Source organism: Paracoccus sp. KR1-242 (assembly GCF_049446195.1).
GTDB classification, from domain to species: domain Bacteria; phylum Pseudomonadota; class Alphaproteobacteria; order Rhodobacterales; family Rhodobacteraceae; genus Paracoccus; species Paracoccus broussonetiae.
The window spans coordinates 1-55,482 of the sequence record NZ_JBMSED010000013.1 but is presented as its reverse complement, the minus strand read 5'-3'; the positions used below and the strand labels follow the sequence as shown (position 1 = coordinate 55,482).

Genomic DNA, 55,482 nt, shown 5'->3' with positions numbered 1-55,482 from the left:
GTCTTCGGCCCCCGGACCTTGCGCGACGCCATCGACCACCTTGGCGACCGCGCGCCCCTGACACCAGCCCAGCCGGGTGAAGCGCAGGGCCGCGACATCCTGGAAGACCTTGACGAGGTGAAGGGGCAGGAACGTGCGCGGCGGGCCATCGAGATCGCCGCTGCCGGTCGTCATCACCTGTTGATGGTGGGCCCGCCCGGCGCGACCAAGACGATGCTGGCGAGACGCATCCCCGGCATCCTGCCGCCCCTGACTCCGGCAGAAGCACTTGAGACCTCCACCATTCACTCGGTTGCCGGCCTGCTGAAGAATGGTGGTATTTCGCGCGACGCACCATTCTGCCAGCCCCATCACACCGCCTCGATGGCGGCAATCGTGGGGGGTGGGCGAAATGCTGGTCCGGGCCAGGTCAGCCTTGCTCACAACGGCGTGCTGTTCATGGACGAATTGCCGGAATTCGAACGGCGCGTCATCGACGCCCTGCGCGAACCGATCGAAACCGGAGAGATCCATGTCGCCCGCGCCAACGCACATATCCGCTATCCCGCCCGCTTCCTGCTGATCGCGGCCGCGAACCCCTGTCGCTGCGGCAACCTTGCGGATGCCGGACAGTCCTGTTCGCGCGCGCCCGGCTGCGGAGCCGACTACATGAGCCGGGTCTCGGGTCCGATGATGGACCGCTTCGACATGCGGATGGAGGTTCCGCAGATCTCCCTTGAAGACATGCAACTGCCGGGGGGCGGCGAATCCTCGGCCACGGTTCGGAACCGGGTGGCAGCAGCGCGCGAGGTTCAGGCGCAACGTTTTGCGAAACACCCGCAGGCACGGGTCAATGCCGATGCCTCGGGACGCCTGCTGGACGAAATCGCACCACTTGATGCTGAGGGGCGCGAGCTTCTGAACCGCGCGGCACAGCATTTCGGCATGACCCCACGCGGATACCACCGCATCCTGCGCGCGGCCCGCACCATCGCCGATCTTGATGCCTCATCCCAGATCCGCGCACCGCATCTTGCCGAGGCCTTGTCCTTCCGACTGACCTTTACGCGGTCCGATTGACCGACAGTGGCGGGCAGCTTTCTGGCTGGCAAAATCTGCAACTGGGTTGCTCCGGATCGCCCCCGGTTTCAAGCCAGCTTCACCGGCGAGCACACGAATTCTGGCCAGCAAGTTCGGAACGCTGTCGCGTTCACATCCTCGCCCTACCCGCGAACCCCGGCGTGCAACGTGTTGACCCGGCTCGGCGGAGCAAGGTCAGTGCACCGAAACGGCGCCACCGCGCCTTGACAATTGTGGTGCGAACCTCGCCAAGGTGCCGATGCTGCCGCTCAGACCGTCTTTCCGTCGCGTTCCGCCAGTCGACGTTCCACCGCGTCCCAGATCAGAGCGGCGGCATTGGTGCCGTCGAAACGCTCCAGCTCCTGAATGCCGGTCGGCGAGGTGACATTGATCTCGGTCAGCCAGCCGTCGATCACATCGATCCCGGTGAACAGCAGGCCCTTTTCACGCAGGACAGGCGCAATGATCGCACAGATCTCGCGTTCCCGGTCTGTCAGGCCGATCTTTTCCGGCCTTCCCCCCACATGCATGTTCGAGCGCGCCTCACCCGCCGCCGGAACGCGGTTGATCGCCCCCACCGGCTCACCGTCGACCAATATGATCCGCTTGTCGCCCTTGACCACCGCAGGCAAATATTTCTGCGCGATGATCGGCTCCCTGTTGATTCCTGAAAATGTCTCGACCAGCGAGGACAGATTCGGATCCTTCGGGTGAAGATGGAAGATCCCTGCCCCGCCATTGCCGTAAAGCGGTTTCACGATGATATCGCCATGCCGCTCGCGGAAAGCACGGATCTGGGCAATGTCGCGGGTGATCAGCGTGGGCGGGGTAAGGTCCGGAAAATCCAGAACGAGAAGCTTTTCGGGGCAATTGCGCACCCAGAAAGGGTCGTTCACGACAAGGCTTTTCGGATGGACGCGGTCAAGCAGGTGGGTGTTGGTGATATAGCCCATGTCGAAGGGCGGGTCCTGGCGCAGCCAGATCACATCGAATTCGGCCAGGTCCACTTCGGCCCAATCCCCGAAGGTCACGTGGTTTCCCTGTTCGCGCCGCAGCGTGACGGGGCGCCCTTTGGCAAGCACCTTGCCCTCGACATAGCTCAGCTTGTCGGGGGTATATTGAAACAGGCGGTGTCCGCGCACCTCGGCTTCAAGCCCCAGTCGGAACGTGCTGTCCCCGGAAATCGAGACGTGCTCGATCGGATCCATCTGAAGGGCGACGTAAAGACTCATGCGTGCAACTCCGGCCTTGTTCGGGCGGAGTTTTGGCGCGCCCAGTGGTGCATTGCAAGCCTTACGGATCAAGCGCCCCCGAAGGCGTTCTCGATGATCTCGACCCGACCGATTTCATCGACCAAGGCCGCGTCAAAGCGCATCAACGTCAGCAACCCGGTCGCAAGTCCACCGCAAAACTCCAGCGCGGCATGGCAGATCCGGTCGATCTGGCGCCCGTTGATCCGTTCTGCGGCGCGGTCATGCTGCGACGAGGTTTTCACCTCGACAAAAACGAATTCCTCGCCCTTGCGCAGGATCAGGTCGATTTCGGCGGCCTTGCCGCGCCAGCGCGACGCGACCAGCGCGTAACCGCGTTCAAGATAGTTGCGGCAGACCGAATCCTCGCCCATCCGACCCGAAGCAAAGGCTGTGCTGCCGCGTGCACTTCGGGGATTGCGGTCATGCCCCGCGATCTTGCTCATCACGCCTCTTTCTGCATCGCCACGGCAAGGGCATAGGCCTCTCGTCGCGGCATTCCAAATCGTGCCGCCGCCTCGGTTGCGGCATCCTTGACCGACATCCTGCCCAGCAACTCGGACAGCACTTCGCGCAGATCAGCCTCATCGACGGGCTTTTCTTCGGGATGTCCGAAAAGCACGACGATCTCTCCGCGCAGGCCTTCATCCGGGATTGCTCCCGCCAGTTCGCCCGCCGAACCGCGCATCACCTCTTCGAATTTCTTCGTCAGCTCCCGGCAAATCACCGTAGGTCGGTTCGCGTCAATTTCGCAGAGGTTTTCCAACAATTGCTTAACGCGCCTCGGGCTTTCGAAGGCGATGACCGTCGCCTGTGTCTCGGCCCAGCTTTCGATCCACCTGCGCCGGGCACCGGCCGCCGACGGAGGAAAGCCGACGAACAGGAATCGATCGCTTGGCAGGCCCGAGACGCTGAGCGCGGCCAGCGCTGCCGAAGGCCCCGGCAGCGCACGCACCTTGAACCCGGCCTCGGCCACGTCGCGCGCCAGGCGATAGCCGGGATCTGCGACAAGCGGTGTGCCGGCATCCGAACTGTAAGCCACCGACAACCCCTCTTCGAGCGCCTGCAGAATCGCCGGACGGGCGCGGTCGGCATTGTGATCGTGATAGGCGATCATGCGACGTCCCCGGACCGCGATGCCGTGAATGTCCAGAAGATGGCGCAGATTGCGGGTATCCTCGGCCGCGAGGATGTCAGCGGTATTCAGGACGTCCAGCGCGCGCAGCGTGATGTCGCGCGCGCTGCCGATGGGCGTCGCCACCAGGTACAGCGCAGATTCCGGCGGCTGGTTCGAGATGGTCAGCGAAAGGGTGCGCGGTGCCGCCCGTGCTGCCTGTTCGTTCTCGCTCATCGCCATTCCCTTTCCTTGGTGCCGCGGCGGGGCCGCTGAAGTTGCCAACCCTCGGATATGACAATAACCTGCCTTCGTTAAGACCTCAGCCCGCAGCAACAGGGAATCATGCCATGACCGTCACGTCCACGCGCCGCGGCAGCTTCGGCTTGCGTCGCCCCTTGGCCCGGATCGCCGCATTCGCATCGGCACTGGTGCTCGCCGCATGTCAGCCGATCCAGACCGGCATGTCGGGCCCCTCGACCGGACAGACCATCGACCCGTCTCAACCAGTACCCGTCGCCCTTCTGGTTCCCGCGGGCACCGGCAGCGCGGACATGGACTGGCTTGCCCGTTCGCTGAAGAATTCGGCGACGATGGCGGCGCGCGATGCGCAGGGCGCGACGATCGATCTGCGCGTCTATGAGGCGGGCTCGGACCCGGCAGTTGCTGTGGCCAAGGCCAACCAGGCGGCCGATGAGGGGGCAAAGATCATCCTGGGCCCGCTATTCGCCGATTCCGCCAATGCCGTGGGCGTCGCGATGGCGCCGCGCGGGATCAACGTGCTGTCCTTTTCAAACAATGCCGACATTGCGGGCGGGAACCTGTTCGTTCTGGGCAACACCTTTGGCAACGTCGCCGACCGGCTGGTGCGCTATTCGGTCCGCAACGGCAAGCGCCGCATCCTGGTGGTGGCCGAGGATGACGTGGCGGGCCAGGTCGGCTCGCAAGCGATCCAGAAGGCGATCCAGCGCAACCGCGCGACCCTTGCCGGGTTGGCCACGCATCCCGTCTCGCAGCAGGGCATCGACGGGGTGATCCCGAATGTCAGTCAGGCCGCGCTGTCGGGCAATGTCGATGCTGTCTTCCTGACCGCCAACCACGGCGCGGTCCTGCCCTATCTGACCGACAAACTGGCCGATGCGGGCGTTACCTCGGCCACCGTGCAGATGATGGGCCTGACACGTTGGGACCAGCCCGCGTCGCGGATGGGACTGCGCGGCGTGCAGGGCGGTTGGTTCGCGCTGCCCGACACTCGGATGAAAGGCCAATTCGACCAGCGTTACCGCGCGGCCTTTGGCGAGGCTCCGCATGAGCTTGGCTCGCTTGGTTATGACGGCGTCGCCGCGATCGCCGCGCTGGTCCGCGCCGGGAAGCGCAATGCCCTGACCACGGCCGGGCTGACGCAAAACTCGGGCTTCCAGGGCATCACCGGCGCCTTCCGCCTGCGTCGTGACGGCACCAACGAACGCGCGCTTTCGGTCGCGACGATCCGCAACGGACAGGTCCAAATTCTGGATCCCGCACCGCAAAGCTTTGGCGGCGCAGGGTTCTGACCTTGACCGGCATTCCCGTGCAACCATTGCCTCAAAGCGCCCCGGCATTGCCCGGGGCACATTCGTTGTTCTCGCCCGAGACCTTTCTGCCGCATCTCGTCGCCGCGCTTGAAGGCGCCGAGGGCGCGCGCGAGATCCGCAGCCGGACTGTCGCCATCCTGACCCGCGCCCGGGCTGAGGCGCTGGCCGACATCGTTACGGGTTTCCAGTCCCATCCGCGTGCTGCTCGGGAAACGGTCCGCGCCATTGCAAGCCTGACGGATGCGACCGTCAGGGCCATCCACCTCGTCGCCGTTACTGTGCTGCATCCCCAGACCAATCCGACCGATGCCGAGCGGTTGGCGGTGCTGGCAATTGGCGGATATGGCCGGGCCGAGATGGCGCCGCAATCCGATGTGGATCTGCTGTTTCTGACCCCCTGGAAAGTCAGCGGCTGGGCCGAAAGCGTGGTCGAATCCATGCTTTACATGCTGTGGGATCTGAAGCTGAAGGTCGGTCAGTCGACGCGAACGATCGATGACTGCCTGCGGCTTGGCGCGGGCGACATCACCATCCGCACCAGCCTGCTTGAACATCGGCTGATCTGCGGCTTTGCCGACACCGCCGAAACACTGCGCGACCGCCTGTGGGGCGAACTTTTCGACAACTCCGTCCCCGAATTCATCGAGGCGAAACTGGTCGAACGGGCCGAGCGTCACCGTCGCCAGGGCGGCCAACGCTATGTCCTTGAGCCGAACGTCAAGGAGGGCAAGGGCGGATTGCGCGATCTGCAGACGCTTTACTGGATCGCGAAATACATCCACCGCGTCGACCGCGCGGTCGAACTGGTCGACCTGGGTTTCTTCACCAAGGAAGAGCACCTGACCTTCTGGCAGGCCGAGGATTTCCTGTGGGCCGTGCGCTGTCATCTGCATCTGATCGCGGGCCGTCCCAGTGACCAGCTGACTTTCGACATGCAGGTCGAAGTTGCCCGTGCCATGGGCTATCGCGATCAGGGCGGACGCCGCGCGGTCGAGATATTCATGCAGGAATATTTCACCCAGGCGACCCGCGTGGGTGAATTGACACGCGTCTTCTTGGTCGCGCTTGAGGCGAGGCACCTTTACAAGGCTCCGATCCTCAACGGGTTCTTCAGCCGCCGCAAGCGCGTGCGCGCCGGCTTCAAGGTTGATCGCGGGCGCCTGAACTATGCCGACGAGGCGCAGTTCCTGTCCGATCCCCTGAACATCCTGTGGCTGTTCGAAGAGGCGCTGAGGACCGGGATCCTGCTGCATCCCGACGCCATGCGTTCGGTCGCGGCGAATCTGGACCTGATCGACGACCGCGTCCGTCAGGACCCGGTGGCGGTCAGGATCTTCCTTGACCTGCTGCTGAAGCACGGCAATCCGGAGCGCTCGCTCCGGCGGATGAACGAACTTGGTGTTCTCGCCGCCTTCATCCCCGAATTCGCGCCGGTCGTCGCGATGATGCAGTTCAACGTCTATCACCACTACACGGTGGACGAGCACCTGATCCAATGCGTCGCCGCCCTGTCCGCCATCGAGCGCGGAGAGGAGATCGCGGACCTTCCCACGGTCAGCCGGATCATGAAGGGCAAGCTGAACCGTCGCGTCATCTATCTGGCGGTACTGCTGCACGATATCGGCAAGGGCCGGGCCGAAGACCACTCGATCCTTGGCGCAAGGCTGGCACGCCGGGTCTGCACCCGCTTCGGTCTTGACCCCGATGAGATCGAGACCATCGAATGGCTGATCCGCAACCATCTGCTGATGTCGGACGTCGCACAAAAGCGGGACATCTCGGATCCGCGGACACTGCGCGATTTCGCCAAGGTGGTGAAGACCGTGAAGCGGCTGGACCTGCTGACCGTCCTGACCGTCTGCGATATCCGCGGCGTCGGGCCGGGCACCTGGAACAACTGGAAGGCCGTCCTGCTGCGGCGGCTGCACAGCGAGACCGAACATGCACTGAAGAACGGCCTGGAAGAGCTGAACCGCGACCGCCGCACGGGAGAGGCCAAGCGTTCACTGCGCCACCTTCTGACCGCCAAGGGCTGGGAGCCGAAGGCGATCAAGGGAGAGCTTGGGCGCCATTATGAAAGCTACTGGCCCAGCCTGCCCACGGAAACGCAATTCGTCTTTGCCGATCTGCTGCGCGAGCTGACCGATGACGAAATCAGGATCGACCTGCATCCTGATGTAGACCGCGACGCGACCCGCGCGGCTTTCGTGCTGGCCGACCATCCGGGCATCTTCTCGCGGCTGGCGGGGGCGATCGCTTTGGTCGGGGCCAATATCGTCGATGCCCGCACCTATACGACCAAGGACGGCTTTGCGACCGCAGTGTTCTGGATGCAGGATGGCGACGGCCACCCCTATGCCGATGAACGCCTGCCACGCCTGCGTAAGATGATCGAGCGCACCCTGCGCGGAGAGATCGTCCCCCGAGAGGCACTTGCAGGCCGCGACAAGCCCAGGAAACGCGACAGCGCCTTCCGCTTTCCGACCCATGTCACCTTCGACAACGAGGCATCGGACGTCTATACCGTGATCGAGGTCGATACGCGTGACCGGCCGGGCCTGCTTTACGACCTGACCCGGACCCTGGCCGAAAACCACATCCAGATTTCCAGCGCGGTGATCGCGACCTTCGGGGCGCAGGTCGTCGACACCTTCTATGTCAAGGACATGTTCGGGCTGAAACTGCACCAGCAGCACCGACGCGAGGCGCTGAGCAAGAAACTGCAACAAGCGATCAAGGACGGCGCCGAGCGGGCCGAAAAGGCCGAGCGAAGGCTTGGCGGCCCGTTCTGAGATCACGGAAAGACTTCAATGCAACCGATCAGACTAATCCGGGGCTTCCTCTCGGTCGGGGCCTGGACCCTGGCGAGCCGCCTTGTCGGCTTCATCCGCGACGTGATGATCGCGGCCTATCTGGGGACCGGACCCGTCGCACAGGCCTATCTGGTGGCCTTCACGCTGCCGAACATGTTCCGCCGCTTCTTTGCCGAGGGCGCGTTCAACACCGCCTTCGTGCCGATGTTCGCCAAGCGGCTCGAAGCCGACGACGATCCCCGTGGCTTTGCCGAAGAGGCGTTTTCGGGCCTGTTCTCGGTCGTGCTGGTGGTTTCGGCGATTGCCCATCTCATCATGCCCTGGCTTGTGCTGGCGATGGCCGCGGGGTTCAGGGGCGACGAGCGTTTCGACCTTGCGGTGATCTATGGCCGGATCTGCTTTCCCTATATCCTGTTCATCTCGCTGACCGCACTGCTGTCCGGACTGCTGAATGCGGGCGGCCGCTTCATCGCCGCTGCCGCAGCGCCGGTGCTGATGAACTTCATCCTGATCGTCGCGATGCTGCTGGCGGACCGGAACGGCTGGGACATGGGCATGGCGATGGCCTGGTCGACCCCTGTTTCCGGGATCGCGCAGCTGTTCTGCGTCTGGTGGGCGGCAAAGCGCATGGGTTTTCCGCTGCGGTTGCGCCGCCCGCGCCTGACCCCGGACATGCGCCGCCTTCTGGCGGTGGCAGCGCCCGCGGTGCTGGCGGGGGGCGTGGTGCAGATCAACCTGCTGGTCGGCCGGCAGGTCGGCTCTTTCTACGACGGCGCAATTGCCTGGCTGACCAACGCGGACCGTTTGTATCAGCTGCCGCTGGGCGTCGTCGGCATCGCCATCGGCATCGTGCTGCTGCCCGACATTTCACGCCGGCTGAAGGCGGGGGATACCGACGGGGGACGCCACGCCTATAACCGTGCCACCGAATTCGCGTTGTTCCTGACCGTGCCCGCCGCCGTGGCGCTGGTGATCGCCAGCTACCCGCTGATCTCGGTCCTGTTCCGGCGCGGCGCTTTCCTTGAGGCGGATGTCGGTCCGACCGCGCTGGCACTGGCGATCTATGGCGCAGGCCTGCCCGCCTTTGTCCTGCAGAAGGTGCTGCAGCCGCTGTATTTCGCTCGTGAGGATACGCGCAGCCCGTTCCGCTTCGCGGTCTGGTCGATGGTGGTCAACGCGGTCGCGGCCCTTGGGCTTGCGCCGGTGATCGGGTTCTCGGCCGCAGCCTTGGGCACGACAATCGCGGGCTGGACGATGGCGCTGCAACTGTGGCGCGGCACCCGCGCCTTTGGCGAAGCGGCCGAACTTGACGACCGCCTGCTCCACCGGTTGCCCCGTATCGTCGCGGCATCGGCAGTCATGGGACTGGTGATCTGGGGCGTGATGGTCATGCTGGGCGATACGCTTTACCAGCCCGGCAGCCGCTATCTTGCGTTGCTGGCGCTGGTTGCCAGCGGGGTCGCGGCCTATGGCGTGGCCGCGACATTGTTGGGGGCATTTCGTCCGTCGGACCTGCGTGCCGGCTTCCGGCGTCAGCGCTGACGGATCTGACGCATGACCCGGGCGACACCGCCCGGGATCAGGACGAAGGACATCAGGAACCCGACGGCAAACCCGGCCACCTCGGCGATCCACGTCGTATTCCCGGACTGGAAAAGGATCCCGAACACCAGTTGGAAGGCCAGCAGCATCCCGATCAGGGTGAAGGCCCGCATCCGGTTCGCGTTTTCCTGCCCAAGCCGCGTCCAAAGCAGGAAGGTGAAGGCCCCGACCAGGCCATAGACCGCAGGATAGCCGCCGATCAGCGGCTGAAAGCGGAACTGCGGAAAGAGGCCCGCGAACAGGGTATAGATCAGCGCCCCGCCAATGGACGACCCGAAGAACAGCGCGACGACCGCCCAGGCCCGGAACTGGCTGGCGACAAGGTTCCCCAGCGCAAGGCAGAAGACGACGACGAAGACGCCATGCATCAGCGACAGGTGCACAAAGGGATAGGTCAGGATCCGCCAGCTCTGGTCCAGCAGGATCACCCGCATCTGCCACAGTTGCAGGATCAGGTCGGGGATATAGGCGGTGCGTTCGACCGCGACCTGGCGCATCGCCATGCCTGCGCCCGGCCCGCCCCCGGTCAGGCCCATCTGCGCAAGACCAAAGACGGCCTCGCTGGCGATCATGGGCAGGACCAACGCCCAAACCACGGCGGGAACGGGATTCAGCGGGGATTCGTCGTAACCGGGTCGCATCGTCTTCCTCTTCCTTGGTCCGGGCTGTTGCGCCCGGGACGGCCAAGGGGTAAGCCAGCCTACGGATTTTTCCAAGCAGGTAGTGCCATGACCACGAGCTTCGCCAAGCGCATCTTCTCCGGCATCCAACCTTCGGGCGGGCTGACGCTGGGGAACTATCTGGGTGCGCTGAAACGCTTCGCCGAATATCAGGGCAAGGGGGCCGAGACGATCTATTGCGTCGTCGACCTGCACGCGATCACCGTCTGGCAAGACCCCGAGAAGCTGCGCCACAACACACGCGAGGTCGCGGCGGCCTTTCTGGCGTCTGGGGTCGATCCCGAAGTCTCGATCCTGTTCAACCAGAGCCAGGTTTCCCAGCACGCCGAGCTTGCGTGGCTTTTCAACACGGTCGCGCGCGTGGGCTGGATGTACCGGATGACCCAGTTCAAGGACAAGGCTGGCAAGAACTCCGAGAACTCTTCGCTGGGTCTGCTGGCATATCCCTCGCTGATGGCAGCCGACATCCTGGCCTATCACGCGACCGCCGTGCCGGTGGGCGAGGATCAGAAGCAGCATCTGGAGCTGACCCGCGACATCGCGGCCAAGTTCAACCACGACTACGGCCTCGACTTCTTCCCGATCACCGAGCCGTTGATCGAAGGCACCGCCACCCGCGTCATGAGCCTGCGCGACGGGTCCAAGAAGATGTCGAAATCCGATCCCTCGGATGCCGCGCGCATCAACCTGACCGACGACGGCGACGCCATCGCGCAGAAAATCCGCAAAGCGCGGACCGATGCCGAACCCCTGCCCGGTTCGATGGACGGGCTGAAGGACCGCCCCGAGGCCCGCAACCTCGTCAACATCTTCGCCGCCCTGACCGGTGAGACGGGCGACCAGGTGCTGGCGCGCTTCGAGGGACAGGGCTTCGGCGCCTTCAAGCCGGCGCTGGCCGAAGTCGCCGTCGAAACCCTGGCCCCGATCACCACACGGATGAGCCAGTTCATGGCAGATCCCGCGGAAATTGATCGCATCCTTGGTCGAGGCGCTGATCAGGCCGCGGCAATCGCCCAGCCCATCGTCGAGCGGACCAAAGAGATCATGGGAATGATCCGGTCCCGCTGAACGGGCAAGGAAAATCAGGTATTTCCACGCGGGATGTGATAACCTCCATCCCGTGCGAGAACGGGTAGGACAATGACGGACCTCTTGTCCCGATTGCTCGGCGCGCGTCCCTGGCTTCTGGCCGACGGCGCGACCGGGACCAATCTTTACAATATGGGGCTGGCCCCCGGCGACGCCCCCGATCTGTGGTGCGAAACCCAACCCGACAGGGTGCGAGACCTGCATCGGCAGATGATCGCGGCGGGCGCGGACCTGATCCTGACGAACAGCTTCGGTGCCAATGCCAGCCGGTTGCGACTGGCCGGTGCCGCGGACCGGGTGGTGTCCCTCAACATCGCCGCGGCGCGCCTTGCCCGCGAAGCGGTCGCAGAAGGCGGCCGCCCGGTCATCGTCGCCGGTTCGATCGGCCCAACCGGAGAGATCATGGCCCCCGTCGGCCGCCTGACCGAGGCCGAGGCCGCGCGCCTTTTCACCGAGCAAGCGCAGGCGTTGAAGGAAGGCGGCGTCGATATCCTGTGGATCGAGACGGTCAGCGCGGTCGAGGAAATGCGCGCCGCGGCCCGTGCGGCGCAGGCGGTGGGCCTGCCCTGGTGCGGGATGATGAGCTTTGAACCCGGCGGTCGCAGCATGATGGGCGTCAGCCCGCCCCAACTGGCCACCCTGGTCGAACGCCTTCCCCATCCCCCCGTCGCATACGGTGCGAATTGCGGGACCGGCCCGGCCGAGCTATTGCTGGCGATCTCGGGCTTTTCGGCGACCGGGTCCGAGCGTCCCCTGATCGCGAAACCCAATGCCGGTGTGCCGCGCTATCAGGATGGCGGCCTGATTTACGACGGCACGCCCGAGGTGATGGCAGAATTTGCCGTTCTTGCCCGCGACCTTGGAGTGCGCATCATCGGGGGCTGCTGCGGCACGACACCGGCACATCTGGCGGCGATGCATGATGCGCTGGTCCAGCGCCCCGCCGGGCAACGCCCCAGCAGCGATGCGATCTCGGCGCGCATCGGCGGACTGATGCCGGACCGCTAGAACAGCGACAACTGGTCCCCGGACCGGGGCGGAGGCGCAAACAGGCTGCAATCCAAGACCGGGCTTTGCCCGTCCAGCCCCAATCGCTTTTTCGCCAGCTTGAAGCGCTTGTGCAGCAGTTCCGCCTCGATCCCCTCGCCCCGCATCCGCGCGCCGAAACGCGGGTCGTTGTCTCGCCCGCCCCGCATCGCCTGGATGCGCGACATGACATGGGCCGCCATGCCCGGCCGGTGACGGTCCAGCCAGTCGCGAAACAGGGGCGCGACCTCCAGCGGCAAGCGGACCGGGATCATCGCGGCGGTACTGGCCCCCGCATCCCGCGCGGCAGTCAGGATCCGCTCCAGTTCGTGCTCATTCAGCACCGGGATCATCGGCGCGGCCATGACGCGAACCGGCACACCGGCCCTTGCCAGGCATTCGATCATCTTCAGCCGCGTGGTCGGACTAGGCGCGCGTGGCTCAAGATCACGGGACAGTTGCGCGTCCAGCGTGGTCAGCGACACCCCAGCCGTGACCAGTCTGCGTCCTGCCATGTCCCCCAGAAGCTCGACATCGCGCATCACCGTCGCGCCCCGCGTCACCAGCGTCATCGGATGGTTCCAGTCGGACAGTACACCGATGCAGGCCCGCATGATGCCAAGCCTTGCCTCGGCCGGTTGATAGGGATCCGTGTTGGTCCCGAAGGCAATCGGCGCCACGGCATAGCCCCGCCGTCCGATCTCGGCCGCAAGCAGGTCCGGCGCATTGGGCTTGGCGGTGATCCGGGTTTCGAAATCCAGCCCCGGCGACAGCCCAAGATAGGCGTGGCTTGGCCGCGCGAAGCAATAAATGCAGCCATGCTCGCACCCGCGATAGGGATTGACCGAGCGGTCGAAGGTGATGTCGGGCGAGGTATTGCGCGCAATGATCGAGCGCGCCTGTTCGATCGTTACCTCGGTCCGCAACAGCACTGGGTCTTCGGGATAATCCCAGCCGTCGCTTTCGCGGATCCGCTGATACGGCTCGAACCTTGCATCCGGCCTCGTATCCGCCCCACGGGCGCGCAGCCTTTCCTCGGGATGTCTGGGTGGCAGGGTCATGCCCGGATACTAACCCGTCATCAGGAACAATACAAGAACATCACTGAAATGCGGAAACCCTACGCCTTGTGATCGGGTTGGGAACGAAGGGGGCTTCCGGTTTCCACCCCCAGCGCACATATTAAAGGCATTGGAGGACGACATGCCGTTGCCGCATTTCCTGATCCTAGTCCTTGCCGTGATCCTTGCCGCTGGCCTGACCATTTGGGCGGCCAGCGCGGTCGGCGTCCCGATGCTTGCCCTTGGCCTTGTGGCCCTGATGGCTGCGGCGGTTGCCCATCTGGCGATGCGCGAGCATCACTAGTTCAAACTCAGGATCTCGTGCGGTCCCTTGCACACCACGGCGGAACGCAACCGCCCGAAACCAGCTGAACCAGATAACCGTCCCAGCACAGCCAAAATCGGTTGCTATGCCCACCCGCGCGAGGATTGTGATGGAGAGATCCAGAAGAAACGGGACGACAGTTTCCCGTCCGGGCGATTATCCGGCGATCAGCTCGGTGTCCCAGTAAAGATAGTCCATCCAGCTTTCGTGCAGATAATTCGGCGGAAAGCGCCGTCCCGATGCGTGCATTTCCTCGGGCGTGGGACGTGCAGGATTGCGGCGCAACCGCATCCCCGAATTTCGTAGCGACTTGTTTGCCTTTTTCAGGTTGCAGGGCGAACAGGCGGCAACCACGTTTTCCCAACTTGTCACGCCGCCCCGCGACCGGGGGACGACATGGTCAAAGGTCAACTCGCCCTTAGCCCCGCAATACTGGCAGCAGAATTCGTCCCTCAGAAAAAGATTGAAGCGCGTGAATGCCACGCGCTTCTGGGGTTTGATGAAATCTTTCAGCACAACGACCGACGGGATGCGTATCGCCTCCCGCTGGCTTCGGACTACCTCGTCATATTCGGCGATGATCTGCACCCGGTCCAGAAACACCGCCTTGATTGCCTCTTGCCACGGCCACAGGGACAAGGGGTAGTAGCTGAGGGGACGGAAATCCGCGTTCAGCACCAATGCGGGGTGGTGGCGCAAGTTCGATGGCTCGCGCACGAATTGGGTTCGAAAGTCGCCATGGTCGTCCAGCATCGGCCCTTTGCCTCGCCTGCCAGAAGCTTGTCGGAACGTCGTGAGGCCGACTATATATCGCGACCGCGCCCTGACAAGCCCCTGAATATATGCCCTGACCACGGATTACCCGCGATGCGTGACACGGGCGTGACAGGCCGGGTCAGTGCGGTGTCGCGAATTTCAGCAGCAGCAGTCCAGCGATGATCAGGGCGGCGGCCAGAACGCGCAGGGGATCGGCCCCCTCGCCCAGCACCAGAATCCCAAGGATAAAGGAACCGACCGCACCAATCCCGGTCCAGATCACATACGCCGTGCCCAGCGGCAGGCTTTTCATCGCCAGCGACAGGAACCAGAAGCTGATGATCGACCCGACGATGGTCACGACCGAGGCGACGGGCTTGGTGAACCCATCCGAAAGCTTCATTGCAAAGGCCCAGACGACCTCGAGAATTCCGGCAATTCCCAGATAGATCCAGGCCATGTCATGTCCTTTTCCAACTGCTGCCTTCGGTTCTGTCCGACGCGCAGCATGTGGTCAAGGCCGGGCTTGGCAAAGTATCGACGGCCGTGACAGGATGGTGTCATGACCGCACCGCCCCGCCTGAACGGACCCCTGGAAACGGCGCTTTACGCCGATGACCTGGACAGGGCCGCACGTTTCTGGTCCGAGGTGATCGGCCTGACCGAGATCGCCCGTCAGCCCGGACGCCATGCCTTCTTCCACTGTGGGGATCAGGTGCTGCTGGTTTTCTGCGCAGCGGCGACGCGGACTCCGCCGCGCCCGGACGCAAGATTGCCCGTGCCGCCGCATGGTGCGGACGGTCCCGGCCATTTCTGCCTGTCGGCCAGCGCAGAGCAGATCCCGCTGTGGCGCGATCATCTTGAGAGCAAGGGGATAAAGATCGAGGCTGATTTCACCTGGCCCCAGGGCGGGCGGTCAATCTATTTCCGCGATCCTGCCGGGAATTCGATCGAAATTGCCGATCCCGTAATCTGGCGCTGAAACAGATCAGCGCCAGCAAAGGCGAATTGTCAGCGCCGCGCCCGGACGGGCACGCGCTGTGGCTTCGCCTGGACCGATTTGAGGACGAGCACACTGGCGGGAACCAGTACAAGCAGGGCCATCCAGATCAGATCCATCGCAAGACTCCTCTTCTTCTGATTTGAAGGTAGACCCTGCTTCAGCGGTTTCAAGTGCAATCTGACGGTTGACGTCAGGTTCTGACGCCAAGTCGCTGCCGCAGAAAATTCAATGCGCGCGACAAGCCGTCGGGCGAAATCCCGTGCGGGGTGTTCTTCATCACATAGGTCTCGACGTCGAAGTTTGCCTTTTCCAGCGCAGCCGCAGCGACGGCCATGCTGTCGAAGGGAACGACGGGATCCTGATCGCCGTGAAGCAGCAGGATCGGCGGATGCGTGCGGATGCCTTTTTCCAGCCCGTCGGGATCGATCAGCCGACCCGAAAAGCCGACCACGCCCGCGAGTTCCTTGTCGCGGCGCGGCGCAACCTCCAGCGACATCATCGTGCCCTGCGAAAATCCGACCAGCGCCAGCCGCGAAGCCTTGATCCCTTCGTCCATCAGCACCTTGTCGAGAAAGGCATTGATGTCATGGAAGGACTGCTCGACAGAAGTGCGCGCCTGTTCGACGCTGGACCCATCCATCCAGGGAATGGGAAACCACTGATAGCCCATGGGATTGTTCCGGCAGGGTTCGGGTGCATCCGGCGCATAGAAGGCGGTTCCGGGCAGATGAGGCGACAGAGGATCGCCCAGTCCCAGCAGGTCGGCACCGTCGGCACCATAACCATGCAGGAAAACAACAACCGATTCAGCCTTTTGCGGGCCTTTCCTTTGCGATTTCAACTGGCGTGTCATCTGATCCCCTCGCGCTCTTTCGCCACCCGGTAATAGGCCCAGAGCGCCCGCGCCGCAACCGCGCGCCAGGGTCGCCAGGGTTCGGCCAGGGCAGTCAGCGCGGCGGGACCGGGTCGTTCGGGCAGATCGTAAAGCAGCCGCGCCGCCTCGGCCAGTGCCAGATCCCCGGCCGCAAAGACATCTGCGCGGCCAAGCGCGAATTTCAGGTAAATCTCGGCCGTCCATCGCCCGATCCCCGGCAGGGCGGTCAGCGCAGCAATCGCGTCCTCATCCGGAAGATCTCGCAGACCCGGCCAGTCCAGCCGGGCCGCAGCGATCCCCCGAAGATAGCGGATCTTGGGTCGCGACAGGCCAGCCGCGCGCAGGACATCATCTTCGGCCCCCGCAATGCCATCTTCATCAGCCAACCCGGCCCGGATCATCCGCTCAAGGATCGCATTCGCCGCCTGCGTCGAGATCTGTTGCGAAACGATGGCGTCGCGGATCGAAACGAAGCCCTCTTCCCACCGGCGCAGCGGTAGCGGGCCAAGCGTGGGCAGGGTGCGCGCCCAGACCGGACATACCCGCATCAGGTGATCCGCCCCTTCCTCGAGATCCGAGGCCGAGCGGATCGTGCGCGTCATTCGATCAGGCCGATGTCGCCGGTCAGCCGCGCCTCTTCCTTCAGGCGGGTCTCGAAGGCCATCGAGATATGGCGGCGCAATGCCGCCTCGGCACGGTCGCCGTCGCGTGCGGCGATCGCGTCGACGATTTCCTGATGCTCGTCCAGCGTGACCGTGTCCCGACCCTTTGCGGCCAGCGTGGTATGGGCCATCAGCGCCATGCTGCGATGGACAAGGTCCAGCTGCTGCACAAGATAGCGATTGTGCGAGGCGAGATGGATCTGGTGGTGAAACCGTCGATTCGCCCGCGACAGCGCCTGTGGATCGCCAAGGATCTTGTGATCGTCCTCGACCATCCCGGCCAGAACCCGAACCTCTTCGGGCGTGGCATGGCGCGCGGCAAGGCGCGCGGCCAGCGCCTCAAGCTCGGCCCGGACGGTATAAAGCTCGGCCAGCTGGTTGTGGTCCAGCGTGGCGACGATCAGGCTGCGCCCGTCGCGCTTCAGCATCGACTGGGTTTCAAGCCGCTGCAAGGCTTCGCGCACCGGCGTCCGGGACACGCCGAAGCGCTCGGCCAGTTCGGATTCCACCAAACGATCGCCGGGACGATAGGTGCCGCTGTCGATGGCGCTGAGGATCAGGGAATAGGCGTCTTTCATGCGCCGCACGATCCGTTGTCCCAGACGGGATTGCAAGCGCCCTGCCACAGGCTTAGGCAGAGAACATGGATTTTCATCATGTGACGACCTGGGTGTTCGATCTCGACAACACCCTTTATGCGCCCGAGATGCGGCTCTTCGATCAGATCGAAAAGCGCATGACCGCTTATGTGATGCGCGAATTGCGCGTGTCAGAGGCGCGGGCCAGCCACCTGCGCGATCATTACTGGCGCCAGCACGGCACCACGCTGGCCGGGCTGATGGCGGAACATTCTATCGATCCGCTGCCCTATCTGCGTGAAGTCCATGACATCGACTTCTCACATCTCGTGCCCGACCCCGATCTGGCAAGGCTGATCTCGGACCTGCCCGGGCGCAAGATCATCCACACCAACGCCGATATCGAATATGCAGCCAGGGTGCTCGACCATCGCGGACTTGCGGTCTTTGACGAGATCCACGGCATCGACACGACGGGCTTCCTGCCGAAACCCGATCCGGGGTCTTACGCGGCGGTGATCGATGCCGCGGGCTTCGATCCCACTGCCGCCGCGATGTTCGAGGATGACCCGAGGAATCTTCTGGTTCCGCATGAACTGGGGATGCGCACGGTGCTGGTCGGAACCGGGCGCCACGGTCCGGACGAGCTTGCCGCGGATCACGATCACGGTGCGCATGTCCAGCATCGCACGATGGATCTTACCGCCTTCCTGCGCGAGCTTGCGGCCGGGCGATCGGTCGATGTTCCCGGAGAAGCCCTCCGCGGCAACGCGCGAAAATCGGGATGATGACAATGCAGGACTGCGACATTCTTGTCTCGGGTGGCGGTATCGCGGGCCTTGTCGCGGCCGCGGCCTTTGGCAGCGCCGGGCATCGCGTGACCTGCGTCGACCCCGCCCCGCCCGTGACCGAGGAATCGGCCGAAGGCTCGGACCTGCGCAGCACCGCCTTCCTGCAACCTTCGATCCCTGTGTTGAAGGCCGCAGGCCTGTGGGAACGGCTTTCGCCCCATGCCACCCCGCTGCAGGTCATGCGCATCATCGATGCGGGCGGAAAGCTTCCGCAGGCGCGGCTGACGCGGGATTTCGACGCCTCAGAGATCTCCGAGCAACCCTTCGGCTGGAACCTTCCGAACTGGCTGCTGAAACGGGAAATCTCGGCCCGTCTGGCCGAACTGGGAAATGTCCGGTTTCTGCCCGGCACCGCGACCACCGCCCTTCTTGCCCGCGATGCCGAGGCGCTGGTCACCCTCAGCGATGGCAGCCAGCACCGTGCGCGGCTGGTCATCGGCGCGGATGGCCGGAACTCGATGGTTCGTCGCGCGCTTGGCATCGGCACGCGCACGCTGCGCTATGGCCAGAAGGCACTGGCCTTCGCGGTGACGCATGATCGCCCGCATGACAATGTCTCGACCGAGATCCACCGCTCGGGCGGTCCCTTTACGCTGGTTCCCCTACCCGATCGCGACGGAAAGCCCTCATCGGCGGTCGTCTGGATGGAGCGTGGTCCCGAGGTCGCACGCCTGCGCGCCCTGCCCGTCCAGGAGTTCTCGCGCGAGTTGAACCTTCGCTCGGCTGGTATCCTGGGAGAATTGACCCAGGTCACGCGACTGACCGAATGGCCGATCATCAGCCAGATCGCCGACCGCTTCACCGGCCCCCGCGCCGCATTGATCGCCGAGGCCGCCCACGTCGTTCCCCCGATCGGGGCGCAAGGGCTGAACATGAGCCTTGCCGACCTCGCCAATCTCGTCGAGCTTTCGGCGGGCGATCCGGGCAGCCGCGCCTCGCTCGACAGCTACGAACGCCGCCGCCGCCCCGAAGCACTGGCCCGGCTGATGGGGATCGATGCCCTGAACCGCGCCAGCATGATTGCGGCCCCTCCGCTTCGCGATCTGCGGGCGGCGGCGCTTGGCTCGCTTTACGCGGCGGGTCCGGTCAGGCGGGTCCTGATGCGCGCCGGGCTTGGGATCCGCTAGGTTTGCCCGGTTTCACCTTTTCCCAAATACCCATGCGACGCCTCGAACTGCGGCAAGCCCTGCCGCAGTGCGGGACAGGGCCGACAGGCAGATAGACGACATGGCCAAACCCGTCACCGCCTTCACCTGCACCGCTTGCGGCGCCAGCCACCGGAAATGGTCGGGCCGCTGCGAATCCTGCGGAGAGTGGAACAGCATCATCGAGGAGACGCCCCTGTCGCAGGGTCCCGGCAGGGGTCTTGGCACGCTCAAGGGCAAGCCGATCCCGCTTTCCGGCCTTGCGACGCAGGAAGCGCCCCCGACACGCGCCTGCTCCGGCATTGCCGAACTTGACCGGGTGCTGGGCGGCGGGCTGGTTCCGGGCTCGGCCATCCTTGTCGGCGGCGATCCGGGCATCGGGAAATCTACCCTTCTTCTGCAGGCGGCGGCAGCGTTCGCCCGGTCAGACCAGCAGGCGATCTATATCTCGGGCGAGGAAGCCAGCGCCCAGGTCCGGCTGCGCGCACAGCGCCTGGGCCTTGGCGATGCGCCCGTGCGCCTTGGCGCGGAAACCGCGCTGCGCGACATCCTGACGACCCTGGACGCCGAACGGCCGGATGTCGCCATCATCGACTCGATCCAGACGCTCTGGTCCGACCGGATCGAGGCGGCCCCCGGCTCGGTCGCGCAGGTCCGCGCCAGTGCGCATGAACTCGTGACCTTCGCCAAGCGCCGCGGCACCTCGGTCATCCTTGTCGGCCATGTCACCAAGGAAGGCCAGATTGCCGGTCCGCGCGTTGTCGAACACATGGTCGATACGGTTCTGTATTTCGAGGGCGAGCGTGGGCACCAATTCCGCATCCTGCGCGCCCACAAGAACCGCTTCGGTCCGGCAGATGAAATCGGCGTTTTTGAAATGACCGGCGGCGGGCTGGCCGAGGTCGCAAACCCCTCGGCGCTGTTTTTGTCCGAGCGCGGCCAGCCCGCGGCAGGCTCGGCCGTTTTCGCCGGGATCGAGGGCACGCGTCCCGTCCTGACCGAGATCCAGGCGCTGATCGCCCCATCGACGCTGGCAAGCCCGCGCCGCACCGTGGTCGGACTGGATTCCGGACGGGTCTCGACCATCCTTGCGGTCCTGGAATCGCGTTGTGCCATACCCTTTGCCGGGCTCGACGTCTTCCTGAACGTCGCCGGCGGGCTGCGCGTCAACGAACCCGCAGCCGACCTTGCCATTGCGGCCGCCCTCCTCAGCGCGCGCGAGGACAAGCCGCTGCCCGCCGAGGCCGTCCTTTTCGGAGAAATCAGCCTGTCCGGCGCGCTGCGACCGGTCGCTCAGGCCGAAAACAGGTTGAAAGAGGCGCAGAAACTTGGTTTTTCACGGGCAATCCTGCCCGCGGCCACCAAGGTCGAGGGTGTGGGAGGAATGCGGGTGAACCGCGTTTCGGATCTGACGGGCTTCGTGGGCGAGACATTCGGTGCCGGATGAACTTGCCTCCAAACGCGGAAATGGCCGCGAAAGGGCGTGACAATGGACGGTTTCACCATCATCGACGGCATCGTTGCGGTCGTGATCATCCTCTCGGCGATCCTGGCCTATGCCCGGGGATTCGTGCGCGAATCGCTGGCGATCCTGGGTTGGATCGGTGCGGCCGTTCTGGCCTTCATCTTTGCCCCCACGGTGCGGCCGATGGTTGCGCAGGTGCCGGGACTGAACAAGTTTCTGGCTGACAGTTGCGAACTTTCGACCATCGCGGCCTTCGCCGCGGTCTTCGCACTGGCGCTGGTGCTGTTCTCGATCATCACCCCGCTTTTCTCGTCGGTCGTGCAGCGGTCGGCGCTTGGCGGAGTAGATCAGGGCATGGGCTTCCTGTTCGGTGTCGCGCGCGGCGTGTTGCTGGTGGCGGTGGCCTTCATCGTCTATGACCGCGTGATGTCGACGCAACCGGTCGCCGTCGTGGACAATTCGCGCTCTGCCCAGGTCTTCCAGCGCATGACCGACCGCATGGACGAACAGATCCCGCAGGACGCGCCTGGCTGGGTCGTGTCGCGCTATGAACAGCTGGTCGGTGGCTGCATGTCGGAATCGACCGTGACCCCCAGCACCGCGACCCCGGCCCCGGCAGCCCCCGCAACCGCGCCCGCACCGGCGAACTGACCCACGGGAACGTGACCCTTCCATGACATAAATTGCGCCCCGCGGACCGGCGGGGCGTGACTTCACCCGGCTGAGTCCCTATGTTGGCGGCACAAGCGCCACAGAACAGCCCTCCCCCTAGCCACATGAGTCGGTGATGATGCAGCCATTTCTTGCCCATCCCTTCGATCACGACCGTCTGCACGAAGAATGCGGCGTATTCGGTGTGATCGGCGTCGCGGATGCGGCGAATTTCGTCGCCCTTGGGCTGCATGCCCTTCAGCATCGCGGACAGGAAGCCGGCGGCATCGTGTCCCATGATGCCGAACAGGGCTTCAACAGCGCGCATCGCTTTGGCTATGTCCGCGACAACTTCACCAAGCAAAGCCTGATGGAGACGCTGCCGGGTTCACTGGCGATCGGCCATGTGCGCTATTCGACGGCCGGCACCAAGGCCGCGACCGCGATCCGCGACGTGCAGCCCTTCTTCGGCGAATTCGCCATGGGCGGTTGTGCCATCGCGCATAACGGCAACATCACCAACGCGATGGCGCTGCGCCGCGAACTGATCGAACGTGGATCGATCTTCCAGTCCAGTTCGGACAGCGAATGCATCATTCACCTGATGGCGCGGTCGATCCAGCGCAACATCCCCGAGCGGATGAAGGACGCCCTGCGTCGCGTCGAAGGCGCCTTCAGCGTCATCGCCATGACCCGCACCAAGCTGATCGGCGTGCGCGACCCGCTGGGCGTGCGCCCGCTGGTCTTGGGCAAGATCGGTGACGACGGCTTCGTCCTCGCTTCGGAAACCTGCGCACTCGACATCATCGGCGCCGAGTTCCTGCGCGAGATCGAGCCGGGCGAAATGGTCGTCATCTCTCAGGGAGAGGTCGAAAGCTCGCGTCCATTCGGACCGTCGACCGGGCGTTTCTGTATCTTCGAACATGTCTATTTCTCGCGCCCGGATTCGATCATCGGCGGGCGTTCGGTCTATGAGACCCGCCGCCAGATCGGCGTCGAACTGGCCCGCGAAGCCCCGGTCGAGGCTGATCTGGTCTGTGGCGTCCCCGACAGCGGCACCCCCGCCGCCATCGGCTTCGCACATGAAAGCGGCATTCCCTTCGGCATGGGGATCATCCGCAACCAGTATATGGGCCGGACCTTCATCGAGCCCACCGAACAGATCCGCAACATGGGCGTAAGGCTGAAGCTGAACGTCAACCGCGCCCTGGTCAAAGGCAAGCGCGTGGTTCTGGTCGACGACTCGGTGGTGCGCGGCACGACCTCGCGCAAGATCAAGGACATGATTCTGGACGCCGGCGCGGCCGAGGTTCACTTCCGCATCGCCTCTCCGCCGACCGCCTGGCCTTGCTTCTATGGCGTCGACACGCCGGACCGCGAAAAGCTTCTGGCCGCACAGATGTCGGTGGAAGAAATGCGCGAATGGATCGGCGTCGACAGCTTGGCATTTGTCACGCTGGACGGACTTTATCGCGCAGTGGGCGAGGCCAAGGGACGGAACAAGTCCTCCCCGCAATATTGCGATGCCTGCTTCTCGGGTGAATATCCGGTGGCACCCTTCGACCAGCTTGAGCGTGGCTTCCGCATGAAGCCCCATTCTCAGGACGCGATCACCGGCCACGCGGCCGAGTGAGCCCAGAATGGCCGGGCGCGCGGAACCCTTCGCGCGCCCCGGTCAGGTCATCCCGACGCCTTCGGGCAGGATGACAAAGAACCTGCTGCCCTGTCCGCGTTCGCTTTCGATCCGCAGCCGCCCACGGTGCCGGTTGACGATATGCTTGACGATCGCCAGCCCCAGACCGGTCCCCCCCTGCTCGCGCGAGCGGTGGCTGTCTACGCGATAGAAGCGTTCGGTCAGGCGTGGCAGGTGGCGGGCGTCGATCCCTTCGCCATGATCGGCCACCGTGATCATCCAGGCGGGACCGCGCAGCACCGGCTCATGGTCAAGATGCTCCAGCGTGACGGTCACAAGACCCCCGCTGCCGCCATACTTGACCGCGTTTTCAATCAGGTTGTGAAAGACCTGGACCAACTGATCCGCGTCGCCGGGCAATAGCGCCGGGCCCTCGACACCCAACAGCGCAATCCTGACGCCAGCGCCATCCGCCGAGGGCGCGAGGGTCACCACAACCGAGCTTAGCAGTGCCGCAAGATCGACCCTGTCGCCGGGGCGGCGGCGTTCATCCTGTTCGACGCGGCTAAGCGATAGCAGATCGCCGATCAGCCGGTTCATCCGGCCCGCCTCGCGCTCCATGATGTCAAGGAAACGATCGCGGGCATTCGGATCGTTTCGGGCCGGACCCCGCAGGGTTTCGATGAACCCCATCAACGCGGTCAGGGGCGTGCGAAGCTCGTGGCTGACATTGGCTACGAAATCCCGCCGCATCTGACCGGTTTCCTCGTCGCGGGAACGATCCTCGATCGCCAGTGAGGCGCCGCGGTCTCCGTCCAGCCGCAGGGGCGTCACGGTGACGGCGCACAGGACGCCGCCCTGGCGGGTTTTGATCGTTGCGTTCAGCAGGGCCTTTTCCCCACCGGCCAGAACCGAATCCAGCGCGGCGTTGACCTCGGGGTGGCGCAGCACGGTGACGAAGGGCCGCGCCGGGGGAACCGGCCCCAGCAGCGCCTCGGCCGCGTCGTTGCCAGCAACCACGCGCGCGCGAGCATCGACGACCAGCATCGGCACAGGGACCGTCGCCAGCAGGTCGGCCGTCTCGGCCGGGGTCATTCCGATGCCACCGCCCGCAGGCCGGCGCGGAACCGCGCAGCATTCCGGCGATAGGACTCGGCCGATTTCAGCAGGCGGGCGCGCCCCTCTTCATCCAGCTCGCGCACGACCTTGCCCGGCGCGCCCATGACCAGCGATCCGGGCGGGATGACCTTGCCCTCGGTGATCAGCGCGCCCGCGCCGATCAGCGAGCCAGCACCGATGCGCGCACCATTCAGGATGATCGCGCCCATGCCGATCAAACAGCCATCCTCGATCGTGCAGCCGTGCAGCATGGCGCGATGCCCGATCGTGCAATTCGCCCCAATGGTCAGAGGATAACCCATGTCGGTATGGCAGGCCGTCAGCTCCTGCACGTTCGAGTTTCGACCGACCCGGATTTCCTCATTGTCGCCGCGCAAGACAGCACCGAACCAGACGCTTGCGCCCGGCTCCATGACGATCCGCCCGATCAGCTGCGCATCCGGCGCGACCCAGGCGTCCGCGGCCAATTCAGGGGCGATCCCCTCCAGTTCCCAGATCATCGGCCTTCCTCCATCAGGCTGCGGACAAATCGGCCAAGTCCGGTCTGGCGTTCGCGGCGCAGGCGCTCGGCGGCCAGAATGGTCTTCAACTCGGCCTCGCTGCGTTCGATTTCCTCGTTCACGATGACATAGTCATATTCGGCCCAATGGCTGATTTCATCGCGACTTTTCTGCATCCTTGCCGCGATGACCTCGGGGGCGTCCTGCTGGCGCGCGATCAGCCTCCGCTCAAGCTCGGCCAGGCTGGGCGGCAGCACGAAAATCGAGATGACATGCGCCCCCAGTGCCGAGGCACGGATCTGCTGGCCACCCTGCCAGTCGACGTCGAAAAGCGTGTCGCGCCCTGCCCGCATCGCCTCTTCCACGGGCGCGCGCGGGGTGCCGTAAAGATTGCCGAAGACCTCGGCATGTTCCAGCATGTCGCCGGCGGCGACCATCGACTGGAACTCCGCGCGTTCGCGGAAATAGTAATGCTCCGCTTCGACCTCGCCGGGACGCGGCTTCCGTGTCGTGGCCGAGACCGAGAACCGCAATGTCGGGTCCCATTCCATCAGCCGCCGTGCGAGGGTCGATTTCCCCGCCCCCGAGGGCGAGGACAGGATGATCAGAAGTCCGCTGCGCTCCATGTCCTGCGTTCTCCTTGGCTTCATCCGCATGTCTGTTCGAGGCGCCTGAATGGCGCAGCCGGGGCCGCATGGTCAAGCCCTTGCCGCCGATCCGGCGGTTTTAACCAACGGACAAGAAACTTCTCGGAGATGCCCGATATCCGGGTTAGATTTCGGCCATATGACGAGTTTCTGTTCTGGTTAGGTTGGTTGATATGTCACAAGATCACGGCCCCGATGATGATCGGGACGATGCACTATCCCTTTCTCCCGAAGACAGGGGCAGGTTGCTGCATATCGCCGATTTCGAAACCAGCCAGCCCGGCCGGATCCTGCGCCAGATGCGTGATTACTGGGAAGGGCTGCGCAAGGACGGCACCATCCCGGCACGGGCGGATGTCGAGCCGCGTGGCATTCGTGGCGCCCTGAACCACGCCTTCATCCTGGAACGGATCGCCCCCGGCACCGCCCGCTTTCGACTGGCCGGCAGCCACCTGATCGAGACGATGGGAATGGAGGTCCGGGGGATGCCCATCTGTTCGCTTCTGCATACGGGCTCGCGCGGGCGCTTTTCGGACGTGCTGGAAAGCGTCTTCTGCGCGCCGCAGATCGCGGAACTCGGCCTGAACTCGCCCGCAAGCTATGGTCGCCCGGCGATGGCAGGGCAGCTTCTGCTGCTGCCGCTGCGTTCGGATCTGGGCGACGTCACCCGCGCGCTCGGCTGCTTCGTGGTCGAGGGAGAGATTGGTCAAGCTCCCCGCCGCTTCGACCTGACCTCGGAAAAACTGGTTCCGGTGCAGGCAGGGGCGAAGGTAATGGCCCCTTCCGCGTCACTGGTCCCTGTCGGGGAAATCTCGGGGCGCTGGCGGGCGACCACGCCCCGCACGGAGAGCCCCGCGCCCACCCCCTTGCCCGGCGCCACGCCAGAGCAGCGCCGCGCCGCATTCCGGATCGTCTCGGACAATCCCCGCTAGGGCCGACTTGAAATGAAAAGGGCGGCAACCTGCGCTGCCGCCCCAATTCAGAATCTTGACCGCCTCAGCTGGCCTTGGCGTGCCTTGTGCCGTCAACGCGACGATTGCGCAGTTCTTCGGCGACAAGGAAGGCCAGTTCCAGCGATTGGCTGGCATTCAGACGCGGATCGCAGGCCGTGTGGTAACGGCTGGACAGATCCTCGTCCGTGACGGCCCGAACACCGCCGGTGCATTCCGTGACATCCTTGCCGGTCATCTCGAAATGCACGCCACCGGGGATCGTGCCCTCGGCACGGTGGACCGCGAAGAACTCGCGCACTTCGCGCAGGACCGAGTCGAAGGGCCGCGTCTTGTAGCCCGAGGCCGACTTGATGGTATTTCCGTGCATCGGATCGCAGGACCAGACCACATTTGCGCCCTCGGACTCCACGACCTTGATCAGCCGCGGCAGGTGATCGCCGACCGAGCCTGCGCCGAAGCGCGCGATCAGGGTCAGGCGGCCGGGTTCGTTTTCCGGGTTCAACTTCCAGATCAGGTTTTTCAGGTCGCTGTCCGGGATCGACGGGCCGCATTTCAGCCCGATCGGGTTCTGGACGCCACGCGCGAATTCGACATGCGCGCCGTCAAGCTGACGGGTGCGGTCCCCGATCCAGATCATGTGGCCCGAGCCCGCGACCGGCAGGCCGGTGGTCGAGTCGATGCGGGCCAGAGCCTCTTCATACTCCAGCAGCAGCGCTTCATGGCTGGTATAGAAATCGACCGAACCCAGACCATGCGCCGTCTCGGCGGTAACGCCCGCTGCTGCCATGAAGGCCATGGCGTCGCTGATCCGGTCGGCGATATCGCGGTAGCGCGCGGCTTCCTCGCCCCCGGTGAAGTCGCTGATCCAGCTTTGCACGCGATGCATGTCGGCATAGCCACCGGTCGAGAAGGCGCGCAGCAGGTTCAGCGACGCCGCGGCCTGGGTATAGGCCGACAACATCCGCTGGGGATCGGGAATACGCGCCTCGGCGGTGAAATCGAAGCCGTTGATGATGTCGCCGCGATAGCTGGGCAGCTCGACCCCGGCGACAGTTTCGGTCCCGGTCGAACGGGGCTTCGCGAACTGGCCCGCCATGCGGCCCACCTTGACGACCGGAAGCTGGGCGCCCCAGGTCAGCACGATGGCCATCTGCAGCATGACCTTGAACGTGTCACGGATGTTGTCCGCCGAGAATTCCGAGAAGCTTTCGGCGCAATCGCCGCCCTGCAACAGGAAGGCACGACCCGCCGCGACCTCGGCCAGCGAGGATTTCAGCCGTCGCGCCTCACCGGCAAAGACCAGCGGGGGAAACTTGGAAAGCTGCTTCTCGACCGCGTCCAGCGCCGCCGCGTCAGGATAATCAGGCATCTGGATGCGCGGATAGGCGCGCCAGCCACGCTTGTCCCATGACTGGGTCGCGGAACTGGTTTTATGATGTGCCATTGGCCTGTCCTCCTGAGAAACGGTCAGACGGATATAGAGGTTTGCTGAACCGAGGAAAAGCCTTGCGCACAAGGCGCAGTGCTGATGTGCTTCGCGGAATTCTACCACGTGCGCGCCCATGCCAGAATCCGTTCCAGCCCCCTCTGCCAGCCCTGCCCCCGGCGCACCCCGCCCCCGGAGGTACTTTTTCCTTCTGCTCGAAAGATTTACGCTGGTTTCCTTCGCCGCCGCGATCGAACCGTTGCGGCTGGCAAACCGGATCTCCGGGAAGCCGCTTTATGAATGGCGTGTCGTGGGCGAAGGTGGCGTCTTTGCCGCATGTTCGAACGGCACCCGCGTCATGCTGGATGGCGGCCTGGGCGAGACCCAGCGCGACGACACGATTCTGGTCTGCGGCGGCATCGACGTGGCCCAATCCTCGACCCGGACGATCCAGGGCTGGCTGCGGCGCGAGGCGCGGCGTGGGGCGCGCATGGGCGCGCTTTGCACCGGTGCGTGGGTGCTGGCGCAGGCCGGGCTTTTGGACGGGCGGCGCGCGACCATCCATTGGGAAAATCAGGACGGCTTTGCCGAGGAATTTCCGGATGTCACTCTGATCCGGACCGTATTTGTCGAAGATGGCTCGCGCCTGACGGCCGCGGGGGGGACGGCGGCCATCGACATGATGCTGCGCCAGATTGCACGTGACCACGGCAACGAATTGGCGAACCGCGTCGCCGACCAGATGATCCACACCTCGATCCGATCTGAGGATGACCACCAGCGCCTGTCGATCCCGACCCGGATCGGCGCGCGAAATCCGCGACTGGCGCAGGTCATCGCCCGGATGGAGGCGAATATCGAGGATCCGATCAGCCCCGCCCGGCTGGCACTGGACGCCGACATGTCGCCCCGCCAGCTTGAACGGCTGTTCGCAAGATACCTGAGCCGCTCTCCCAAGCGCTACTACATGGAGTTGCGTCTGGAACGTGGCCGCAACCTGTTGATGCAGACCGACATGAGCGTGATGGAGATCGCGCTGGCCTGCGGTTTCACCTCGGCCTCGCATTTTTCGAAATGCTACCGCACAACCTTTGGCAGCACGCCCTATCGCCAGCGCGGGACTGGTGCTCCGCCCGTCTAAGCGCGGAATGCCAAAACCTGCTCTTTTAGACAATTCCGGAATGCGGTTTGCGAAATCGGCGCGCTTTTCTTTTCATCCATGGGGCGATAGCGTGCCGAACAGGACATTGTTCCACTCAGGGAGATTGAATATGAAAAAACTTCTTCTGGCCAGCGTCGCCGGTGCCATGTTTGCCGGGGCCGCAGGAGCCGAAGATATCAAGCTGGGTCTCTCGCTGGGCCTGACCGGCCCGCTGGAATCCATCGCCCCGCCCATGCAGAAGGGTGCCGAGCTTGCCATGAAGGAAGTGTCGGACAGCGGCAAACTGCTGGACGGTTCGAAGATCATCCCCGTGGTTGCCGACAACACCTGCGTCGACGCAGCCGCCTCGGTCGCGGCGGTCGAACGTCTGGTGACCGCGGAAGGCGTCAAGGGCATCATGGGAGGCATGTGCTCGGGCGAGACCATCGCCTCGCTAGAAAAAGTCGGCGTACCGAACGGCATCGTCATGATCTCGCCCTCGGCGACCTCGCCGGCGCTGTCGACCATCGACGACAAGGGCTTCTTCTTCCGCACCTCGCCCAGCGACGCGCGCCAGGGCGAAGTGATGACCGATATCGTGCTGGAGCGCGGCATCAAGTCGGTGGCCGTGACCTATACGAACAACGACTATGGCAAGGGCCTGGCCGACAGTTTTGCCAATGCCTACAAAGCCAAGGGCGGCACCGTGACCATCCTGGCCGCGCATGACGACGGCAAGGCCGACTATTCCGCCGAAGTCGCCGCGCTCGCCGCCGCTGGTGGTGATGCGCTGGTCGTCGCAGGCTATGCCGACCAGGGCGGCTCGGGCATCATCCAGGGTTCGCTGGATACCGGCGCCTTCTCGACCTTCGTGCTGCCCGACGGCATGGTCAACAACGTCCTGGCCGAGAAATTCGGCGACCAGCTTGAAACCTCGTTTGGCCAGAACCCCTCGGCCGAAGGCGAAGGTCATGAGAAATTCGCCGAGCTTGCCAAGGCGGCTGGTTTCGACGGCACCTCGGCCTATGCGGGCGAGTCCTATGACTCGGCGGCGCTGATCATGCTGGCAATGCAGGCGGCCAAGTCCTCGGATCCCAAGGTCTACAAGGACAAGGTGATGGACGTTGCCAACGCGCCCGGCGAAAAGATCTATCCGGGTGAACTGGGCAAGGCGCTGGAGCTGATTGCCGCAGGGCAAGATGTCGATTATGTCGGCGCGACCTCGGTCGAGCTGGTCGAGCCGGGCGAAAGCGCCGGCGTCTATCGCGAAGTCGATTTCAAGGGCGGCAAGCTGAACGTCGTGGGCTTCCGCTGAGCGATCGGCAAGATGCTTCGGGGGCCCGGTTTATCCGGGCCCTTTCGATAACAACAAGAACCCCTTGTGGGGAATTCTTCGCAAAAATGCGAAGTGGGGAGTACTATGATTCAGGTCCATGACCTGCACCGACATTTCGGCGGCTTCCGGGCCGTCGATGGCGCGAGCCTGACGATCGAGACCGGCTCCATCACCGGGCTGATCGGCCCGAACGGTGCGGGAAAATCAACGCTTTTCAACGTCATCGCGGGAGTTCTTCCACCCACGTCCGGCCGGGTGGTCATGGACGGGGAAGACATTACCGGGCTGGCCCCGCATCAGTTGTTCCACAAGGGGCTGTTGCGCACCTTCCAGCTTGCGCACGAATTTTCGTCTATGACGGTCCGCGAGAACCTGATGATGGTTCCGGGCGCGCAGACAGGCGAAACCCTGGTCAATGCCTGGCTGCACCGTGGCCGCATCCGCGAGGAAGAGCGCGCCTTGCGCAAGAAAGCGGACGAGGTCCTTGAATTCCTGACCATTTCCCATGTCGCTGACGAAAAGGCGGGGAACCTGTCCGGCGGTCAGAAGAAGCTGCTGGAACTGGGTCGCACAATGATGGTCGATGCCAAGATCGTCTTTCTGGACGAAGTCGGCGCCGGCGTGAACCGCACTCTGCTGGGCACCATCGGCGACGCAATTACCCGCCTCAACAAAGAACGCGGCTATACGTTCTGCGTGATCGAGCATGACATGGATTTCATCGGTCGCCTGTGCGACCCCGTGATCGTCATGGCGCAAGGCAAGGTGCTGGCGCAAGGCAACGCCTCCAGCATCATGCAGAACGAAGCCGTGATCGAGGCGTATCTGGGCACCGGCCTGAAGAACAAGGTCGCAGCCGAGATTGCCGAGGAAACCGGTTTCGGCGAAAGCCACGGCGCACAGCCCGGATTGGGGGCCGAGGCCGGTCAGGGCGGCGACGGCAAGCCCGCGGGGGATATCCGATGAGCCAGCCCTATCTTTCCGCCAGTGCCATGCGCGGCGGCTATGGCAAGGCCGACATTCTGAACGGCTGTACGCTGGCCGTGGATCAGGGCCAGATTGCCGTCATCGTCGGCCCGAATGGCGCCGGAAAATCCACCGCCATGAAGGCCGTCTTCGGGATGCTGGACCTGCGCGAGGGTGAAGTGACGCTGGGTGGCGAGGATATCTCGCGCCTGACCCCGCAGGAACGCGTCCGCAAGGGCATGGGCTTCGTCCCGCAGACCCATAACATTTTCCCGACGATGACCGTCGAGGAAAACCTTGAGATGGGGGCGTTCATCCGGGGCGACGATTATCGCGAGACGATGGAGCAGGTCTATCACCTGTTTCCCGCCGTGGCCGACAAGCGCAAGCAGAACGCGGGCGAGCTTTCGGGCGGCCAGCGCCAGCAGGTCGCCGTCGGGCGCGCGTTGATGACGAAGCCCCGCCTGCTGATGCTGGACGAACCGACCGCAGGTGTCAGCCCCATCGTCATGGACGAGCTTTTCGACCGCATCATCGAGGTGGCGCGCACCGGCATCTCGATCCTGATGGTCGAACAGAACGCGCGTCAGGCACTGGAGATCGCCGATATCGGCTACGTGCTGGTGCAAGGCGGCAATCGCTATACCGACTCTGGTCGTGCCCTGCTGGCCGATCCCGAGGTCCGACGCACGTTCCTTGGGGGCTGACATGGACATTCTGAACGCCCTTGTGGCCATCCTGAACTTCGTGGTGATCCCCGCCGCAGCCTATGGCGCGCAACTTGCGCTTGGCGCACTGGGGGTGACGCTGATCTATGGCATCCTGCGCTTTTCGAACTTTGCGCATGGCGACACCATGGCCTTTGGCACCGCGCTGGTGATTCTGGTGACCTGGGGCCTGCAGGCGCTTGGCATCAGCCTTGGCCCGTTGCCCACCGCCCTGCTGGCGCTGCCGATCGGGATCGCGCTCTGTTCGGCCCTGGTGCTGGGCACGGATCGCGTCGTCTATCGCTTCTACCGCGCCAAGAAATCCGAGCCGATCATCATGGTCATGGCCTCGGTCGGGGTCATGTTCATCATGAACGGCCTGACCCGCGTTGTCATCGGCGTGAACGAGATCCGCTTCGACGACGGCGCGCGGTTCCTGATCAGCGTGCAGGATTTCAAAAAATGGACCGGCCTGACCGAGGGCCTGTCCCTGCGCGCAAGCCAGGCGTTGACGCTGGTGGTCACGGCGCTGGCCTGCTGGGCGCTGTTCAGGTTCCTGAACCGCTCGCGCGCGGGCAAGGCCATGCGAGCCTATGCCGATAACGAGGATCTGGCGCTGCTCTCGGGGATCGATCCCGAACGCGTGGTGCGTCTGACCTGGATCATCGCGACTGCGTTGGCCGTGACCGCAGGCACGCTTTACGGCCTCGACAAGACCTTCAAGGCCTTCAACTATTTCCAGATCCTGCTGCCGATCTTTGCCGCAGCCATCGTGGGCGGCCTTGGCAGCCCGCTGGGCGCGGTCGCCGGGGGCTTCATCGTCGCCTTTTCAGAAGTCGCGGTGACCTATCCCTGGAAGAAGATCGCGACCTATCTGGGCTTCCAACCCGAGGGACTGCTGCAATTGCTGTCGACCGAATACAAGTTCTCGGTCAGCTTCGTTATCCTGATCATCGTGTTGCTGTTCCGGCCAACCGGCCTGTTCCGCGGCAAGGCCTATTGAGGGAGGGCTGAGACATGTCGAACACTCGTCAGGCCACCGCCTCCAGCCCTTGGCGCGCCCCGCTGATCTTCCTGGTGATTGCCGCGCTTTTCGTGCTTGAGGGCACGACGCGGAACGCGCTGTTTTCCGGCAGCTGGAACTCTGCCCTGGCCATCCTGAACATGGGTCTCATCTCGGCCGTGATGGCGCTTGGGGTGAACATGCAATGGGGTTATGCGGGGCTTTTCAATGCCGGCGTCGTGGGCTTTCTGGCCTTGGGCTCACTGGGTCCGGTGCTGGTCGCGACCCGTCCGGTCGAGGGCGCCTGGTCCGCCGGCGGGCCACGCGTCCTGTTGGCGCTGGTCATCGGGCTGGCCACGCTGATCCTGGCCGCCCAGGTCTGGCAGCGCGCGCCGCAACGATTGCGCGCCATCGCCATGATCGCGATCCTGGTGCTGGGCTTCGTCCTGTACCGCTTCCTGTTCGATCCGGCCGTCATGGCGATCGAGGCGAACAACTCGGCCTCGGCCGGGAACATTGGTGGGCTCGGCTGGCCTGTCCTGCTGTCCTGGCCCGTGGGCGCTGCCTTTGCCGCCGCCGCCGCCTGGGGTGTGGGCAAGGTCGCGCTGGGGCTACGCTCGGACTATCTCGCCATCGCGACACTGGGCATCGGCGAAATCATCGTCGCGGTCCTGCGCAACGAGGAATGGCTGGCGCGCGGGGTCAAGAACATGTCCGGCATCCCGCGCCCGGTGCCGTATGAGCTGGATCTGCAGAATGATCCGGCCTTTGTCGCCAAGGCAGCAAGCTGGGGCATGGACGTGTCGACTGCGTCCGGCATCTGGGTGAAGCTGATGTATGCCGGCATCTTCGCTGTGGTCCTGCTGGGTCTGGTCCTGCTGGCCGAGTTGGCGCTGAAATCGCCCTGGGGTCGGATGATGCGCGCGATCCGCGACAACGAGACCGCGGCAAGCGCCATGGGCAAGAACATCAAGGGACGCCATCTGCAGATCTTCGTCATCGGCTCGGCTGTGATCGGACTTGCCGGAGCGATGATGGTGACGCTGGACGGGTTGCTATCGCCCGGCAGCTTCAACCCGCTGCGCTATACCTTCCTTGTCTGGGTCATGGTCATCGTCGGCGGCTCGGGGAACAACTGGGGCTCGGTGCTGGGCGGCCTGTTGATCTGGTTCCTGTGGATCAAGGCCGAGGTCTGGGGGCCAGAGCTGATGAACCTGGTCACGCTGCCCCTGCCCGACGGCGCCCTTCGCCAGAACCTGCTGGATTCGGCACCGCATATGCGCTTCATCGCCATGGGTCTCGTGCTGCTTCTGGTGCTGCGTTTCGCGCCGCGCGGACTGGTGCCCGAGAAGTAAGGCAAAAAGGGGGCGCTGCCCCCTTGGCCCTGCGGGCCTTACCCCCGGGGTATTTTGGAAACGATGAAGGGGCCGCATGGCCCCTTTTTCCTATGCGGCCGTCAGGCTCAGCATGGTCTGGTCGCCAGAGGCGAAGCGCCGCAGCACCGCAGGGTAGAGGCGGTGTTCCTGTTGCAGGACGCGGGCGGCCAGACTGTCGGCGGTGTCTCCCGGCAGGACCGGAACCCGCGCCTGCCCCAGGATCGGGCCCGCGTCGAGTTCGGGTGTGACCAGGTGGACGCTGGCCCCGGCTTCGGCATCCCCTGCCTCGATCGCGCGGCGATGGGTGTGAAGGCCCGGATATTTCGGAAGCAGTGACGGGTGGATATTCAGCATCCGCCCCTGGAATCGCTGCACGAAATCCGGGGTCAGGATCCGCATGAAGCCGGCAAGACACAGGATGTCGGGCCGCGCGTCGAGCAGGGGCTGAAGCAGCGCCGCCTCGAAGGCCGCGCGGTCGCCCTTGTAGATGCGGTGATCTATGGCAAAGGTCGGAACGCCCAGTTCGGCGGCCCGCGCAAGGCCGCCCGCTTCCGGGTCGTTCGAACCCACCACGACCGCACGCGCCGGATGATCGCCGGTCATCGACTGGACCAGCTTCACCATGTTGGAACCGCCGCCCGAGATCAAAAGGGCGACGCGTTTCACCGCAGGCGGCCGCTGTAGCGCACGCCTTCGCCCGGCGTGACCTTGCCCAGACGATGCACCGTCTCGCCCTCGGCCTTCAGCAACGCCTCGATGTCTTCGGCGCGATCGGCGGCAACCGCAAGGATCATGCCGATGCCGGTATTGAAGGTCTTGAGCATCTCGGCCTCGGCAATGCCGCCCGCCTGTGCCAGCCAGTCGAAAACCGCCGGAAGCGTGAAGCTGTCCAGGTCGATTTCCGCCCCAAGACCTTTGGGCAGGACGCGGGGCAGGTTTTCGGTGATGCCGCCGCCGGTGATATGGGCGGCCGCGTGGACGCCGCCCGCGCGGATCGCGGCCAGCACCGGCTTGACGTAAAGGCGGGTCGGAACCAGCAGCGCCTGCCCAAGTGTCCCCGTCCCGAAGGGCGAGGGCGAATCCCAGTCGAGGCCTGCATGCTCCGCAACCTTGCGCACCAGCGAGAAGCCGTTCGAATGGACGCCGTCCGAAGCAAGGCCCAGTAGCACGTCACCGTCGGTAACGCCCGCGGGCAGCGCCTGGCCCCGCTCCATCGCGCCGACGGCGAATCCCGCAAGGTCGAAATCGCCCTTGCCGTACATGCCGGGCATCTCGGCGGTTTCACCCCCGATCAGCGCAGCACCCGAACGGCGGCAGCCTTCGGCGATACCATTGATGACACGGGTCGCCTCGTCGACCGAAAGCTTGCCGGTCGCGAAATAATCAAGGAAAAACAGCGGCTCGGCACCCTGGCAGACAAGGTCGTTCACGCACATGGCGACCAGGTCGATACCCAGCCCGTCAAGTTCGCCGGTGTCGATGCCGATGCGCAGCTTGGTGCCAACGCCGTCGGTCGCTGCCACCAGGACCGGGTCCTGATAGCCCGCGGCGCGTGGGTCGAAAAGCGCACCAAAGCCGCCCAACCCCTCCATCACGCCCGGGCGGCGGGTCGCGGCTGCGGCGGGCTTGATACGCTCGACCAACGCGTTGCCCGCGTCGATATCCACCCCGGCTTCGGCATAGGACAGGCCATTCTTGCGCTCGGTCATGTGAGGGTCCCTTTCCTTTTCGCCCCGATAGCGCAGCCCGGCCCGGCAGGCAATGACTGCCTGAACCGGGGCCAGATTTTAAGGCTCAGGAATCGCGGCGCTCCCATGGCAGTTGTGGGTCGAGATAGGGAACAGGACGGGCCGAACGCGCGGCCGCGCGGATGGCAGCGATGACCTCGGCCCTTGTGCGCGGGGGATCGGCCATCGCCATGCGATCGGCCAGCCAACGCGTCAGCCGGGGGGCCGCGATGCTGGTGCCGCCCATCTCCTGCATGGCGATCCCGCGATTGCCGGGAACGGTCATTCCTGCCAGCGCGGGCCCCCGGTCCGAGGGCGTGACCGCGTCCCCCGCCTCGCCACCGCCCAAAAGGCTGCCATAGCCAGGATCGCCAAGATCGTCCGCAAAGACGCCGCCGCAGCGGATTTGCCAGCCGCCCCAGGCATAAGAATTCAGCGTGCCGTCCCGGCGGATCATGAACTCCGGCGGATCGGGATCGCGCCCCTTCCACTGCCCCGAGGCATCGCGCGGGCTGTAGCCGCGTTCGATCAGCCGGGACTGGCGCCCGGCGCGCGGAAAGCCGATCAGACGATCGTCGCGCTGGATCACAAGTTCGCAAGGACCAGGCGACGTGGGGAGAAGCTCAATGCGCCACGTTCCGGGCGGAGCGACGACCTTACCCGCCTCTTCGGTGACGGTGGCGGGCGCGATAAGGCTGAGACACTGGCGCAGCTTCTGCCCCCGCTTCATCGCCTGCAGTGTCAGTCGCGCCAGTTCGCGGCCCTGCCCGTCGCGCAGTCGCGCAACCTGAGTTCCGGGCCCCTGTGGCGCGGTGAAGGTGGTCCGTACGATACCGCGCCCCGGCATCGCAACGCCCAATCCTATCGCGGCGGAACCGGCAGGCAACGGTGCGCTCCAGACCTGCAACTCGCTTGGCGTTCGGTCATCGGGCAGAAGCTGCCAGCCAATCTGCTGGCCGGGCGTCAGCACGGCATGCAGTTGCTGCTGGCGGCTGTTCCCGCTGGCAAGGACGAAATGGACCTGCCCCAGTTCGGGCACCGGCCCATCGGACAGCGCGTCCTGCATCCGCTCGATCAGCGAATGCCCGTCGCGCGATCCGGCTGTCAGGCCCAGCGAGATATTGACGACCAGGGGCGGGCGGATCTGCTGGCCAGCCGCATGCGAGATCTGGCGGGTCAGCATCCGGGCACGGCTGATGATGAAGATCACCGCCGCCTGCATCAGCATGGGCATGGCCGCGCCGGTCGTGTCGGCCAGCGCCCAGTCGGGCAGGCCGACCGCCAGCAGCGGACGCGCCCTGCCCTTTGGGTCCAGCGGATCGTGCCCGCCCGCGGTTCCGGCCACCCCCGCGCCGTGGCTGGCCGCGCGCATCAGCCAGCGGGTCGGGCGCGCGGGATCAAGCAGGCACAGCTTGCGATAGATCGCGTCGTCGTCCAGCGGATGCGGTCCACCCGCGCCGCGCAGCACGTCCAGTTCGGCCCCCCGATATTCCTGACCAAAGGGGATGTCCTCGCGCGGCAGGACTTGCGGCGCATCCATGACCCAGGTGCTGGCCGCACGGCTGTAATGTCCCGGACCGACCGTCAGCAGGCGATGGGCAAAGGGGATCGCATGATCGATGACGGCAACAATGACCGCGCTGTCCGGATCCTTGGGCAGCGCTTGGGGCGAAAGAAGGTCGTGCGAGCGGTGCATCTGCGTGCCGCAGGTCCGATCCTGTGGCGTCATGTGTGGCAGCTTCTGCCACAGGTCCCGAAGCAACTCGGGATCGGAAAAGAACGTCTCCTGCGCGATCATGGCGCGAATGCCGACTGGATCAACGCCCGCAGCGCTGTTTCGCGGGGATCGGCGACGGTCCTTGCCTTCAACCCCTCTCTTGCGCGCGGTTCGCTGGCCGGAGGATTCAGCATGTAATCGACGATCGCCGACCCGTCGGGCGAAAGCGCGTCGCTTTCCGCCGACGGGGCAAGATCAAAGGTGGGCGTGGCCCCGCTAGGTACGGTCAGCTCCATCTCAGCCCCCATTCCGCCTCGGCCTCGGCCCAAAGAGCGGCGATCAGGTCCGAGACCGGGGCCACGACTGGAGAACCGATCACCAGGCAAGGATCGCCCTGCAGCACCTCGCAAAGCCGGGCGAGATAGAAGTCTCGGCTGTGGTTCGGGGCGGTCTGTCCCCATCGCTTGCCCTTGAAGTTCATGCTGGGGCAAGGCTCGGACGTGATGCCCGCGCGTCCGGCCAGCCAACGCGCGAGCGTGATCCCCAGGATGGCGCCTGCGGCGCTGTCGCTGGGAAAATGCACCCCGGCCACGGTTCGGTTCGTCGCGATCCTCGCAGCCATGCGGAAAAGCTGGCTGTCAGAATGGATCGGGGCGGCTTTCGCGCTGTCCTGCCTTGTCAGGATCGACAGCAGTGTGGCCAGCGCGAAGGCCTGGGTGGCATGTCCGCTGGGGAAACTGCCATGCAGGGGCGTCGCGATCATCGGCTGGACCTGGTCGCTGAACATCTCGGCCCGGGGCGCCGCAAAGCCCAGCTTGATGCGCTGCACGGCCGAGGTTGCGACATCCATCACCAGCGCCAGCAGCCGCTGCGTCATCGGCGCGCGCGCGCCGCGCAGGGGCAGGATCGACAGGAAAAAGGACACGAGATCCGCAGTCTGCACGGTGATTTCGGGCAAACGCTCGCTGCGCAGATCGGCATAGCCCAGGACCAGCGCCACTTCGGTTTCGAAATTCGCCGCGGTGGGCAGCCCCAGTGTCAGCAGCGTCTTGTCCCCCGACGTTCCGCGTCCCACCAGCTTGATCTTGGCTTCAGCCATGTCCGCCGGGGGTGGCGTGACCGTCAGCGTCTCGAGCATCTCGAACATCAGGATTGCGTGGGCGAATTCCTCCTCGATCCGGCGCAGGCGGCGGATCGGGGCAAGGGGTTCGGGCTGGGGTACGGCTGGCGCAGGCGGTACTGCCAGACCGATCCCCTCGCGCGCGATGATCAGCGCCAGCGACAGGCTTTCGGCGGCAAAGGACGCGTCGCCCCCCGAATGCGCGTTGTGCGCGTTATGTGCATTATGCGCATTGTGTGCGTTATGAGCATTCATCAGTGCCACGGCCCGTCACCCTCCTGTTCAGCAACTATTCGATTCGCTCCGGCTAATTCGGTTAATATGCCTCAGGTCCGATCCATTTTTCGCGAATCGACATGACCACCGTACTGAGTCTCATGGGTTCGGTCCGCCTGCGCGGATCCGCCGGAAAAGATCTGACCCCGCGCAGCCAGAAAGCGCGCGGTGCCCTTGCGCTTCTGGGGACCGCGCCCGACTTGCGGATGAACCGCGCACGGCTGCAGGATCTGTTGTGGAGCGACCGCAACAAGCAGCAGGGTTCGGACAGCCTGCGACAGATGCTGCGGGAATTGCGAAGCACGTTCAGCGACGAGCGCGACATCATGCTGTCGGGCGTCGGCTGGATCGGGCTTGATCCCGAACGGCTGCGCATCGACCTGACACCGGTCTATGACGCGGGTGGAAATCCGATCGAATTCGCGGCGGATATCGACATTCCCGACCCGGAATTCGAATGCTGGCTGCGCGACATGCGTCTGCGCCTGACACCCGAGACGCAGGGTCCGACCGCCCTTGAGCGCGCCCCACCCGAGCCTCCGGGCGGGCGACCCGCAAGCTCGATCCGCCAGGCGCTGATGAATGGCCACGATGTCGCGGCCCCCCGCGAGCAGCCGCTTTATCTGGTGGCGCTGGACCCTGTCGAAAGCAATGACACCCGCGCACACGTGATGGGAGAGATGGTCATCAACGAGGCGGCATCGCGCGCCTGCGAGATGATCCCAGCGACACTTGCGGACGAGGTCGACGACAGCACCCCGCAGGCCGGCACGCGGATCGGCGCAATGTGCTATGGCAGCGGCGCGGACTGCACACTTATGGTGGTGATGCGCGACATCTCGACCGGGGCGCGCGGATGGACCCGCCGCTTTGCCATCCGCGCGGCGGATGAAACTGCGACCATGCGCCATGCCGTGGCCCAGATCACTGTGGCACTTCTGGACCGCGCAAGGCGCACGGCCTCTCCCAACTGGATGACCTTTCCGATCTGGGATGTCTTCAGCTATTCCCGCGACCGGCTGGAGGCCGCAGACAGGGTGCTTGCCTCGCTGCCGCCCGAGCGTGAAAACGCGGTCAGCCTGGCGCTGCGATCCTATCTGCGCAACACGCTGATCATCGAGCGGCTGACCGACGATCCCGCCCGCTGCTCGGACGAGGCCGATGCCTTCGCCTCGCAGGCGCGCGAACTGGCGCCGAACAACCCGGTCGTGCTGGCCGTTGCCTCGCTGTCGGCATCGTGGCGACGCGATGCGATCGGCGCGCTGGAGCTTGCGCGCGCCGCCTGCAGGGCCGATCCCGACAACGAGATGGCCTGCCACGCGCTGTCCCAGGCGCTGACCGATGTCGGCCGCGACGCCGAGGCGCTTGAGGCAGCCGACCGCGGCGCGCGGGGCGCGCTGGCCGAGCTTGGTCCCGCCTGCTGGCTGATGCGCCGTTCGGTGGTGCAGATCCGGCTGGGGCGCTTCGGCGATGCCGAGAACAGCGCCGCCGCCGCCTATGCCTTTGCTGCCGACAACCGGCCCTCGCTGCGCTTTCTTGCCGCCTTGCGCTATCACCGCGGGGACGAGGCCGGCGCAGCCGATGCCCTGCGTCGCCTGCGCCTGATCGAACCGGATTTCAGCCTGGAATTGATGGCCGATCCCGATTATCCGGCTTCGACCCTGCGAATGGCTGGACTGATGGGGATCACCGCGTCCGGGCTTTAGCGCGGTCATCCAGAAACCCTGACATCCAGTTCAAGGTCCGATTTCCCCTCATCCCGACTGATGACAAGCCGCGCCGTCCCGGGGGCGCCAGCGCGGAAATGCAGGACGCGACCATCGGCCACCGCCTCTTCCTCGGGGCCGGTCAGCACGGCGGCGCCATTCGCGCCCATCTGGTCGATATGGACCTTTCGGGCGGGCTGGTTCAGCCGAAGTTCCATCCGATCGCCGCGTCGCATGATCACCGGCGCAATCGCCCCATCCTCGGACAGGACGCGCGGCGGACGGGCGGCACCGGGATAGTGCAGCGGCGGCGCCCCGATCGCCAGCGCGCGCTGGATCGGCTCAAGCCAGGTGCCGCCCATCTGCGCGCCAGTCAGGTCGGCGCCGGTCAGTTGCGCGCCGGTCAGGTCGGCATGGTCCAGCACGCAGTCCCGCAGATCGGCCCCGACCAGAACGGCTAGGCCCAGGCTCGCCCCGCTCATGTTCGCGCCCCGGAATACCGCCTGGCTGGCCTGCGAGGACCAGAGGCTTGCCCCCGAAAGCTGCGCCGTCGACAGGTCGGCCCCGGTCAGGTCGGCATAGCTGAGGTCCGCCCCCACCAGCGTCAGGCCCGACAGGTCCAGCCCGGCCAGATCAGCGCCCGGCATCCTGAGTGTGCCCGAGACGGCGATGCGGCGGACGATCTCGTCACGGCTGTGTTCCGTCATTCTGCTGCCTCCTGTTGGATAGGGTGCCCGGGGGAGTCTGCCTACGCCCCCGGGCCACTGGATTCAGTCTCCCAGGTCTGACTGGATCCAGTAACGCTTTCGAAAGCCGCGCACGCAGGTGATCTCGACCCCCTGCCTTGCAACAAGCCGGGCGGTATTGCTGCGGATCGCATAGCCGATCTCGGTCAGGCCGGGCAGGATGCGTGGCGTCAGCGGTGCCGCCCCGCGCGCGGCCAGATCGCGCAGAAGCAGCGCCGATTGGCGCGCGAGCAGATGGGAGACATCCGGCTTGTCCGAAGAGGAATGGGGATTGGGGTCGCGCGCCGCCGGTCCGGATGCAGACTGAGCATCATGCGCCAGACTCCGCAGGCGCGTTTCGATCCGCATCAGGCTGCCGTCGCTGCGCATCACCACCCGGACCCAGCCGCTATCCGGCGACAGGACGGAAATCCCGTGGAAACATTGGCGAAACTGGACGATCAGATCGTCAACGACCTGGGGCAGCACCTCACGTCGCGCGCCAAGGCCGACGCCTGCGGACATCGAGATCAGGATGCGGTCGAAAGCAAGATCGACCCCGCCCGCCAGCACGCCATGCTGGCGCAGCGCGGCCCGCGCCCGCGCGATCAATGCGCGGCGATGCAATGACACCACGCCCCGGGTGCCACGCGCGGGCGCCGCGTATTCCAGAAGCAGATCGCCGCGCGCATCGCGCAGGAAGCGCAGCCCGTCATGGGTCAGCCGAACGCCCTCGACCCGGTCCAGCGGAACGGTGCCGGGTTCGATCCCGACATGTCGCAGCACTGTCCTGGCCATCGCAAGGTCGTCCTGCGGATGAAGCAGCCGCAAGCAGCGGGGGACGCCGGGGACCGCGGTCACGGCGCCATGATGCTGCTCGGCCAGGGACTGGGTCCAACGCCAGGCCCACCATGTGGCCGCTCCCCTCTCGGGGGAAAAGCGGCGCTCGTCGAACAGTCGGGAGACCGCCCCCTCAGCCGTTTCGGCCATGGCACAGACCGAGGCGATCTGGTCGGTCGAAACCTCGGCACTTGCATCCAGCCAGGATTGCGAAAGGCTTTTTCCCATCTCCCAGTGCCGCCAGAACTCTGCTCCCTGCCGGTCACTATCCCAGCAGACGGAATCGAACCCGAACATCATGCGCAGCCCGGCATTCGCCCCCGCCCAAGCGCGGGTCGGGGCATGGCCGTCACGCAGCCGCAGGGATTCACTGGCCGACCAGAACAGATAGCGCAGGCGATCCGCGCCAAGTTGCATGTCCTGCGATCCGATGCTGGAGTCGGTACCGTTCCACATCGCGCCCATCGGCAAGCGGAACTGACCGTCATCGTCCGTGCCCCCGTGACCCGAATGATAGAAGACCCGGACCCCGTCCATGCACAGCGGCACCGCCGCCTGAGGATCGGGTCCGCGATAGATCCAGGATTTCACCGCGTCATCACGCCGCCAGAATTCCGGCGTGGAGAAACGGTCGACACCATCCAGAAAGCCGCCCGCATCGCGATGCGCGGCATGAAGCGAACCTGCCGCGCGATAGGTTTCGGCAGAACAGGCCCCATAAATGCAGCTGGATAAACCCCCTTCATCCTCGGCCGGATCCTGTGACGTCTGCCTGAACACCATGGATGGCGAAGGCAGATCGTTCTGCCCTACGGGTGTCACGGCCAGATCGCGGCTGGGGCTTTGCATCTACGGCTCCTGTCACTTTCCCTCATGACCGTCATGCGGTCGCCATGAGGCTAGGACGGACGCCGTGAAAGCCCCGTGAATCACCGAATCGAGGCGTTCCGGGACAGGGCACAACACCCCTTGCCGATGATAAATCAACGGCTTGCCGTTACCCCGGCATCATCGCCTCCTATGGGGTCGATTCGTCGCCCTGACCCGGCCCCATGCCGAAGGAAAGTTCGCGTCCCGCGCGGATCACGGCACGGGCAATTTCCTCCAGACGGTCATCGCTCATCCGGTGCAGTGGCCCCGAAACCGAGATCCCGGCCGCTGCCTCTCCCGACAGGTCGAAGATCGGGGCGGCGATGCAGCGCATGCCGGGCGTGCGCTCTTCGTTGTCCAACGAATAGCCCCGGTCGCGGATGCGCAGCAGGTCCGCGACCAGCACATCGGCCTCGCACAGGGTGGTCGAGGTGAACCGCTCCAGCTTCAGTCCCTGGATCATGCGCCGCAACTCGTTCGGGCGGGCATGGGCCAGAAGCGCCTTACCGATCCCCGAGGCATGCAGCGCCGAGCGAGTCCCCGGCGGGAAAAAGGCACGGATCGTCTCATGCGTCTCGGCCTGGCTAAGAAACAGAACGGCGTCACCATTCAGGATGCCAAGGTTTGCCGTCTCGCCCGTAACCTCCATCAATCGCCGCAGCACAGGGCGCGCGCGTTCGACCAGGCCAGAACGGCGCATAAATGCCGAACCGTGACGGAAGGCCGTCGGCCCGACATGCCAGGCTTGGGTTTGCGGATCGCTTTCGACAACGCCGCGCCCGGCCAGCGTCACCAGCACCCGATGGACAGTCGAAGGGGCAAGATCCAGCCGCTGCGCAATCTCGCTGAGCGTCAGCCCGTTCGCCTGCGCAATCGCATCCAGAATGTCGAGCGCCCGGTCCAGCGCCCGGACGCCGCCGCTGTCATCCGATCCGCTGCGCCCTCGCGGACGCCCCCTTTTCCGTGGTTCGGCCGACATTCAAAGAATCCTTTCGACTGATACGCGGATTCGTAAAAAATACAAATCCATTCATGAAAAAGCCCAAACGTCTGATCCAGAACAGGAATAACGTATTTTTCCGCGATTGCGAAATATTTTTCAGAAAAATTGCCGGAATGGACAGCCGGGCATAGGCTGGTCACAAGTGCAGGAGGAAGCACCATGACCAGTCAAAACCCGATCTTCATCCCCGGTCCCACCAATATCCCCGAGGAATTGCGCAAGGCCGTAGACATGCCCACCATCGACCACCGCTCGCCGGTGTTCGGTCGGATGCTGCATCCCGCCCTGGAGGGCGTGAAGAAGGTGCTGAAGACCACGCAGGCCCAGGTCTTCCTGTTCCCTTCGACGGGAACGGGCGGTTGGGAAACCGCGATCACCAATACGCTGTCGCCGGGCGACAAGGTTCTGGCCGCGCGCAACGGCATGTTCAGCCATCGCTGGATCGACATGTGCCAGCGCCACCGCCTGGACGTCACCAAGGTCGAGACGCCCTGGGGCGAAGGCATTCCCGCCGCGCGGTTCGAGGAAATCCTGACCGCCGACAAGGGCCACGAGATCAAGGTCGTCCTGGCCACGCATAACGAGACCGCGACCGGTGTGAAATCCGACATCGCCGCCGTCCGCCGCGCACTGGATGCCGCCCGCCACCCGGCGCTGCTGTTCGTCGACGGCGTCAGCTCCATCGGCTCGATGGACTTCCGCATGGACGAATGGGGCGTCGACATCGCCGTCACCGGCAGCCAGAAGGGCTTCATGCTGCCGCCGGGCCTTGCCATCGTCGGCTTCTCGCCCAAGGCGATGGAAGCGGTCGAAACGGCGCTGCTGCCGCGCACCTTCTTCGACATCCGCGACATGGCAACCGGTTATGCCCGCAACGGCTATCCCTATACCCCGCCGGTCGGCCTGATCAACGGGCTGAACGCCGCCTGCGAACGCATCCTGACCGAGGGGCTGGAGAACGTCTTCGCCCGTCACCACCGCATCGCCGGAGGCGTTCGCGCCGCGGTCGAAGCCTGGGGCCTGAAGCTTTGCGCCGCCCGCCCCGAGCTTTACTCGGACAGCGTCAGCGCCATCCGCGTACCGGAAGGCTTCGACGCGAACCTGATCGTCAGCCATGCGCTGGACACCTATGACATGGCCTTTGGCACCGGCCTTGGCGAAGTCGCGGGCAAGGTCTTCCGCATCGGCCACCTGGGCAGCCTGACCGACGCGATGGCGCTGTCGGGGCTTGCGGTCGCCGAAATGGTCATGGCCGATCTGGGCCTGCCGATCACCCTTGGCTCGGGCGTCGCCGCCGCGCAGCAGCATTACCGCGCCTCGACCGCGACCGCTCTCAAGAAAGCTGCCTGAGATGCTTGATACGGATTACATTCCGACCCTTTCGGACATGGTGGAGGCGCGCGAACGCATCGCGCCCCACATTCACCGCACGCCGGTCCTGACCTCCAGCTTCATCAACGAGCTGGTCGGCGCGGAGCTGTTCTTCAAATGCGAGAACCTGCAGAAGGCGGGCGCGTTCAAGGCGCGCGGTGCCAGCAACGCGGTCTTCGGGCTTTCGGATGCGCAGGCTGCCAAGGGCGTCGCCACCCATTCCAGCGGCAATCACGGCACGTGCCTTTCCTATGCCGCCGGTCGCCGGGGCATTCCCTGCACCGTCGTCATGCCGCGGACCGCGCCCCAGGCCAAGAAGGACGCCGTGCGTGGCTATGGCGGACGTGTGGTGGAATGCGAACCCTCGACCAGCTCGCGCGAGGCGGTCTTTGCCGAGGTCGTCGCCGAAACCGGGGCCGAGTTCGTCCACCCCTATAACGACTGGCGCGTCATCGCGGGTCAGGCCACCTGCTCGGCCGAACTGATCGAGCAGGTCCAAGGACTGAATGCCGTGGTCGCGCCCATCGGCGGCGGCGGCATGGTGTCGGGCACCTGCCTGACGCTTTCGAACCTTGCGCCCTCGGTCAAGGTCTTCGCCGCCGAGCCGCTGAACGCAGACGACGCCGCGCGCAGCTTCCGCGCCGGCCACATCATCGCCGATGACGCCCCCGAAACCGTCGCCGACGGGTTGAAGGTGCCGCTGAAGGAACTGACCTGGCATTTCGTCAGGAACCACGTCACCGACATCCTGACCGCGACCGAGGACGAGATCGTGGACGCGATGAAGCTGATCTGGAAGCGCATGAAGATCGTGATGGAGCCGTCCAGCGCCGTGCCGCTGGCCACCATCATCAAGAACCGCGACATTTTCGCCGGCCAGCGTGTCGGCATCATCATCACCGGCGGCAATGTCGATCTCGACAAGCTGCCCTGGAACTGAGGACCCGTCATGAACGCCCCGAGAACGATCGCTTCGGATTTTGCTGGCTTCGACGTCGGCTATGACATCCCCGCCCTGCCCGGCATGGACGAGGCGGACATCCAGACGCCCTGCCTGGTGCTCGACCTTGACGCACTGGAGCGCAACATCAAGAAGATGGGCGACTATGCCAAGGCCCACGGCATGCGCCACCGCAGCCACGGCAAGATGCACAAATCCGTGGATGTGCAGAAGCTGCAACAGGAGCTGGGCGGCGCCGTCGGCGTCTGCTGCCAGAAAGTGTCCGAGGCCGAGGTCTTTGCCCGCGGCGGGATCAAGGACATTCTCGTGTCGAACCAGGTGCGCGACGCCGCCAAGATCGACCGACTGGCACGGCTGCCGAAATTCGGCGCGCGCATCATCGTCTGCGTCGACGATCTGGCGAATGTCGCCGACCTGTCGGCCGCAGCCGTGCGCCACGGCACCCAGCTTGAGGTCTTCATCGAGATCGACTGTGGCGCTGGCCGCTGCGGCGTGACCACTGCCGATGCCGTGGTCGAGATCGCCAAGGCCGTCGATGCCGCGCCGGGCCTGAAATTTACCGGCATCCAGGCCTATCAGGGCGCGATGCAGCACATGGACAGCTTCGTTGACCGCAAGACCAAGCTCGACGCCGCCATCGCGCAGGTGAAAGAAGCCGTGGCAGCGTTGGAGGAAGCGGGTCTTTCGCCCGAGCTGGTTTCGGGCGGCGGCACCGGCAGCTATTACTTCGAGTCGAATTCCGGCGTGTATAACGAACTGCAATGCGGTTCCTATGCCTTCATGGATGCCGACTATGGCCGCATCAAGGACGAAGGCGGGCATCGCATCGACAAGGGCGAGTGGGAAAACGCGCTGTTCATCCTGACCTCGGTCATGAGCCATGCGAAAGCCGACAAGGCGATCTGCGACGCGGGACTGAAAGCGCAGTCGGTCGATAGCGGCCTGCCCTTCGTCTATGGCCGCGACGATGTCGAATACGTCAAATGCTCGGACGAGCACGGCGTCATCTCGGATCCCAAGGGCGTGCTGAAGGTGAACGAGAAGCTGCGCCTGGTTCCGGGCCATTGCGACCCGACCTGCAACGTCCATGACTGGTATGTCGGCGTGCGGAACGGCAAGGTCGAAAGCGTCTGGCCGGTTTCGGCCCGCGGGAAGGGCTATTGATGCTCGTCGTCGCTGAAAAGGAAATCGGGGGTCTGATGACCCCCGAGGCCGCCTTCGACGCCATCGAGCAGGTCTTCGCCGCGATGGCCTCGGACAAGGCCTACAACTTTCCCGTGGTCCGCGAAGCGATCGGGCACGAGGATGCGCTTTACGGTTTCAAGGGCGGTTTTGACGGCGCGGCGCTGACGCTGGGCCTGAAGGCCGGTGGCTATTGGCCGAACAACCAGAAGCATGGGCTGATCAACCACCAGTCGACGATCTTCCTGTTCGACGCCGATACCGGTCGCGTCGCCGCGGCTGTCGGGGGCAACCTGCTGACCGCATTGCGGACCGCGGCAGCCTCGGCCGTTTCGATCAAGCATCTCGCGCCGAAGGGCGCGAAGGTGCTGGGCATGATCGGAGCGGGTCATCAATCGGCATTTCAGATGCGCGCCGCGGCTCGCATCCACCGCTTTGACAAGGTGATCGGCTGGAACCCCCATCCCGAGATGCTGTCGCGCCTGGCCGATACCGCGGCCGAGCTGGACCTGCCTTTCGAGGCCGTCGACCTGCCCCGCCTTGGGGCCGAGGCCGATGTCATCATCTCGATCACCTCGGCATTTTCGCCGATGCTGCTTGACGCCCACGTCACCGGCCCGACCCATATCGCGGCAATGGGCACCGACACCAAGGGCAAGCAGGAACTTGACCCGGCGCTGGTTGCCCGCGCCCGGCTTTTCACCGACGAGATCGCGCAATCGGTCAGCATCGGAGAATTCCAGCACGCCATCGCCGCGGGGCTGATCGCAGAGGAGGCGATCACCCAGATCGGTGCGGTGGTGAATGGAACCCATCCCGGACGCGATGGTGCCGAAGTCACCATCTTCGACGGAACGGGCGTCGGCCTGCAGGACCTCGCGGTCGCTGCCAAGGTCGTCGAACTGGCAGAAAGAAAAGGCCTCGCTCAGAAGGTCGAGATCTGACCGGGCCCAATCAACAGGACTAAGGGAGGAAAACATGACGCAAGAAACCAACGACCGGGTCATAGACCCGGTCGAGGAAATCCTGCCGGCACCCCGGCTCTTTACACTCGGCTTCCAGCATGTGCTGGTCATGTATGCCGGGGCCATCGCCGTTCCATTGATCGTGGGCCGCGCCCTGCAGCTTTCGCCGCAGGACGTGGCCTTTCTGATTTCGGCCGACCTGTTCGTCTGCGGTCTGGTCTCGATCATCCAGTCGCTGGGTGCGACCCAGTGGTTTGGCATCCGCCTGCCGGTGATGATGGGCGTGACCTTCGCAGCCGTCGGCCCGATGGTGTCGATCGCCAGCTCCAACCCCGGCATGGAGGGGGCGCGGATGCTGTTCGGCTCGATCATCGCGGCAGGCATCATCTCGATCTTCCTGGCCCCCTTCGTGGGCCGGCTGCTGCGCTTCTTTCCAAGCGTGGTGACGGGGACCGTCATTCTTGCCATCGGCGTCAGCCTGATGCCCATCGGGATCAACTGGATCTTCGGCCTGCCGGTCGGTCCGACCGCGCCCAAGATCGTCGATCCTGCACAACAGGACTGGCTGAACGCCGCGATCGCAACCGGAGGCGTCCCCGAAGGCGTGAAGCTGCTGCCGACCGTGCCGAACCCGGCCTATGCCTCGGCCGAGAACATCATCATCGGCCTTGTCGTTCTGGGCGCGATCCTGCTGCTGTCGCGCTTTGGCCGCGGCTTCGTGTCGAACATCGCGGTGCTTCTTGGCATCATCGGCGGCGGCATCCTGGCCGCGGTCATGGGCATGATGCACTTCGCGCCGGTGGCCGAGGCCGCCTGGTTCGCACCGATCCGGCCGTTCCATTTCGGCATGCCGATCTTTGACCCCGTGATGATTGCGACCATGCTGCTTGTCATGTTCGTGACCATGGTGGAATCGACCGGCATGTTCCTGGCCCTGGGAGAGATCTGCGGCCGCAAGGTGACGCCGAAAAGCCTGTCCGCCGGCCTGCGGGTCGATGGTCTGGGCACCGCGCTTGGCGGTCTGTTCAACACCTTCCCCTATACCTCGTTCAGCCAGAACGTCGGGCTTGTCGGCGTGACCGGCATCCGCTCGCGCTTTGTCTGCGTGGCGGGCGGGGTCATCATGATCGTGCTGGGCCTGATCCCCAAGATGGGCGCGCTGGTGGAATCCCTGCCGACGACCGTCCTGGGCGGCGCTGGCCTGGTGATGTTCGGCATGGTCGCCGCGACCGGCATCCGCATCCTTGCCAATGTCGATTTCGCGGGCAATCGCCACAATCTGTTCGTGGTCGCGATCTCGCTTGGCATGGCGATGATCCCGATGGTCGCGCCCGATTTCAACCAGTGGATGCCGCGGTCGCTGAACCCGCTGATCCATTCCGGCATCCTGCTGGCAACTCTTTCGGCGGTGGCGCTGAACTGGTACTTCAATGGCGCACCCAATGCGACCGAAGAAGAACTGTGCGCCGCCGGCCGAGCTGCCGAAGCCCACTGAAAGGAACTCACATGACCCGAACCCTGATCCGCAAGGCCGAGGTGGTCGTCACAATGGACGGAACCCGGCGCGAGATCGCGGGCGGAGACGTTCTGATCGATGGCGGGGTTATCCTCGCCATCGGCACGAACCTACCCTCGGAAGGCGCCGAGATCGTCGAAGCCAAAGGCTGCGTCGTCACTCCGGGCCTGATCAATACCCACCACCACCTGTTCCAGACCCTGACCCGCGCCGTGCCTGCCGCACAGGACGCGGCGCTGTTCGGCTGGCTCAGGACGCTTTATCCGATCTGGGCGCGCATGACGCCCGGTGACATCCGCCTGTCGGCCAAGGTGGGCCTGGCCGAGCTGGCGCTTTCGGGCTGCACCTGCTCGTCCGATCACCTGTATCTTTTCCCGAACGGCGCGCGCCTTGACGACAGCATCGAGGCCGCAACCGAAATCGGCATCCGTTTCCACGCCACGCGCGGCGCCATGTCCATCGGCGAAAGCAAGGGCGGCCTGCCCCCGGATTCCCTGGTCGAGGACGAGGCCGCGATCCTGAAGGACAGCGAACGTCTGGTCGCGGCCTTCCACGACCCGAACCCCGGCGCGATGGTGCAGGTGGGGCTGGCCCCCTGCTCGCCCTTCTCGGTCAGCCGCGAGCTGATGCGCGATGCGGCGATCCTTGCCCGCGAAAAGGGCGTGCGCCTGCACACCCACCTGGCCGAGAATGACGAGGACATCGCCTATTCGCTGGAGAACTTCGGGATGTTGCCCGGAGATTACGCCGAAAGCCTTGGCTGGACCGGCGACGATGTCTGGCACGCTCATTGCGTGAAGTTGTCGGACAAGGAAATCGACCTGTTCGCGCGCACCGGCACGGGCGTCGCGCATTGCCCCTGTTCGAACGCGCGGCTGGCCTCGGGGATCGCGCCGGTCCGGCAGATGCGGGACGCGGGCGTCCCGGTCGGCCTTGGTGTCGACGGCTCGGCCTCGAACGACTGCTCGCATCTGGGTCTTGAGGCGCGTCAGGCCATGCTGATGGCGCGGCTGAAGAATGGCCCGGCCGCCCTTGGCGCGCGCGAGGCACTGGAAATCGCCACGCTTGGCGGTGCACGCGTCCTGGGTCGCAGCGATCTTGGCAGCCTGCAACCCGGCAAGCGCGCCGACCTTGTCCTTTGGGACGTGACCGAGCTTGCGGCGGCGGGCCAATGGGATCCGGTCGCTGCACTGGTCTTCTGCGCGCCGATGCGAGCGAAGGGGGTCTATGTCGAAGGCCGTGCGGTCGTCCGCGACCACCAGTTGCTGACCGCCGACACCCGCAAGCTGAACGAACAGGCCCGCACGGCCACCATCCGCCTCGCCAACTGAAAGGACCCCCGATGGCCGGCTTTCTGACCACCCATGTTCTCGACACCGCCAATGGCGCACCTGCGCAAGGCATGCGGATCGAACTGTTCCGCCTTGATTCCGGCCGCCGCCTGATCAAGGAAACCGTCACCAACCATGACGGGCGCACCGACAGCCAGATCCTGCCGGAAAGCGAATTCGAGACGGGGGAGTACGAGCTTGTGTTCCACGTCGGCGATTGGCTGGACGCACAGGGCCACAAGGCCGCGCAGCCGCGCTTCCTTGACGTGATCCCATTGCGCTTCGGCATGTCAGAACAGGACCATTACCACGTCCCGCTGCTGATCTCGCCCTATGGCTATTCGACCTATCGCGGCAGCTGACAGTCGGGGCAGCCCATGTCCCGACGCGGGAACAGGCGGGTAATCCGATGCCCATTATTGCCGTGCAGCCACGGAATGGGCCTGAAAAGGGGGCGAGTGCCCCCTTTTTTTCATTTCAACCGCAGGAATGGCGATAGGATTTTCAACGCAGCCTTAAGACAGCCACGGCACTCGTGCCGATTTTCTGCAAGCCCCGGATTGGGATAGGGTCCGGCTCAGCAAGACAGGAGCACTGCATGTCCGATTTCGCCGTGATCTGGGACTGGCTGGCCTTCGCAATCCGCTGGACGCATGTCGTCACCGCGATCGCCTGGATCGGTTCGTCCTTTTACTTCGTCGCCCTCGACCTGGGCCTTCAGAAAGTCCCCGGCCTGCCGAAAGGCGCGCATGGCGAGGAATGGCAGGTCCATGGCGGTGGTTTCTACCACATCCAGAAATACCTGGTCGCACCCGAACGGATGCCCGACCACCTGACCTGGTTCAAATGGGAAAGCTACGCGACCTGGCTGTCGGGCGCTGCGCTGCTGATGGTGACCTATTGGGTCGGGTCCGAGCTGTTCCTGATCGATCCCGCCAAGATGGAGCTGGCCCCCTGGCAGGCGATCCTGATTTCAGCCGCGTCGCTCTCGATCGGCTGGCTGGTCTATGACACGCTCTGCAAATCCAAGCTGGGCGACACGCCCACGCTGCTGATGCTGCTGCTGTTCGGGATGCTGCTGGTCATGGGCTGGGGCTACAACCAGATCTTCACCGGCCGCGCGACCATGCTGCATCTGGGCGCATTTACCGCGACGATCATGACGGCGAACGTTTTCCTGATCATCATGCCGAACCAGCGCATCGTGGTGGCGGACCTGAAGGCCGGGCGCCCCGCCGATCCGAAATACGGCAAGATCGCCAAGCTGCGCTCGACGCACAACAACTACCTGACGCTTCCGGTTGTCTTCCTGATGCTGTCGAACCACTATCCGCTGGCTTTCGCATCGCATTACAACTGGCTGATCGCGGGGCTGATCTTCCTGATGGGCGTGACGATCCGGCACTTCTTCAACACCATGCACGCACGCAAGGGCATGCTGTGGTGGACCTGGGCCGTGACCGCGATCCTGTTCATCCTGGTGATGTGGCTGTCGACCGCGCCTATGTTCCGCCAGACGCTCGAGGAAGCCGAGGCGCGCGTCCTGACCCCGACCCAGCAGGCCATGGTCGACGCGCCCGGCTGGGACGACGCCTATGGCGCGGTCATGGGCCGCTGCTCGATGTGCCATTCAAGGGAGCCCTCGTATGAGGGCATCCACACCGCCCCCCGGGGTGTCCTGCTGGAAACTCCGGACGACATCACCCGCGCCGCGCGCCAGATCTATGTCCAGGCAGGCCTGACCGACGCCATGCCCCCCGCCAACGTCAGTTTCATGGAACCTGCCGAGCGGAAGGCCATCGTTGAATGGTATCGCGGCCTGCCTAAGGCTCTTGCCGCGAAGTGAACGGATTTGCCCGGCGTTGCAACTTGCGCTAAGGCAACCTCTCGTTTCAGCAGGGGTTGGCATGGATAGCGGCAATGGATGGGACGCCTCGGCCGAGGCATGGATCGCCGATATGGGCGAGACCGGCGATTTCTCGCGCCTGCATGTGCTTGACGCCCCGATGCTGGACCGCATCCGGGGCCGCGGCTTTCGGAACGCCCTGGACGTCGGTTGCGGCGAGGGTCGTTTCTGCCGCCTGATGTCACCGCTGGGTATTGCCGCAACCGGCATCGACCCTACTGCCCGCCTGATCCAGACCGCCCGCGAACGCGACCCCCAGGGCGAGTATATCGAGGCCCGCGCCGAGGCCCTGCCCCTTGCGCCCGAAAGCTTCGATCTGGTCGTCAGCTACCTGACCCTGATCGACATCGACGACATCGACGCCGCCATCGCCGAGATGGCGCGCGTCCTGCGGCCAGGTGGAACGTTGCTTATCGCCAACCTGAACTCGTTCAGCACCGCCGGAAAATGGCAGGGCGAAGGCGACAGCAGTCGCGGCTTCCTGATCGACAACTATCTTGAACCGCGCGCCGAATGGGTCAGCTGGCGCGGCATCCTGATCCGCAACTGGCATCGCCCGTTCCACGCCTATATGCGCCCGCTTCTGGCCCAGGGGCTGCGGCTTGCGCATTTCGACGAACCCCACGCCACCGGGGGCGAGGCCAAGCGCCGCGCCCGATATGACCGCGCGCCCTACCTTCACCTGATGGAATGGGTAAAGTCCTGACGATCAGGAGAAATGCCGCTTGGTCTCGCGCGCGATGAAATCGGCGAACAGGCGCACCTTCGGATCCTGAAGCCGCCGATGCGGGGTCAGGACGCCAAACTGCGCTGGCAACGGCGGCGCTTCGGGCAGGATCAGCTTCAGCCGCCCCGCCTCAAGATGCTCTGCCACCTCGTAATGCGGGCGGTTGGCGATGCCGCAGCCTTCCAGCGCCCAGTCGGTCAGCACGTCGCCGTCATCGGCGTCGAAATGCCCGTTCACCAGCAGTTTCTGCGGGCCCTCCGCCGTCTTCAGCACCCAGTAATATTCCGGGCTGCGCGGATAGCGCAGCAGCAGGCAGTTGTGCTTGACAAGATCATCGGGCTTTTCCGGCATCCCGTGTTTTTCCAGATAGGCCGGCGTTGCCACCAGCACCCGGCGGCATTCCGCGATCCGCCGCCACTTCAGCGCAGAGTCCTGCGGCTCGCCCAGGAAGAAAGCCAGGTCGATTCCGTCCGCGATGATGTCGACATTGCGGTCGGACAGACGCAGCCGGATCTCGACCCCCGGATATTCCTCGCAGAATTTCGGCACGAGGGGTGAGATCAGCCTGCGCCCCAACCCCAGTGGCGCCGTGACGCGCAATGCGCCATGCGGCATTCCCGAAAACCCGGATACGACCGCCTCGGCCTCGTCCAGAGTCTCGATCACGCGTCGCGCGCTTTCATAGAAGGCACGGCCAACCTCGGTCGGGACCAGCTTGCGCGTGGTGCGGTTCAGCAGCCGGACCCCGAAACGCGTCTCCAGGTCCTTGATACGGTTCGAGGCGACTGCCGGGGACATGCGCATGTCGCGTCCACCGGCCGTGATCGAACCAAGTTCGACAACTCTGACAAACACCCGAAGACTTTCAAGATATGGCACGGTTGGCCCCAGCCTCTTTCAAAGAACGGCTGAAAGTCTTATGCTCAATCGATCGTTTCGCAAAGGTCAAATCGGCACTACGCTTGGTCTCAACAGCGACCCGAGCGAGGACTTGATGGGCAGCGACCTTCGTTTTTTACTCAACGGGACCGAGATCAGCCTGAGCGCGGCGGGATCTCGGGATACGTTACTTGACTATCTTCGCCTGAGCCGCCGGCTGACGGGGACGAAGGAGGGTTGTGCCGAGGGTGATTGCGGCGCCTGCACGGTTCTGG

Annotated in this window: 54 protein-coding genes (1 of these 54 only partly in view); 31 read left to right on the top strand and 23 right to left on the bottom strand. The window is 64.7% G+C overall.

The genetic code is table 11. From position 1 onward, the window contains the following. On the top strand, positions 1–1,059 hold the 3' portion of the coding sequence (locus tag ACO2Q4_RS18935) for a YifB family Mg chelatase-like AAA ATPase (RefSeq protein ID WP_423321157.1). It extends 456 nt beyond the left edge of the window; the window shows 1,059 of its 1,515 coding nt (coding positions 457–1,515); its start codon lies off the left edge, out of view; the stop codon is at positions 1,057–1,059. Positions 1,060–1,328: 269 nt separating this feature from the next. Here the strand turns inward: ACO2Q4_RS18935 and gshB are convergent, their stop codons facing one another. From gshB to rsmI, 3 genes are all read right to left on the bottom strand, one after another. Continuing rightward, positions 1,329–2,291, bottom strand: a complete 963-nt coding sequence (gene gshB / locus ACO2Q4_RS18930) for a glutathione synthase (protein WP_395135240.1) — start codon at positions 2,289–2,291, stop codon at positions 1,329–1,331. Between the two features lie 68 nt (positions 2,292–2,359). Continuing rightward, entirely contained in the window at positions 2,360–2,755 is a 396-nt protein-coding gene (locus tag ACO2Q4_RS18925) for a YraN family protein (RefSeq protein WP_423321155.1), read from the bottom strand. After that, on the bottom strand, positions 2,755–3,660 hold the full coding sequence (gene rsmI / locus ACO2Q4_RS18920; RefSeq protein ID WP_311760929.1) for a 16S rRNA (cytidine(1402)-2'-O)-methyltransferase: 906 nt from the start codon (positions 3,658–3,660) through the stop codon (positions 2,755–2,757). The genes ACO2Q4_RS18925 and rsmI overlap by 1 nt, the downstream gene beginning before the upstream one ends. Positions 3,661–3,773: 113 nt before the next feature. On the opposite strand from rsmI, the gene ACO2Q4_RS18915 reads away from it, so the two are divergent. Genes ACO2Q4_RS18915 through murJ form a run of 3 tightly spaced genes read left to right on the top strand, consistent with a single transcriptional unit; the run spans position 3,774 to position 9,352 of the window. Further along, a complete protein-coding gene (locus ACO2Q4_RS18915; protein WP_311760930.1) occupies positions 3,774–4,976 on the top strand; it encodes a penicillin-binding protein activator in 1,203 nt (400 codons plus the stop codon). A 17-nt stretch (positions 4,977–4,993) separates the two neighbouring features. Next, on the top strand, positions 4,994–7,789 hold the full coding sequence (locus ACO2Q4_RS18910) for a [protein-PII] uridylyltransferase (protein WP_423321309.1): 2,796 nt from the start codon (positions 4,994–4,996) through the stop codon (positions 7,787–7,789). An 18-nt stretch (positions 7,790–7,807) separates the two neighbouring features. Next, the gene (gene murJ / locus ACO2Q4_RS18905) at positions 7,808–9,352 is read left to right on the top strand and encodes a murein biosynthesis integral membrane protein MurJ (RefSeq protein ID WP_423321153.1); all 1,545 of its coding nucleotides are present in this window, start codon (positions 7,808–7,810) and stop codon (positions 9,350–9,352) included. Here murJ and ACO2Q4_RS18900 read toward each other — a convergent pair. Further along, positions 9,343–10,053: a rhomboid family intramembrane serine protease gene (locus ACO2Q4_RS18900; RefSeq protein WP_311760933.1), complete on the bottom strand. Its 711-nt coding sequence runs from the start codon at positions 10,051–10,053 to the stop codon at positions 9,343–9,345. The genes murJ and ACO2Q4_RS18900 overlap by 10 nt on opposite strands. Positions 10,054–10,140: 87 nt before the next feature. Here ACO2Q4_RS18900 and trpS point away from each other — a divergent pair, with 87 nt between their 5' ends. Both trpS and bmt read left to right on the top strand, forming a co-directional pair. Further along, positions 10,141–11,160 (top strand): tryptophan--tRNA ligase, encoded by a 1,020-nt coding sequence (gene trpS / locus ACO2Q4_RS18895; RefSeq protein ID WP_311760934.1) that lies wholly within the window; start codon positions 10,141–10,143, stop codon positions 11,158–11,160. A gap of 72 nt (positions 11,161–11,232) precedes the next feature. Next, positions 11,233–12,189 carry a betaine--homocysteine S-methyltransferase gene (bmt, locus tag ACO2Q4_RS18890; protein WP_311760935.1) on the top strand — a complete coding sequence of 319 codons (957 nt, stop codon included), beginning with the start codon at positions 11,233–11,235 and terminating at the stop codon, positions 12,187–12,189. On the opposite strand, the gene ACO2Q4_RS18885 is transcribed toward bmt, so the two are convergent. After that, entirely contained in the window at positions 12,186–13,268 is a 1,083-nt protein-coding gene (locus ACO2Q4_RS18885; RefSeq protein WP_423321150.1) for a PA0069 family radical SAM protein, read from the bottom strand. The two genes, bmt and ACO2Q4_RS18885, sit on opposite strands and share 4 nt — an antisense overlap. A 142-nt stretch (positions 13,269–13,410) precedes the next feature. On the opposite strand from ACO2Q4_RS18885, the gene ACO2Q4_RS18880 reads away from it, so the two are divergent. Continuing rightward, complete coding sequence (locus ACO2Q4_RS18880) at positions 13,411–13,572, top strand: hypothetical protein (RefSeq protein WP_311760937.1); 162 nt, start codon at positions 13,411–13,413, stop codon at positions 13,570–13,572. 177 nt (positions 13,573–13,749) lie between these two features. Here ACO2Q4_RS18880 and ACO2Q4_RS18875 read toward each other — a convergent pair whose 3' ends face one another. Then, positions 13,750–14,346, bottom strand: coding sequence for an HNH endonuclease (locus tag ACO2Q4_RS18875; protein ID WP_395135247.1), 597 nt, complete (start codon positions 14,344–14,346; stop codon positions 13,750–13,752). A 142-nt stretch (positions 14,347–14,488) separates the two neighbouring features. Beyond that, positions 14,489–14,809 (bottom strand): DMT family transporter, encoded by a 321-nt coding sequence (locus tag ACO2Q4_RS18870; protein WP_311760939.1) that lies wholly within the window; start codon positions 14,807–14,809, stop codon positions 14,489–14,491. 102 nt (positions 14,810–14,911) lie between these two features. Here ACO2Q4_RS18870 and ACO2Q4_RS18865 point away from each other — a divergent pair, with 102 nt between their 5' ends. Next, positions 14,912–15,331, top strand: coding sequence for a VOC family protein (locus ACO2Q4_RS18865; protein ID WP_423321147.1), 420 nt, complete (start codon positions 14,912–14,914; stop codon positions 15,329–15,331). Between the two features lie 211 nt (positions 15,332–15,542). On the opposite strand, the gene ACO2Q4_RS18860 is transcribed toward ACO2Q4_RS18865, so the two are convergent. From ACO2Q4_RS18860 to ACO2Q4_RS18850, 3 genes are read right to left on the bottom strand one after another with little or no spacing between them, the layout of a single operon-like run. Next, complete coding sequence (locus ACO2Q4_RS18860) at positions 15,543–16,205, bottom strand: alpha/beta hydrolase (protein ID WP_423321145.1); 663 nt, start codon at positions 16,203–16,205, stop codon at positions 15,543–15,545. Further along, positions 16,202–16,828 (bottom strand): DNA-3-methyladenine glycosylase family protein, encoded by a 627-nt coding sequence (locus ACO2Q4_RS18855; protein ID WP_395135251.1) that lies wholly within the window; start codon positions 16,826–16,828, stop codon positions 16,202–16,204. The genes ACO2Q4_RS18860 and ACO2Q4_RS18855 overlap by 4 nt, the downstream gene beginning before the upstream one ends. Then, positions 16,825–17,466: a GntR family transcriptional regulator gene (locus ACO2Q4_RS18850; protein ID WP_423321143.1), complete on the bottom strand. Its 642-nt coding sequence runs from the start codon at positions 17,464–17,466 to the stop codon at positions 16,825–16,827. The genes ACO2Q4_RS18855 and ACO2Q4_RS18850 overlap by 4 nt, the downstream gene beginning before the upstream one ends. A 65-nt stretch (positions 17,467–17,531) precedes the next feature. Between ACO2Q4_RS18850 and ACO2Q4_RS18845 the strand changes: the two genes are divergently transcribed. The 5 genes from ACO2Q4_RS18845 (at position 17,532) to purF (ending at position 23,211) form a co-directional block, all read left to right on the top strand. Beyond that, positions 17,532–18,254 carry a pyrimidine 5'-nucleotidase gene (locus ACO2Q4_RS18845; protein WP_423321141.1) on the top strand — a complete coding sequence of 241 codons (723 nt, stop codon included), beginning with the start codon at positions 17,532–17,534 and terminating at the stop codon, positions 18,252–18,254. Further along, positions 18,254–19,444 (top strand): UbiH/UbiF family hydroxylase, encoded by a 1,191-nt coding sequence (locus tag ACO2Q4_RS18840; RefSeq protein ID WP_423321307.1) that lies wholly within the window; start codon positions 18,254–18,256, stop codon positions 19,442–19,444. Before ACO2Q4_RS18845 ends, ACO2Q4_RS18840 begins: the two co-directional genes overlap by 1 nt. Before the next feature lie 100 nt (positions 19,445–19,544). Then, positions 19,545–20,909, top strand: coding sequence for a DNA repair protein RadA (gene radA, locus ACO2Q4_RS18835; RefSeq protein WP_311760946.1), 1,365 nt, complete (start codon positions 19,545–19,547; stop codon positions 20,907–20,909). A 42-nt stretch (positions 20,910–20,951) separates the two neighbouring features. Beyond that, a complete protein-coding gene (locus ACO2Q4_RS18830; RefSeq protein ID WP_311760947.1) occupies positions 20,952–21,578 on the top strand; it encodes a CvpA family protein in 627 nt (208 codons plus the stop codon). 139 nt (positions 21,579–21,717) lie between these two features. Then, on the top strand, positions 21,718–23,211 hold the full coding sequence (gene purF, locus ACO2Q4_RS18825; protein WP_311760980.1) for an amidophosphoribosyltransferase: 1,494 nt from the start codon (positions 21,718–21,720) through the stop codon (positions 23,209–23,211). Positions 23,212–23,253: 42 nt separating this feature from the next. Here the strand turns inward: purF and ACO2Q4_RS18820 are convergent, their stop codons facing one another. From ACO2Q4_RS18820 to gmk, 3 genes are read right to left on the bottom strand one after another with little or no spacing between them, the layout of a single operon-like run. Beyond that, positions 23,254–24,306 (bottom strand): ATP-binding protein, encoded by a 1,053-nt coding sequence (locus ACO2Q4_RS18820; RefSeq protein WP_423321138.1) that lies wholly within the window; start codon positions 24,304–24,306, stop codon positions 23,254–23,256. Next, positions 24,303–24,830 (bottom strand): gamma carbonic anhydrase family protein, encoded by a 528-nt coding sequence (locus ACO2Q4_RS18815; protein WP_311760949.1) that lies wholly within the window; start codon positions 24,828–24,830, stop codon positions 24,303–24,305. The genes ACO2Q4_RS18820 and ACO2Q4_RS18815 overlap by 4 nt, the downstream gene beginning before the upstream one ends. Continuing rightward, positions 24,827–25,456 carry a guanylate kinase gene (gene gmk / locus ACO2Q4_RS18810; RefSeq protein WP_311760950.1) on the bottom strand — a complete coding sequence of 210 codons (630 nt, stop codon included), beginning with the start codon at positions 25,454–25,456 and terminating at the stop codon, positions 24,827–24,829. Before gmk ends, ACO2Q4_RS18815 begins: the two co-directional genes overlap by 4 nt. 194 nt (positions 25,457–25,650) lie before the next feature. Here gmk and ACO2Q4_RS18805 point away from each other — a divergent pair, with 194 nt between their 5' ends. Then, positions 25,651–26,409: a PAS domain-containing protein gene (locus tag ACO2Q4_RS18805; RefSeq protein WP_395135257.1), complete on the top strand. Its 759-nt coding sequence runs from the start codon at positions 25,651–25,653 to the stop codon at positions 26,407–26,409. 64 nt (positions 26,410–26,473) lie between these two features. On the opposite strand, the gene ACO2Q4_RS18800 is transcribed toward ACO2Q4_RS18805, so the two are convergent. Continuing rightward, positions 26,474–27,874: a class II 3-deoxy-7-phosphoheptulonate synthase gene (locus ACO2Q4_RS18800; RefSeq protein WP_395135258.1), complete on the bottom strand. Its 1,401-nt coding sequence runs from the start codon at positions 27,872–27,874 to the stop codon at positions 26,474–26,476. A gap of 118 nt (positions 27,875–27,992) precedes the next feature. Between ACO2Q4_RS18800 and ACO2Q4_RS18795 the strand changes: the two genes are divergently transcribed. From ACO2Q4_RS18795 to ACO2Q4_RS18770, 6 genes are all read left to right on the top strand, one after another. Then, positions 27,993–28,997 carry a GlxA family transcriptional regulator gene (locus ACO2Q4_RS18795; RefSeq protein ID WP_395135260.1) on the top strand — a complete coding sequence of 335 codons (1,005 nt, stop codon included), beginning with the start codon at positions 27,993–27,995 and terminating at the stop codon, positions 28,995–28,997. A gap of 130 nt (positions 28,998–29,127) precedes the next feature. Further along, the gene (locus tag ACO2Q4_RS18790; RefSeq protein ID WP_311760954.1) at positions 29,128–30,312 is read left to right on the top strand and encodes an ABC transporter substrate-binding protein; all 1,185 of its coding nucleotides are present in this window, start codon (positions 29,128–29,130) and stop codon (positions 30,310–30,312) included. 105 nt (positions 30,313–30,417) lie between these two features. Then, positions 30,418–31,299, top strand: coding sequence for an ABC transporter ATP-binding protein (locus ACO2Q4_RS18785; RefSeq protein WP_311760955.1), 882 nt, complete (start codon positions 30,418–30,420; stop codon positions 31,297–31,299). Beyond that, complete coding sequence (locus tag ACO2Q4_RS18780; RefSeq protein WP_395135262.1) at positions 31,296–32,006, top strand: ABC transporter ATP-binding protein; 711 nt, start codon at positions 31,296–31,298, stop codon at positions 32,004–32,006. The genes ACO2Q4_RS18785 and ACO2Q4_RS18780 overlap by 4 nt, the downstream gene beginning before the upstream one ends. Before the next feature lies 1 nt (position 32,007). Beyond that, the gene (locus tag ACO2Q4_RS18775; protein WP_395135263.1) at positions 32,008–33,009 is read left to right on the top strand and encodes a branched-chain amino acid ABC transporter permease; all 1,002 of its coding nucleotides are present in this window, start codon (positions 32,008–32,010) and stop codon (positions 33,007–33,009) included. 14 nt (positions 33,010–33,023) lie between these two features. Continuing rightward, positions 33,024–34,364 (top strand): branched-chain amino acid ABC transporter permease, encoded by a 1,341-nt coding sequence (locus ACO2Q4_RS18770; protein ID WP_423321132.1) that lies wholly within the window; start codon positions 33,024–33,026, stop codon positions 34,362–34,364. Between the two features lie 90 nt (positions 34,365–34,454). On the opposite strand, the gene purN is transcribed toward ACO2Q4_RS18770, so the two are convergent. From purN to ACO2Q4_RS18745, 5 genes are all read right to left on the bottom strand, one after another. Then, positions 34,455–35,051 carry a phosphoribosylglycinamide formyltransferase gene (gene purN, locus ACO2Q4_RS18765; RefSeq protein ID WP_311760959.1) on the bottom strand — a complete coding sequence of 199 codons (597 nt, stop codon included), beginning with the start codon at positions 35,049–35,051 and terminating at the stop codon, positions 34,455–34,457. Further along, entirely contained in the window at positions 35,048–36,094 is a 1,047-nt protein-coding gene (gene purM, locus ACO2Q4_RS18760; protein ID WP_395135267.1) for a phosphoribosylformylglycinamidine cyclo-ligase, read from the bottom strand. The genes purN and purM overlap by 4 nt, the downstream gene beginning before the upstream one ends. A gap of 85 nt (positions 36,095–36,179) precedes the next feature. After that, complete coding sequence (locus ACO2Q4_RS18755) at positions 36,180–37,910, bottom strand: hypothetical protein (protein ID WP_423321129.1); 1,731 nt, start codon at positions 37,908–37,910, stop codon at positions 36,180–36,182. Beyond that, the gene (locus ACO2Q4_RS18750; protein ID WP_423321127.1) at positions 37,907–38,125 is read right to left on the bottom strand and encodes a hypothetical protein; all 219 of its coding nucleotides are present in this window, start codon (positions 38,123–38,125) and stop codon (positions 37,907–37,909) included. The genes ACO2Q4_RS18755 and ACO2Q4_RS18750 overlap by 4 nt, the downstream gene beginning before the upstream one ends. Then, complete coding sequence (locus ACO2Q4_RS18745; protein WP_423321305.1) at positions 38,116–39,204, bottom strand: phosphatase PAP2 family protein; 1,089 nt, start codon at positions 39,202–39,204, stop codon at positions 38,116–38,118. Before ACO2Q4_RS18745 ends, ACO2Q4_RS18750 begins: the two co-directional genes overlap by 10 nt. 101 nt (positions 39,205–39,305) lie before the next feature. Between ACO2Q4_RS18745 and ACO2Q4_RS18740 the strand changes: the two genes are divergently transcribed. Further along, complete coding sequence (locus ACO2Q4_RS18740; RefSeq protein WP_311760963.1) at positions 39,306–40,931, top strand: SARP family transcriptional regulator; 1,626 nt, start codon at positions 39,306–39,308, stop codon at positions 40,929–40,931. A gap of 5 nt (positions 40,932–40,936) precedes the next feature. On the opposite strand, the gene ACO2Q4_RS18735 is transcribed toward ACO2Q4_RS18740, so the two are convergent. From ACO2Q4_RS18735 to bhcR, 3 genes are all read right to left on the bottom strand, one after another. After that, positions 40,937–41,638 carry a pentapeptide repeat-containing protein gene (locus tag ACO2Q4_RS18735; RefSeq protein WP_395135272.1) on the bottom strand — a complete coding sequence of 234 codons (702 nt, stop codon included), beginning with the start codon at positions 41,636–41,638 and terminating at the stop codon, positions 40,937–40,939. Between the two features lie 63 nt (positions 41,639–41,701). Next, a complete protein-coding gene (locus ACO2Q4_RS18730) occupies positions 41,702–43,345 on the bottom strand; it encodes a DUF6345 domain-containing protein (protein WP_423321124.1) in 1,644 nt (547 codons plus the stop codon). A 169-nt stretch (positions 43,346–43,514) separates the two neighbouring features. Then, the gene (gene bhcR / locus ACO2Q4_RS18725) at positions 43,515–44,345 is read right to left on the bottom strand and encodes an HTH-type transcriptional regulator BhcR (protein ID WP_311760966.1); all 831 of its coding nucleotides are present in this window, start codon (positions 44,343–44,345) and stop codon (positions 43,515–43,517) included. 183 nt (positions 44,346–44,528) lie between these two features. Here bhcR and bhcA point away from each other — a divergent pair, with 183 nt between their 5' ends. The 9 genes from bhcA to ACO2Q4_RS18680 all read left to right on the top strand — a co-directional run bounded on the left by bhcA (position 44,529) and on the right by ACO2Q4_RS18680 (position 54,307). Next, positions 44,529–45,719 carry an L-aspartate--glyoxylate aminotransferase BhcA gene (gene bhcA, locus ACO2Q4_RS18720; protein ID WP_311760967.1) on the top strand — a complete coding sequence of 397 codons (1,191 nt, stop codon included), beginning with the start codon at positions 44,529–44,531 and terminating at the stop codon, positions 45,717–45,719. Between the two features lies 1 nt (position 45,720). Next, positions 45,721–46,680 carry a beta-hydroxyaspartate dehydratase BhcB gene (bhcB, locus tag ACO2Q4_RS18715; RefSeq protein WP_311760968.1) on the top strand — a complete coding sequence of 320 codons (960 nt, stop codon included), beginning with the start codon at positions 45,721–45,723 and terminating at the stop codon, positions 46,678–46,680. 9 nt (positions 46,681–46,689) lie between these two features. Continuing rightward, a complete protein-coding gene (gene bhcC, locus ACO2Q4_RS18710; RefSeq protein WP_395135276.1) occupies positions 46,690–47,865 on the top strand; it encodes a 3-hydroxy-D-aspartate aldolase BhcC in 1,176 nt (391 codons plus the stop codon). Beyond that, positions 47,865–48,827, top strand: coding sequence for an iminosuccinate reductase BhcD (gene bhcD / locus ACO2Q4_RS18705; RefSeq protein WP_423321120.1), 963 nt, complete (start codon positions 47,865–47,867; stop codon positions 48,825–48,827). Before bhcC ends, bhcD begins: the two co-directional genes overlap by 1 nt. A 34-nt stretch (positions 48,828–48,861) precedes the next feature. Then, positions 48,862–50,343, top strand: a complete 1,482-nt coding sequence (locus ACO2Q4_RS18700) for a nucleobase:cation symporter-2 family protein (RefSeq protein ID WP_311760971.1) — start codon at positions 48,862–48,864, stop codon at positions 50,341–50,343. Between the two features lie 11 nt (positions 50,344–50,354). Beyond that, complete coding sequence (locus ACO2Q4_RS18695) at positions 50,355–51,695, top strand: 8-oxoguanine deaminase (RefSeq protein ID WP_311760972.1); 1,341 nt, start codon at positions 50,355–50,357, stop codon at positions 51,693–51,695. 11 nt (positions 51,696–51,706) lie between these two features. Then, positions 51,707–52,057, top strand: a complete 351-nt coding sequence (gene uraH / locus ACO2Q4_RS18690; RefSeq protein WP_311760973.1) for a hydroxyisourate hydrolase — start codon at positions 51,707–51,709, stop codon at positions 52,055–52,057. A gap of 236 nt (positions 52,058–52,293) precedes the next feature. After that, on the top strand, positions 52,294–53,541 hold the full coding sequence (locus ACO2Q4_RS18685) for a urate hydroxylase PuuD (RefSeq protein ID WP_311760974.1): 1,248 nt from the start codon (positions 52,294–52,296) through the stop codon (positions 53,539–53,541). A 61-nt stretch (positions 53,542–53,602) separates the two neighbouring features. Further along, positions 53,603–54,307 (top strand): class I SAM-dependent methyltransferase, encoded by a 705-nt coding sequence (locus ACO2Q4_RS18680; RefSeq protein ID WP_423321117.1) that lies wholly within the window; start codon positions 53,603–53,605, stop codon positions 54,305–54,307. A 3-nt stretch (positions 54,308–54,310) separates the two neighbouring features. On the opposite strand, the gene ACO2Q4_RS18675 is transcribed toward ACO2Q4_RS18680, so the two are convergent. Continuing rightward, complete coding sequence (locus ACO2Q4_RS18675; protein WP_423321115.1) at positions 54,311–55,207, bottom strand: LysR family transcriptional regulator; 897 nt, start codon at positions 55,205–55,207, stop codon at positions 54,311–54,313. Positions 55,208–55,322: 115 nt separating this feature from the next. Here ACO2Q4_RS18675 and ACO2Q4_RS18670 point away from each other — a divergent pair. Beyond that, positions 55,323–55,482, top strand: a 160-nt coding sequence (locus ACO2Q4_RS18670; RefSeq protein ID WP_423321303.1) for a 2Fe-2S iron-sulfur cluster-binding protein, incomplete at its 3' end; no start/stop codon positions are given.

Bases quoted from the DNA above. Each gene is read 5' to 3' on its own strand.
- ACO2Q4_RS18795 (WP_395135260.1), top strand. From the start codon at position 27,993: ATGCCAGAATCCGTTCCAGCCCCCTCTGCCAGCCCTGCCCCCGGCGCA.
- bmt (WP_311760935.1), top strand. From the start codon at position 11,233: ATGACGGACCTCTTGTCCCGATTGCTCGGCGCGCGTCCCTGGCTTCTG.
- ACO2Q4_RS18680 (WP_423321117.1), top strand. From the start codon at position 53,603: ATGGATAGCGGCAATGGATGGGACGCCTCGGCCGAGGCATGGATCGCC.
- ACO2Q4_RS18880 (WP_311760937.1), top strand. From the start codon at position 13,411: ATGCCGTTGCCGCATTTCCTGATCCTAGTCCTTGCCGTGATCCTTGCC.
- ACO2Q4_RS18745 (WP_423321305.1), bottom strand. From the start codon at position 39,204: ATGAATGCTCATAACGCACACAATGCGCATAATGCACATAACGCGCAC.
- ACO2Q4_RS18875 (WP_395135247.1), bottom strand. From the start codon at position 14,346: ATGCTGGACGACCATGGCGACTTTCGAACCCAATTCGTGCGCGAGCCA.
- ACO2Q4_RS18755 (WP_423321129.1), bottom strand. From the start codon at position 37,910: ATGATCGCGCAGGAGACGTTCTTTTCCGATCCCGAGTTGCTTCGGGAC.
- ACO2Q4_RS18900 (WP_311760933.1), bottom strand. From the start codon at position 10,053: ATGCGACCCGGTTACGACGAATCCCCGCTGAATCCCGTTCCCGCCGTG.
- ACO2Q4_RS18830 (WP_311760947.1), top strand. From the start codon at position 20,952: ATGGACGGTTTCACCATCATCGACGGCATCGTTGCGGTCGTGATCATC.
- ACO2Q4_RS18700 (WP_311760971.1), top strand. From the start codon at position 48,862: ATGACGCAAGAAACCAACGACCGGGTCATAGACCCGGTCGAGGAAATC.
- ACO2Q4_RS18925 (WP_423321155.1), bottom strand. From the start codon at position 2,755: ATGAGCAAGATCGCGGGGCATGACCGCAATCCCCGAAGTGCACGCGGC.
- ACO2Q4_RS18845 (WP_423321141.1), top strand. From the start codon at position 17,532: ATGGATTTTCATCATGTGACGACCTGGGTGTTCGATCTCGACAACACC.
- gshB (WP_395135240.1), bottom strand. From the start codon at position 2,291: ATGAGTCTTTACGTCGCCCTTCAGATGGATCCGATCGAGCACGTCTCG.
- bhcR (WP_311760966.1), bottom strand. From the start codon at position 44,345: ATGTCGGCCGAACCACGGAAAAGGGGGCGTCCGCGAGGGCGCAGCGGA.
- rsmI (WP_311760929.1), bottom strand. From the start codon at position 3,660: ATGAGCGAGAACGAACAGGCAGCACGGGCGGCACCGCGCACCCTTTCG.
- uraH (WP_311760973.1), top strand. From the start codon at position 51,707: ATGGCCGGCTTTCTGACCACCCATGTTCTCGACACCGCCAATGGCGCA.
- ACO2Q4_RS18820 (WP_423321138.1), bottom strand. From the start codon at position 24,306: ATGACCCCGGCCGAGACGGCCGACCTGCTGGCGACGGTCCCTGTGCCG.
- ACO2Q4_RS18695 (WP_311760972.1), top strand. From the start codon at position 50,355: ATGACCCGAACCCTGATCCGCAAGGCCGAGGTGGTCGTCACAATGGAC.
- bhcD (WP_423321120.1), top strand. From the start codon at position 47,865: ATGCTCGTCGTCGCTGAAAAGGAAATCGGGGGTCTGATGACCCCCGAG.
- purF (WP_311760980.1), top strand. From the start codon at position 21,718: ATGCAGCCATTTCTTGCCCATCCCTTCGATCACGACCGTCTGCACGAA.
- ACO2Q4_RS18770 (WP_423321132.1), top strand. From the start codon at position 33,024: ATGTCGAACACTCGTCAGGCCACCGCCTCCAGCCCTTGGCGCGCCCCG.
- ACO2Q4_RS18915 (WP_311760930.1), top strand. From the start codon at position 3,774: ATGACCGTCACGTCCACGCGCCGCGGCAGCTTCGGCTTGCGTCGCCCC.
- bhcC (WP_395135276.1), top strand. From the start codon at position 46,690: ATGAACGCCCCGAGAACGATCGCTTCGGATTTTGCTGGCTTCGACGTC.
- ACO2Q4_RS18735 (WP_395135272.1), bottom strand. From the start codon at position 41,638: ATGACGGAACACAGCCGTGACGAGATCGTCCGCCGCATCGCCGTCTCG.
- ACO2Q4_RS18685 (WP_311760974.1), top strand. From the start codon at position 52,294: ATGTCCGATTTCGCCGTGATCTGGGACTGGCTGGCCTTCGCAATCCGC.
- radA (WP_311760946.1), top strand. From the start codon at position 19,545: ATGGCCAAACCCGTCACCGCCTTCACCTGCACCGCTTGCGGCGCCAGC.
- murJ (WP_423321153.1), top strand. From the start codon at position 7,808: ATGCAACCGATCAGACTAATCCGGGGCTTCCTCTCGGTCGGGGCCTGG.
- ACO2Q4_RS18850 (WP_423321143.1), bottom strand. From the start codon at position 17,466: ATGAAAGACGCCTATTCCCTGATCCTCAGCGCCATCGACAGCGGCACC.
- ACO2Q4_RS18865 (WP_423321147.1), top strand. From the start codon at position 14,912: ATGACCGCACCGCCCCGCCTGAACGGACCCCTGGAAACGGCGCTTTAC.
- bhcA (WP_311760967.1), top strand. From the start codon at position 44,529: ATGACCAGTCAAAACCCGATCTTCATCCCCGGTCCCACCAATATCCCC.
- ACO2Q4_RS18855 (WP_395135251.1), bottom strand. From the start codon at position 16,828: ATGACGCGCACGATCCGCTCGGCCTCGGATCTCGAGGAAGGGGCGGAT.
- bhcB (WP_311760968.1), top strand. From the start codon at position 45,721: ATGCTTGATACGGATTACATTCCGACCCTTTCGGACATGGTGGAGGCG.
- ACO2Q4_RS18750 (WP_423321127.1), bottom strand. From the start codon at position 38,125: ATGGAGCTGACCGTACCTAGCGGGGCCACGCCCACCTTTGATCTTGCC.
- ACO2Q4_RS18740 (WP_311760963.1), top strand. From the start codon at position 39,306: ATGACCACCGTACTGAGTCTCATGGGTTCGGTCCGCCTGCGCGGATCC.
- ACO2Q4_RS18780 (WP_395135262.1), top strand. From the start codon at position 31,296: ATGAGCCAGCCCTATCTTTCCGCCAGTGCCATGCGCGGCGGCTATGGC.
- gmk (WP_311760950.1), bottom strand. From the start codon at position 25,456: ATGGAGCGCAGCGGACTTCTGATCATCCTGTCCTCGCCCTCGGGGGCG.
- ACO2Q4_RS18800 (WP_395135258.1), bottom strand. From the start codon at position 27,874: ATGGCACATCATAAAACCAGTTCCGCGACCCAGTCATGGGACAAGCGT.
- ACO2Q4_RS18785 (WP_311760955.1), top strand. From the start codon at position 30,418: ATGATTCAGGTCCATGACCTGCACCGACATTTCGGCGGCTTCCGGGCC.
- ACO2Q4_RS18815 (WP_311760949.1), bottom strand. From the start codon at position 24,830: ATGATCTGGGAACTGGAGGGGATCGCCCCTGAATTGGCCGCGGACGCC.
- ACO2Q4_RS18870 (WP_311760939.1), bottom strand. From the start codon at position 14,809: ATGGCCTGGATCTATCTGGGAATTGCCGGAATTCTCGAGGTCGTCTGG.
- ACO2Q4_RS18860 (WP_423321145.1), bottom strand. From the start codon at position 16,205: ATGACACGCCAGTTGAAATCGCAAAGGAAAGGCCCGCAAAAGGCTGAA.
- ACO2Q4_RS18805 (WP_395135257.1), top strand. From the start codon at position 25,651: ATGTCACAAGATCACGGCCCCGATGATGATCGGGACGATGCACTATCC.
- ACO2Q4_RS18840 (WP_423321307.1), top strand. From the start codon at position 18,254: ATGACAATGCAGGACTGCGACATTCTTGTCTCGGGTGGCGGTATCGCG.
- ACO2Q4_RS18790 (WP_311760954.1), top strand. From the start codon at position 29,128: ATGAAAAAACTTCTTCTGGCCAGCGTCGCCGGTGCCATGTTTGCCGGG.
- purM (WP_395135267.1), bottom strand. From the start codon at position 36,094: ATGACCGAGCGCAAGAATGGCCTGTCCTATGCCGAAGCCGGGGTGGAT.
- trpS (WP_311760934.1), top strand. From the start codon at position 10,141: ATGACCACGAGCTTCGCCAAGCGCATCTTCTCCGGCATCCAACCTTCG.
- ACO2Q4_RS18885 (WP_423321150.1), bottom strand. From the start codon at position 13,268: ATGACCCTGCCACCCAGACATCCCGAGGAAAGGCTGCGCGCCCGTGGG.
- ACO2Q4_RS18730 (WP_423321124.1), bottom strand. From the start codon at position 43,345: ATGCAAAGCCCCAGCCGCGATCTGGCCGTGACACCCGTAGGGCAGAAC.
- ACO2Q4_RS18775 (WP_395135263.1), top strand. From the start codon at position 32,008: ATGGACATTCTGAACGCCCTTGTGGCCATCCTGAACTTCGTGGTGATC.